This is a genomic window from Vibrio sp. DNB22_10_4, assembly GCF_052879755.1.
This window is the reverse complement of sequence record NZ_JBNNXW010000006.1, coordinates 173,015-218,473: the sequence shown is the minus strand read 5'-3', so window position 1 is coordinate 218,473 and position 45,459 is coordinate 173,015. Positions and strand designations below refer to the sequence as shown.

At 46.6% G+C, this 45,459-nt stretch carries 48 protein-coding genes and 1 tRNA gene (1 of these 49 running past the window's edge); 24 read left to right on the top strand and 25 right to left on the bottom strand.

Features of this window, described 5'->3' with window-relative positions; all coding sequences use genetic code 11:
• Positions 1 to 299 precede the first annotated feature (299 nt).
• On the top strand, positions 300 to 1,313 hold the full coding sequence (locus tag ACVA6Q_RS16085; protein ID WP_446648166.1) for a lactonase family protein: 1,014 nt from the start codon (positions 300 to 302) through the stop codon (positions 1,311 to 1,313).
• A gap of 11 nt (positions 1,314 to 1,324) precedes the next feature.
• Here ACVA6Q_RS16085 and ACVA6Q_RS16080 read toward each other — a convergent pair whose 3' ends face one another.
• Positions 1,325 to 2,479 carry a 2-octaprenyl-3-methyl-6-methoxy-1,4-benzoquinol hydroxylase gene (locus ACVA6Q_RS16080; RefSeq protein WP_353498078.1) on the bottom strand — a complete coding sequence of 385 codons (1,155 nt, stop codon included), beginning with the start codon at positions 2,477 to 2,479 and terminating at the stop codon, positions 1,325 to 1,327.
• Positions 2,480 to 2,744: 265 nt separating this feature from the next.
• On the opposite strand from ACVA6Q_RS16080, the gene miaB reads away from it, so the two are divergent.
• The 9 genes from miaB (at position 2,745) to crr (ending at position 12,494) form a co-directional block, all read left to right on the top strand.
• A complete protein-coding gene (miaB, locus tag ACVA6Q_RS16075) occupies positions 2,745 to 4,169 on the top strand; it encodes a tRNA (N6-isopentenyl adenosine(37)-C2)-methylthiotransferase MiaB (protein WP_418641670.1) in 1,425 nt (474 codons plus the stop codon).
• A 116-nt stretch (positions 4,170 to 4,285) separates the two neighbouring features.
• Positions 4,286 to 5,380: a PhoH family protein gene (locus ACVA6Q_RS16070; RefSeq protein WP_429761565.1), complete on the top strand. Its 1,095-nt coding sequence runs from the start codon at positions 4,286 to 4,288 to the stop codon at positions 5,378 to 5,380.
• Positions 5,380 to 5,844, top strand: a complete 465-nt coding sequence (gene ybeY, locus ACVA6Q_RS16065) for an rRNA maturation RNase YbeY (protein WP_446648165.1) — start codon at positions 5,380 to 5,382, stop codon at positions 5,842 to 5,844. Before ACVA6Q_RS16070 ends, ybeY begins: the two co-directional genes overlap by 1 nt.
• Positions 5,845 to 5,909: 65 nt before the next feature.
• Positions 5,910 to 6,806, top strand: coding sequence for a CNNM family magnesium/cobalt transport protein CorC (corC, locus tag ACVA6Q_RS16060; protein WP_429761563.1), 897 nt, complete (start codon positions 5,910 to 5,912; stop codon positions 6,804 to 6,806).
• A 47-nt stretch (positions 6,807 to 6,853) separates the two neighbouring features.
• Entirely contained in the window at positions 6,854 to 8,359 is a 1,506-nt protein-coding gene (lnt, locus tag ACVA6Q_RS16055; RefSeq protein WP_446648164.1) for an apolipoprotein N-acyltransferase, read from the top strand.
• A gap of 194 nt (positions 8,360 to 8,553) precedes the next feature.
• Positions 8,554 to 9,522, top strand: a complete 969-nt coding sequence (gene cysK / locus ACVA6Q_RS16050) for a cysteine synthase A (protein ID WP_353498072.1) — start codon at positions 8,554 to 8,556, stop codon at positions 9,520 to 9,522.
• A 298-nt stretch (positions 9,523 to 9,820) separates the two neighbouring features.
• On the top strand, positions 9,821 to 10,078 hold the full coding sequence (locus ACVA6Q_RS16045; protein ID WP_042476528.1) for an HPr family phosphocarrier protein: 258 nt from the start codon (positions 9,821 to 9,823) through the stop codon (positions 10,076 to 10,078).
• Between the two features lie 137 nt (positions 10,079 to 10,215).
• The gene (ptsI, locus tag ACVA6Q_RS16040) at positions 10,216 to 11,943 is read left to right on the top strand and encodes a phosphoenolpyruvate-protein phosphotransferase PtsI (protein ID WP_429761560.1); all 1,728 of its coding nucleotides are present in this window, start codon (positions 10,216 to 10,218) and stop codon (positions 11,941 to 11,943) included.
• 41 nt (positions 11,944 to 11,984) lie between these two features.
• A complete protein-coding gene (crr, locus tag ACVA6Q_RS16035) occupies positions 11,985 to 12,494 on the top strand; it encodes a PTS glucose transporter subunit IIA (protein WP_042476521.1) in 510 nt (169 codons plus the stop codon).
• A gap of 89 nt (positions 12,495 to 12,583) precedes the next feature.
• Here the strand turns inward: crr and yfcE are convergent, their stop codons facing one another.
• From yfcE to ACVA6Q_RS16010, 5 genes are all read right to left on the bottom strand, one after another.
• Positions 12,584 to 13,129 carry a phosphodiesterase gene (gene yfcE, locus ACVA6Q_RS16030; RefSeq protein WP_353498070.1) on the bottom strand — a complete coding sequence of 182 codons (546 nt, stop codon included), beginning with the start codon at positions 13,127 to 13,129 and terminating at the stop codon, positions 12,584 to 12,586.
• A 61-nt stretch (positions 13,130 to 13,190) separates the two neighbouring features.
• Positions 13,191 to 13,595 carry a CBS domain-containing protein gene (locus tag ACVA6Q_RS16025; protein ID WP_353498069.1) on the bottom strand — a complete coding sequence of 135 codons (405 nt, stop codon included), beginning with the start codon at positions 13,593 to 13,595 and terminating at the stop codon, positions 13,191 to 13,193.
• Positions 13,592 to 13,942 carry a P-II family nitrogen regulator gene (locus ACVA6Q_RS16020; RefSeq protein WP_353498068.1) on the bottom strand — a complete coding sequence of 117 codons (351 nt, stop codon included), beginning with the start codon at positions 13,940 to 13,942 and terminating at the stop codon, positions 13,592 to 13,594. Before ACVA6Q_RS16020 ends, ACVA6Q_RS16025 begins: the two co-directional genes overlap by 4 nt.
• The gene (locus ACVA6Q_RS16015) at positions 13,932 to 14,774 is read right to left on the bottom strand and encodes a DUF1538 domain-containing protein (protein ID WP_418641674.1); all 843 of its coding nucleotides are present in this window, start codon (positions 14,772 to 14,774) and stop codon (positions 13,932 to 13,934) included. Before ACVA6Q_RS16015 ends, ACVA6Q_RS16020 begins: the two co-directional genes overlap by 11 nt.
• Entirely contained in the window at positions 14,771 to 15,505 is a 735-nt protein-coding gene (locus ACVA6Q_RS16010) for a DUF1538 family protein (RefSeq protein ID WP_418641675.1), read from the bottom strand. Before ACVA6Q_RS16010 ends, ACVA6Q_RS16015 begins: the two co-directional genes overlap by 4 nt.
• A gap of 250 nt (positions 15,506 to 15,755) precedes the next feature.
• Here ACVA6Q_RS16010 and ACVA6Q_RS16005 point away from each other — a divergent pair, with 250 nt between their 5' ends.
• The 5 genes from ACVA6Q_RS16005 (at position 15,756) to ACVA6Q_RS15985 (ending at position 20,390) form a co-directional block, all read left to right on the top strand.
• A complete protein-coding gene (locus tag ACVA6Q_RS16005; protein ID WP_446648163.1) occupies positions 15,756 to 16,670 on the top strand; it encodes a TIGR01777 family oxidoreductase in 915 nt (304 codons plus the stop codon).
• A gap of 65 nt (positions 16,671 to 16,735) precedes the next feature.
• Positions 16,736 to 17,563 (top strand): SDR family oxidoreductase, encoded by an 828-nt coding sequence (locus ACVA6Q_RS16000; protein ID WP_446648162.1) that lies wholly within the window; start codon positions 16,736 to 16,738, stop codon positions 17,561 to 17,563.
• Between the two features lie 383 nt (positions 17,564 to 17,946).
• Positions 17,947 to 18,801, top strand: coding sequence for a co-chaperone YbbN (locus ACVA6Q_RS15995; protein WP_446648161.1), 855 nt, complete (start codon positions 17,947 to 17,949; stop codon positions 18,799 to 18,801).
• Positions 18,802 to 19,005: 204 nt separating this feature from the next.
• On the top strand, positions 19,006 to 19,941 hold the full coding sequence (locus ACVA6Q_RS15990) for an SPFH domain-containing protein (protein ID WP_353498062.1): 936 nt from the start codon (positions 19,006 to 19,008) through the stop codon (positions 19,939 to 19,941).
• The gene (locus ACVA6Q_RS15985; protein ID WP_418641677.1) at positions 19,938 to 20,390 is read left to right on the top strand and encodes an NfeD family protein; all 453 of its coding nucleotides are present in this window, start codon (positions 19,938 to 19,940) and stop codon (positions 20,388 to 20,390) included. The genes ACVA6Q_RS15990 and ACVA6Q_RS15985 overlap by 4 nt, the downstream gene beginning before the upstream one ends.
• Positions 20,391 to 20,440: 50 nt before the next feature.
• Here the strand turns inward: ACVA6Q_RS15985 and ACVA6Q_RS15980 are convergent, their stop codons facing one another.
• The 10 genes from ACVA6Q_RS15980 to ACVA6Q_RS15935 form a co-directional block, all read right to left on the bottom strand.
• A complete protein-coding gene (locus tag ACVA6Q_RS15980; RefSeq protein WP_418641678.1) occupies positions 20,441 to 21,634 on the bottom strand; it encodes a DEAD/DEAH box helicase in 1,194 nt (397 codons plus the stop codon).
• Positions 21,635 to 21,709: 75 nt separating this feature from the next.
• Positions 21,710 to 22,714, bottom strand: coding sequence for a substrate-binding domain-containing protein (locus tag ACVA6Q_RS15975; RefSeq protein ID WP_353498059.1), 1,005 nt, complete (start codon positions 22,712 to 22,714; stop codon positions 21,710 to 21,712).
• 117 nt (positions 22,715 to 22,831) lie between these two features.
• Positions 22,832 to 23,473 (bottom strand): bifunctional 4-hydroxy-2-oxoglutarate aldolase/2-dehydro-3-deoxy-phosphogluconate aldolase, encoded by a 642-nt coding sequence (locus tag ACVA6Q_RS15970; RefSeq protein WP_446648160.1) that lies wholly within the window; start codon positions 23,471 to 23,473, stop codon positions 22,832 to 22,834.
• A gap of 42 nt (positions 23,474 to 23,515) precedes the next feature.
• Complete coding sequence (gene edd, locus ACVA6Q_RS15965) at positions 23,516 to 25,315, bottom strand: phosphogluconate dehydratase (RefSeq protein WP_446648159.1); 1,800 nt, start codon at positions 25,313 to 25,315, stop codon at positions 23,516 to 23,518.
• 70 nt (positions 25,316 to 25,385) lie between these two features.
• Positions 25,386 to 25,874 (bottom strand): gluconokinase, encoded by a 489-nt coding sequence (locus ACVA6Q_RS15960; RefSeq protein ID WP_446648158.1) that lies wholly within the window; start codon positions 25,872 to 25,874, stop codon positions 25,386 to 25,388.
• Between the two features lie 19 nt (positions 25,875 to 25,893).
• Positions 25,894 to 27,216, bottom strand: coding sequence for a TRAP transporter large permease (locus tag ACVA6Q_RS15955; protein WP_446648157.1), 1,323 nt, complete (start codon positions 27,214 to 27,216; stop codon positions 25,894 to 25,896).
• The gene (locus ACVA6Q_RS15950) at positions 27,209 to 27,766 is read right to left on the bottom strand and encodes a TRAP transporter small permease subunit (RefSeq protein ID WP_112461259.1); all 558 of its coding nucleotides are present in this window, start codon (positions 27,764 to 27,766) and stop codon (positions 27,209 to 27,211) included. Before ACVA6Q_RS15950 ends, ACVA6Q_RS15955 begins: the two co-directional genes overlap by 8 nt.
• A 58-nt stretch (positions 27,767 to 27,824) precedes the next feature.
• Positions 27,825 to 28,832: a TRAP transporter substrate-binding protein DctP gene (dctP, locus tag ACVA6Q_RS15945; protein ID WP_446648156.1), complete on the bottom strand. Its 1,008-nt coding sequence runs from the start codon at positions 28,830 to 28,832 to the stop codon at positions 27,825 to 27,827.
• Between the two features lie 299 nt (positions 28,833 to 29,131).
• Positions 29,132 to 30,061, bottom strand: coding sequence for a hypothetical protein (locus ACVA6Q_RS15940; RefSeq protein WP_446648155.1), 930 nt, complete (start codon positions 30,059 to 30,061; stop codon positions 29,132 to 29,134).
• The gene (locus ACVA6Q_RS15935; protein ID WP_446648154.1) at positions 30,051 to 30,677 is read right to left on the bottom strand and encodes a DUF1007 family protein; all 627 of its coding nucleotides are present in this window, start codon (positions 30,675 to 30,677) and stop codon (positions 30,051 to 30,053) included. The genes ACVA6Q_RS15940 and ACVA6Q_RS15935 overlap by 11 nt, the downstream gene beginning before the upstream one ends.
• A 358-nt stretch (positions 30,678 to 31,035) precedes the next feature.
• On the opposite strand from ACVA6Q_RS15935, the gene ACVA6Q_RS15930 reads away from it, so the two are divergent.
• The 4 genes from ACVA6Q_RS15930 to ACVA6Q_RS15915 all read left to right on the top strand — a co-directional run bounded on the left by ACVA6Q_RS15930 (position 31,036) and on the right by ACVA6Q_RS15915 (position 34,960).
• The gene (locus ACVA6Q_RS15930; RefSeq protein WP_446648153.1) at positions 31,036 to 32,214 is read left to right on the top strand and encodes a helix-turn-helix transcriptional regulator; all 1,179 of its coding nucleotides are present in this window, start codon (positions 31,036 to 31,038) and stop codon (positions 32,212 to 32,214) included.
• Between the two features lie 95 nt (positions 32,215 to 32,309).
• Positions 32,310 to 33,356: a hypothetical protein gene (locus ACVA6Q_RS15925; protein ID WP_446648152.1), complete on the top strand. Its 1,047-nt coding sequence runs from the start codon at positions 32,310 to 32,312 to the stop codon at positions 33,354 to 33,356.
• Positions 33,357 to 33,646: 290 nt separating this feature from the next.
• Positions 33,647 to 34,210: an outer membrane protein gene (locus ACVA6Q_RS15920; protein WP_446648151.1), complete on the top strand. Its 564-nt coding sequence runs from the start codon at positions 33,647 to 33,649 to the stop codon at positions 34,208 to 34,210.
• 33 nt (positions 34,211 to 34,243) lie between these two features.
• Positions 34,244 to 34,960 (top strand): hypothetical protein, encoded by a 717-nt coding sequence (locus ACVA6Q_RS15915; RefSeq protein ID WP_446648150.1) that lies wholly within the window; start codon positions 34,244 to 34,246, stop codon positions 34,958 to 34,960.
• Positions 34,961 to 35,288: 328 nt separating this feature from the next.
• Here the strand turns inward: ACVA6Q_RS15915 and ACVA6Q_RS15910 are convergent.
• Positions 35,289 to 35,365: transfer RNA gene (locus ACVA6Q_RS15910), tRNA-Arg, on the bottom strand.
• A gap of 205 nt (positions 35,366 to 35,570) precedes the next feature.
• Between ACVA6Q_RS15910 and folD the strand changes: the two genes are divergently transcribed.
• Both folD and ACVA6Q_RS15900 read left to right on the top strand, forming a co-directional pair.
• Complete coding sequence (gene folD, locus ACVA6Q_RS15905) at positions 35,571 to 36,434, top strand: bifunctional methylenetetrahydrofolate dehydrogenase/methenyltetrahydrofolate cyclohydrolase FolD (protein ID WP_042501001.1); 864 nt, start codon at positions 35,571 to 35,573, stop codon at positions 36,432 to 36,434.
• 216 nt (positions 36,435 to 36,650) lie between these two features.
• Positions 36,651 to 36,902, top strand: a complete 252-nt coding sequence (locus ACVA6Q_RS15900; protein WP_112461249.1) for an HPr family phosphocarrier protein — start codon at positions 36,651 to 36,653, stop codon at positions 36,900 to 36,902.
• A 100-nt stretch (positions 36,903 to 37,002) separates the two neighbouring features.
• On the opposite strand, the gene ACVA6Q_RS15895 is transcribed toward ACVA6Q_RS15900, so the two are convergent.
• Together ACVA6Q_RS15895 and ACVA6Q_RS15890 are read right to left on the bottom strand one after the other, a co-directional pair.
• Positions 37,003 to 37,980: a lytic murein transglycosylase gene (locus tag ACVA6Q_RS15895; protein ID WP_446648149.1), complete on the bottom strand. Its 978-nt coding sequence runs from the start codon at positions 37,978 to 37,980 to the stop codon at positions 37,003 to 37,005.
• A 24-nt stretch (positions 37,981 to 38,004) separates the two neighbouring features.
• A complete protein-coding gene (locus ACVA6Q_RS15890; protein ID WP_353498049.1) occupies positions 38,005 to 38,280 on the bottom strand; it encodes a YcgL domain-containing protein in 276 nt (91 codons plus the stop codon).
• Positions 38,281 to 38,495: 215 nt separating this feature from the next.
• On the opposite strand from ACVA6Q_RS15890, the gene minC reads away from it, so the two are divergent.
• From minC to minE, 3 genes are read left to right on the top strand one after another with little or no spacing between them, the layout of a single operon-like run.
• On the top strand, positions 38,496 to 39,158 hold the full coding sequence (minC, locus tag ACVA6Q_RS15885; protein ID WP_446648148.1) for a septum site-determining protein MinC: 663 nt from the start codon (positions 38,496 to 38,498) through the stop codon (positions 39,156 to 39,158).
• A gap of 20 nt (positions 39,159 to 39,178) precedes the next feature.
• Positions 39,179 to 39,991: a septum site-determining protein MinD gene (gene minD / locus ACVA6Q_RS15880; RefSeq protein ID WP_042500940.1), complete on the top strand. Its 813-nt coding sequence runs from the start codon at positions 39,179 to 39,181 to the stop codon at positions 39,989 to 39,991.
• 3 nt (positions 39,992 to 39,994) lie between these two features.
• On the top strand, positions 39,995 to 40,258 hold the full coding sequence (gene minE / locus ACVA6Q_RS15875; RefSeq protein WP_042476441.1) for a cell division topological specificity factor MinE: 264 nt from the start codon (positions 39,995 to 39,997) through the stop codon (positions 40,256 to 40,258).
• A gap of 69 nt (positions 40,259 to 40,327) precedes the next feature.
• On the opposite strand, the gene rnd is transcribed toward minE, so the two are convergent.
• The 6 genes from rnd to tsaB all read right to left on the bottom strand — a co-directional run.
• Complete coding sequence (gene rnd / locus ACVA6Q_RS15870) at positions 40,328 to 41,449, bottom strand: ribonuclease D (RefSeq protein WP_446648147.1); 1,122 nt, start codon at positions 41,447 to 41,449, stop codon at positions 40,328 to 40,330.
• Positions 41,450 to 41,521: 72 nt separating this feature from the next.
• Positions 41,522 to 43,222 carry a long-chain-fatty-acid--CoA ligase FadD gene (fadD, locus tag ACVA6Q_RS15865; protein ID WP_446648146.1) on the bottom strand — a complete coding sequence of 567 codons (1,701 nt, stop codon included), beginning with the start codon at positions 43,220 to 43,222 and terminating at the stop codon, positions 41,522 to 41,524.
• A gap of 160 nt (positions 43,223 to 43,382) precedes the next feature.
• Positions 43,383 to 44,249, bottom strand: a complete 867-nt coding sequence (locus ACVA6Q_RS15860) for an alpha/beta fold hydrolase (protein WP_446648145.1) — start codon at positions 44,247 to 44,249, stop codon at positions 43,383 to 43,385.
• 2 nt (positions 44,250 to 44,251) lie between these two features.
• Positions 44,252 to 44,806, bottom strand: coding sequence for a Slp family lipoprotein (locus ACVA6Q_RS15855; protein ID WP_418641686.1), 555 nt, complete (start codon positions 44,804 to 44,806; stop codon positions 44,252 to 44,254).
• 103 nt (positions 44,807 to 44,909) lie between these two features.
• Positions 44,910 to 45,227 carry a chromosome partitioning protein ParA gene (locus ACVA6Q_RS15850; RefSeq protein WP_353498042.1) on the bottom strand — a complete coding sequence of 106 codons (318 nt, stop codon included), beginning with the start codon at positions 45,225 to 45,227 and terminating at the stop codon, positions 44,910 to 44,912.
• A 43-nt stretch (positions 45,228 to 45,270) separates the two neighbouring features.
• Positions 45,271 to 45,459, bottom strand: partial view of a tRNA (adenosine(37)-N6)-threonylcarbamoyltransferase complex dimerization subunit type 1 TsaB gene (tsaB, locus tag ACVA6Q_RS15845; protein WP_446648144.1) — the end only. It continues 513 nt past the right edge of the window; 189 of the gene's 702 nt are visible here — the last part of the coding sequence; its start codon lies off the right edge, out of view; its stop codon occupies positions 45,271 to 45,273.

The window sequence follows — 45,459 nt, the reverse complement described above, 5'->3', positions numbered from 1 at the left end:
GCGGAATTGGTAGACGCACCAGATTTAGGTTCTGGCGCCGCAAGGTGTGAGAGTTCAAGTCTCTCCTTCCGCACCATCATTAAGAAGGCTCGTCATTTGACGAGCCTTTTTTCTTTCTTTTCTTTGGTCACTGACTATTTGATACAGTGAGTGAACACTCAATACCTCGCCAAAAAATAACTAACTCGTATTATCTTTCGCAACACTCATCACAGATTTTCCCATTGCCCCTATCCAAATTGCATCGTCACGCAGATCCTTGTTCCATATGGTTATTTATTGAAGTGGTTCACAGCGATATGCAGTCTAACGTATATATTGGTCAATATTCACAACAAGGCCATCTTGGCTTTTCTCAAGTCAAATTCGGAACAAACGGTGTAGCTAGTTCACCCTCCGTCAAAACTGATATCGTTAATCCCTCTTACCTTGCCCATTCTCAACATGGCCTTTATGTGGTGTCTGAGGTTTTTCAAGCGGAAGGGGCTGCTTTGCACTTTCTTGCAGGCGATGAGCAATATTCTCAAAAAGTAATGCTAGACGGGGATGCGCCCTGTCATATTGCGATTTCCGGGGCACGTGACAGAATCGCCGTTGCCCATTACGGCACTGGAGATTTTGAACTGTTTGCTTTGGAGTCAGAAGGAAAGATAGGACAACGGATAGCCAAGCTCTCCAACTATGGCCAAGGCCCTCATGCTACACGCCAATTATCACCTCACGGCCATCAAGTGATGTTTATTCCTAACACGACCCAATTGGTCACGGTCGATCTTGGTATCGATTTGCTTACCTTCTACCACTGTGAAGGCACACAAGTTGAACAGTCCCAACGTTTGGAATTACCACCAAGAAGCGGGCCAAGACATGTCAGCTTTACCCAAGATGGTCTATTCGGTTTTGTATTGTGTGAACTCGCCGAGTCTCTGACAGTGATTGCCCGAACAAAACAACAGTGGCAAATAGTCACTACTATCACTGCATTTCCAGAGCATTCATGCCACGAAGCGGCAGCGGCCATTAAACTCTCGGTCGATGAACGTTATGTGTACTTAACGAGTCGTGGGGAGTCTGTGATAAGTTGGTTTGATGTGAGTGAGCCCGAGCATCCTGCATATCAAGGCTATGTAGAAACGCACGGGACATTTCCAAGAGATATCAGTATCACGCCGGATGGCAAATGGTTGCTCGCGGCCAATCAGCATTCAAATAACGTTTCAATATTCGAACTCGACTCTCAAACAGGTAAGCCCAATTGGCATTCAAGCCTACCTGATGTTATTGCCCCGACGTGCTTAGTAATTGGGAATTAGTGCTTAGTTGATTACTTTAAGCCAATGGCGTATTTCAACACTTGTTGTTTAATTGGCCCAGAGTGCTCCGCCAACTTAAGTATGGCGTTACGTGCAAACATCAAAGGCGGCAGCGTATTACTAAAGCCTTTGTAGAATACATCCATGCCTGTTTGCATAAGTAGGTTGTCTGGGCGACGTAAACGCTCATATTGAACCAGCGCCTGTTGTGTCACCCCTTTAGACTCAAAACATTCGAGCAGTGTTTCTACATCTTTAAAGCCTAAGTTGACCCCTTGTCCCGCTAGAGGATTAATCGTGTGTGCAGCGTCACCAACGATAACACAACCCTGCTTATGGTAACTTTGAGCATGACGACGGGTCAGTGGAAATGAACCATGTTGTAGCACTTTCACTTTCCCGAGTTCCGCCGGAAAATAAGTAGCGATCTCCAACTCTAGCTGAGCGGGATTCATATTCTTCAACTGTCGAATACGCTTAGGAGCATCATACCAAACCAGCGAGCCTTGATTACCACACAGAGGCAAAAACGAACGAGGACCGCTTGGTGTAAACCACTGCCATGTAATATCTTGTTGTGGTAGCTCAGTTTCAACATTGATTAGCATACATTCCTGGCGATAGTCCCAGGCGGTAATACCAATGCCCGCAGATTGTCTCACTCTCGAGTTAGCACCATCGGCGCCCACTACCAAACGCGCCTTAAGCACCCTACCCGATTCAAGCGTGATGCTGGAGTCATTTGGAGCAAGCTCTAAGCTCTCAACACCATCACCTTCAATGACTTTGAGGTTCTCAAAACGTGCGAACTGAGCCCAAAGGCCTAGTTGAATCATGCGATTCTCAACGATATAACCCAACTGCGGGAGTGCGAGTTCGTCGGCATTAAATCGAATTCGACAATTGTCTGCCTCCCATGTTTCAAGCCTTGCGTACGGACAGACTCGGGTGTCTTGAATCGCGTCCCAAGCATTTAAAGATTGCAGAAGATCAACAGAACGATGTGAAATAGCAGACACACGCAAATCCATCGCCTGGGCTTGTTCAAATGGCTTCGGTGTGAACTTCTCAATAACGGCAACTGAACGCCCCTGCTTTGCAAGACCGAGAGCAAGAGCTGCTCCTACCATTCCACCGCCTACGACGACTATTTCATACTGTTCCATAGTGCTAATACTGTCTTAAAATCAATGTGTTCTCATTGTACGTAGCGACTTGCTAAAGCGCGAGTTTTTTCCCGTCAAAATCCTTGCTTTTGTGAGGGCTAATTTCGACGTGTACCAATTGAAATATAAGCTCTCAAAGAGATTTTACCCTACCCCTAGTCAGGCGGTTTTTAAAGCAGTACAATACGCCGCTTACCGCCGAGATGGTGGCTATAAATTGAACAATAGTTCAGCATAAGATTTACATAACTGACGAGCGATAGTGATGAGTAAGAAACTGCTAATTAAAACCTGGGGTTGCCAGATGAACGAATACGATTCATCAAAAATGGCCGATCTGCTTAATGCTGCAAATGGCTACGAGCTAACTGAAGTGCCAGAGGAAGCAGACGTACTACTGTTGAACACTTGTTCGATCCGTGAAAAAGCGCAAGAAAAAGTTTTCCACCAACTTGGTCGTTGGAAAACACTGAAAGATAAGAAAGAAGGCGTTGTGATCGGTGTTGGTGGCTGCGTAGCGACACAAGAAGGTGACCACATCCGCGAACGAGCGCCATACGTAGACGTAATTTTTGGCCCGCAAACTCTGCATCGCCTACCTGAAATGATCAAACAATCGCAAAACGACGAAGTACCTGTTATGGATATCTCGTTCCCAGAGATCGAGAAATTCGACCGTCTACCTGAGCCTCGCGCTGAAGGTGCAACTGCGTTCGTTTCTATTATGGAAGGCTGCTCAAAATACTGTACTTACTGTGTAGTACCATACACACGTGGCGAAGAAGTTAGCCGTCCAATGGATGACGTTTTATACGAAATCGCACAGCTTGCAGAGCAAGGCGTTCGTGAAGTGAACCTTCTAGGTCAAAACGTTAACGCTTACCGCGGCCCAATGCACGATGGCGACATCTGTTCATTCGCGGAACTGCTGCGCCTAGTCGCGTCAATCGATGGCATTGACCGTATTCGATTCACGACTAGCCACCCACTAGAGTTTACCGATGACATCATCGCAGTATACGAAGACACGCCTGAGCTTGTGAGCTTCCTGCACCTTCCGGTGCAAAGCGGTTCAGATCGCATCCTTACGATGATGAAACGTCCTCATACGGCGATTGAGTACAAATCTATCATTCGTAAGCTACGTAAAGCGCGTCCTGATATTCAAATCAGTTCTGACTTTATCGTTGGCTTCCCTGGTGAGACAGACAAAGACTTCCAAGACACCATGAAGCTTATCAAAGACGTTGATTTCGACATGAGCTTTAGCTTCATCTTCTCACCACGTCCTGGTACGCCGGCAGCTGACTACCCATGTGATTTGCCTGAGCAAACTAAGAAAGACCGTTTGTACGAGTTACAGCAAACCGTTAACACACAAGCGATGCGCTACTCTCGTCTAATGCTAGACACTGAGCAACGCGTTCTTGTTGAAGGTCCATCAAAGAAAAACCTAATGGAACTACGAGCACGTACTGAAAACAACCGTGTTGTAAACTTCGAAGGTGGCGCTGAGCTAATCGGCCAATTTGTTGATGTGAAAATTACCGATGTGTTTGCGAACTCTCTTCGTGGTGAGCTCGTAAGAACTGAGAAAGATATGGATCTTCGCTCTGTGATTTCACCAATGCAAATGATGGCGAAAACCAAACGCGAAGATGAGCTAGGTGTGGCTACCTTTACGCCTTAATGCCTATACCCAAAGCGCTCCATTGTGCTATTTTGGAGTGATATGGGAAAAAATGTGGAGTCCGGTCAAAATCGGGCTCCGTTCATCGCCCTTAAGGGGCAACATGCGAGGCAACATTGAGTAATCAAATCGTAACTCTAGAAATCAATCTAGAACCTTCAGACAACCGCCGTCTGTCCAGCTTGTGCGGTCCTTTCGATGACAACATCAAACACTTAGAACGCCGTTTAGGTGTCGAAATAAACCACAGAAGCAACTACTTCACTATCGTTGGTAAGCCACATACTAGTGCTGCTGCACTCGACATCATTAAATCACTGTACGTAGACACTGCACCTGTTCGTGGTCAGATCCCAGATATTGAACCTGAACAGATTCACTTAGCAGTCAAAGAGTCCGGCGTACTTGAGCAAAATACCGAATCGGAAATTGCTCACGGTAAAGAAGTCTTTGTTAAGACCAAAAAAGGCATCATCAAGCCACGCACACCAAACCAAGCACAGTACTTGGTAAATATGGTCACTCATGACATCAGCTTTGGCATTGGCCCTGCCGGTACAGGTAAAACATACCTTGCTGTTGCCGCCGCTGTTGATGCGCTGGAGCGCCAAGAGATCCGCCGTATTCTATTGACTCGACCTGCGGTTGAAGCCGGTGAGAAACTGGGATTCCTACCTGGAGACCTTAGCCAAAAAGTCGACCCATATTTGCGCCCACTTTATGACGCACTGTTCGAGATGCTTGGCTTTGAGCGTGTTGAAAAACTGATAGAGCGAAACGTAATTGAAGTTGCACCGCTTGCTTACATGCGCGGTCGTACTCTAAACGATGCGTTTATTATTCTCGACGAGAGCCAGAACACGACGGTTGAACAAATGAAGATGTTCTTGACCCGTATTGGCTTTAACTCGCGCGCAGTCATCACCGGTGACGTGACTCAGATTGACTTGCCACGCGGCGCGAAGTCTGGTCTTCGTCATGCTATCGAAGTGCTTAACGAAGTCGATGAAATCAGCTTTAATTTCTTCCAATCAGACGACGTAGTGCGCCACCCTGTTGTCGCTCGTATCGTGAACGCTTACGAAAAGTGGGAAGCGGAAGATTCAAAAGCTCGCAAAGAGATAGAGCGCAAACGTCGTGAAGAGCGAGAAGCAGCCCAAGCGCTGCTCGACAAAGCCGCGGCGACAAGCACACCTTCGGAAAGTAAATAATGAGCATTGAACTGGATTTACAACTTGCTGTCGAATCAGAACAAGGCCTGCCAAGCGCTGATGAGTTTCAGCGCTGGTTAGATAAAACCATTATTCCGTTTCAAAAAGAAGCGGAACTCACCATCCGAATCGTTGACGAGCAAGAAAGCCACCAACTCAACCACGAGTATCGTGGTAAAGACAAGCCGACTAACGTGCTTTCATTCCCATTCGAAGCGCCTCCAGGCGTAGAGATAAACCTCCTTGGCGATATGATTATCTGCCGCCAAGTGGTGGAAAAAGAGGCCATTGAGCAGTCAAAGCCCTTGAACGCACACTGGGCACATATGGTTGTACATGGCAGTCTTCATCTGCTAGGTTATGATCATATTGAAGATGAAGAAGCCGAAGAAATGGAAGCTTTGGAAACTGAAATTATGCTTGAAATGGGCTTTGAAGACCCATATCTTGCAGAAAAGGAGTAGAGGCTAATCTCGCCCCTGCACATGTGCGCTATCACACATCTGATAGCATTCTGAATTGAGAAGTCATGAACGAAGAGTCTTCTCCCTCTCAACCAGAGGGAAAAAGTAAAAAATCTGAAGGTCCGAGTAGGAAGTCCTTCTTAGAGCGCCTAGGTCAAATTTTTCAAGGTGAGCCAAAAGATCGCCAAGAGCTAGTGGATGTTATCCGCGACTCTGAAGAAAACGACCTCATTGACCACGACACCCGCGACATGCTTGAGGGTGTTATGGAAATTTCTGAAATGCGAGTACGCGACATTATGTTGCCACGTTCGCAAATGGTCACTATCGAACGTTCCGATAACCTCGATAAACTGATCGCACTAATGACCGATGCACAGCACTCACGCTACCCAGTCATCAGTGAAGATAAAGACCATGTAGAAGGCATCCTCTTAGCTAAGGACCTCCTCCGTTACTTGGGCTCTGACAGCGCCCCATTTGATATTGAAGAAGTGATCCGCCCTGCTGTAGTGGTTCCTGAAAGTAAGCGTGTAGACCGCCTACTGAAAGAGTTCCGTGAAGAGCGTTATCACATGGCCATTGTTGTTGACGAATTCGGCGGAGTATCGGGTCTGGTGACCATCGAAGATATTCTCGAAGAAATCGTTGGTGAAATCGAAGATGAGTTCGATGACGACGATGAGCTAGATATCAGAAAACTGAGTAAGCACACGTTCGCTGTGAAAGCGCTCACCACCATTGAAGAGTTTAACGACACGTTTGGCTCTAGCTTTAGTGATGAAGAAGTGGATACCGTCGGTGGCTTAGTCATGACTGCATTTGGTCACTTACCGATTCGCGGTGAAGTGGTTGAAATAGAAAATTACAACTTTAAGGTGACAGCGGCGGATAACCGTCGTGTGGTTCAAGTCCAAGTGACTATCCCGGACCAAGAAACTGCTTCAAGCGTTGAAGAGTAAACACCTACCTCAACCTTAAGCTCACCGAATAAGTGAGAAAACCATAAATGAAGAAAAGTCTTCGACTACTGCGGCCCATTGGGGCCGCTTTTGTTGGCGCAAGCACAACGCTCGCCTTTGCGCCGTATCAGCTTTGGCCTCTTGCCATTGTCAGCCCTTTCCTTCTTATGCTACTTATCCGTGGCCGAAGCAGAAAAAGCGCGCTTTGGACTGGTTACGCATGGGGGCTTGGTCAGTTTGCGACTGGGATCAGTTGGGTTCACGTCAGCATCGATACCTTCGGTGGTATGCCAAAGATAGCGAGCCTATTTCTAATGGCGTTGCTTGTCGGCTACCTTTCCATCTATTCTGCGCTCTTTGCATGGTCGCTCAATCGCTTTTTCCCATCAGAAAACAAAACCCGCTATTTTATTGCGGCGCCAGCATTATGGCTTGTATTTGACTGGGCACGCGGCTGGGTGATGACAGGGTTTCCGTGGCTGTGGCTGGGATACAGTCAAATTGATTCTCCCCTTGGCAGCTTTGCGCCTATCGGTGGTGTCGAACTTATAACACTGCTTTCGATCATCATGGCGGGCAGTCTTGCTTATCTAGCGACTTCAAAGCAGTGGCAACTACTACTCATACCTATGGTGGTATTAGCAACGGGATTTGGCCTTCGAAACTATGAATGGGTCACGCCTGCTCATCAAAGAACCAAGTCCGTGGCGCTGATTCAAGGTAATGTCGACCAAGCACAAAAGTGGCTTCCGAATCATCGCTGGCCAACCATCATGAAATACACGGATCTCACTCGTGAAAACTGGGATGCGGATATTATCATCTGGCCAGAAGCGGCAATCCCTGCAATGGAATTCGAGCTGCCTTCATTTTTGAGCAACTTAGATTCCGCCGCTAAGATGAACAACTCTGCGGTGATCACAGGGGTTATCAACAGAACGGATTCTGGTGAATACTACAACAGCATTTTAGTGGTCGGCCAAACGCCTTACGGTGATTACGAAATGGATCTGGATGAGCGTTACCACAAACATCACTTACTACCGTTTGGGGAGTTTGTTCCTTTTGGTGACATTCTAAGACCCATTGCACCGTTCTTTAATTTGCCAATGTCGTCATTCAGTCGTGGCGCTTACGTACAACCCAATATTGTGGCTAATGGCATGCATCTCGCACCCGCTCTATGCTATGAAATCATCTTTGGGGAGCAAGTTAGACAAAACGTGACTGACGACACTGACTATCTGCTCACTCTATCCAACGATGCTTGGTTTGGCCGCTCTATCGGCCCACTGCAACATATGGAAATTGCCCGTATGCGAGCATTAGAACTCGGTTTGCCATTAATCCGCTCAACCAACAATGGCGTAACGGCAGTCACCGATCATAAAGGTGACATTATTGCCGAGGTTCCTCAGTTTGAAACCGCGGTTCTCCGTACAGAAGTCACCCCAACTGATGGGACAACCTGGTACCGAGAAGTTGGCAGCTGGCCACTTTATATTTGGGTCGCACTGTGTCTTGGTTTCGGCGTTTTACGTCGTAAGTCTTAACCCCAGTCCTTAGTGGCTTGCCGCGCTAGCGCTTAGCCACTTAGGGACTTTCCACCATTCCTACAGCACTTCAAACACCTGCGGATAAACTTTCTTCCATAATATATAACTATTTGGTTCTTTTACGTTGCCAAACAAAGTCATATTCTTATCAGGTAATCAATAACCACCACGGTTGAATGAAGGAACATAGAATGAGCAAGATTTACGAAGATAACTCCCTGACGATTGGTAACACCCCTCTAGTTCGCCTAAACAAAGTAAGCAACGGCAACGTTCTTGCAAAAGTAGAAGCGCGTAACCCTAGCTTCAGCGTTAAGTGCCGTATCGGTGCTAACATGATCTGGGAAGCAGAAAAAGACGGTCGTCTAAAAGCGGGCGTAGAGCTTGTTGAGCCAACCAGTGGTAACACAGGTGTCGCACTTGCCTTCGTTGCAGCAGCTCGTGGCTACAAACTAACACTAACGATGCCAGAGTCTATGAGTCTTGAGCGTCGTAAACTTCTAAAAGCACTAGGCGCAAACCTTGAGCTAACGGAAGCGGCAAAAGGCATGAAAGGTGCCATTGCGAAAGCAGAAGAAATTGTTGCTTCTAACCCAGAGAAGTACCTACTGCTTCAACAATTCAACAACCCTGCAAACCCTGCAATCCACGAGAAAACAACGGGTCCTGAAATCTGGGATGCAACCGACGGTGAAGTGGACGTATTCGTAGCAGGTGTTGGTACTGGTGGTACTATCACAGGTACTAGCCGTTACATTAAAGGTGAGAAAGGTAAAGCTATCGTTTCTGTTGCTGTAGAGCCAGCAGAGTCACCAGTTATCACTCAAGCACTAGCAGGTGAAGAAATCCAACCAGCACCGCACAAAATCCAAGGCATCGGCGCAGGCTTTATCCCGGAAAACTTGGATCTAGAGCTTCTAGACCGTGTTGAGCTGGTAACCTCAGAAGAAGCTATCGAAATGGCACGTCGCCTAATGGAAGAAGAAGGTATCCTTGCTGGAATTTCTTCTGGCGCAGCGGTTGTGGCGGCCAACAAACTAGCAGAACTACCTGAATTTAAAGGAAAAACAATCGTAACTGTACTACCAAGTTCAGGTGAGCGTTACCTAAGTTCAGCATTGTTCGCAGGTATATTTACTGATAAAGAGATTCAGCAGTAATATGTAGCTAAATCAATTTTTACACGAAAAAAGCCCCTTTAAGGGGCTTTTTTGTTGAATCTCTGTCAGCCTTTGGTAATATCAGGACAGTTTTATTTTAAGCTTAAAAATAAATAGGCTGAATACCGAATTTCGTAGGACATGCATACGGCGAAGACTGCAATCATGTCCTACAATTCTAGTCCGACACAATTCTTAACAGTTACGACCTTTGCACTATAGCTGGGCATAACATTTAACGATAAGCTTTGTTTGGTCTAGAAACTAAACATAAAATAAATCAATTGGGGTATAAAAAATGTACGAGAAGCAAGTAGAAATCACAGCAGAAAACGGCCTTCACACTCGTCCGGCTGCTCAGTTCGTTAAAGAAGCAAAAGCATTTGACGCTGACATCACTGTGACTACTAACGGCAAAAGCGCTAGCGCGAAAAGCCTATTCAAACTACAAACTCTTGGTCTAGTTAAAGGCACTACTATTACTATCGCTGCTGAAGGCCCACAAGCTCAACAAGCAGTTGACCACCTAGTAGCTCTAATCCCTGAGCTTCACTAAGAACCCAGTTCTCCTTAAAGCCATTTTGTGAAAACAGAATGGCTTTATTGGAAATGGCTCGGGCTATCAGCTACATATTATAAGTGGCTAAAAAACCATCCAATCTTTGATACACTAGACCATATAAAGGTAAAGCTATGATTTCAGGCATCCTAGCATCTCCTGGTATTGCTATCGGTAAAGCACTACTACTTCAAGAAGACGAAATTGTTCTAAACACGTCTACTATTTCAGATGACCAAGTTGAAGCAGAAGTTGCGCGTTTCTTTGACGCTCGCAACAAGTCAGCTCAACAGCTAGAAGTTGTTAAGCAAAAAGCGCTTGAAACTTTTGGTGAAGAGAAAGAGGCTATCTTCGAAGGCCATATCATGCTTCTTGAAGATGAAGAGCTAGAAGAAGAAATCCTAGCACTCATCAAGAAAGACAAACTATCTGCAGACAATGCGATTCACACGGTAATCGAAGAGCAAGCGACTGCACTAGAATCTCTAGATGACGAATACCTTAAAGAACGTGCAACTGATATCCGTGATATCGGTACTCGTTTCGTTAAGAATGCACTAGGTATCAACATCGTTTCGCTCGGCGACATCGATGAAGAAGTTATCCTAGTGGCTTACGACCTAACGCCATCTGAAACAGCGCAAATCAACCTAGACTACGTTCTTGGTTTTGCATGTGACATTGGCGGTCGTACTTCGCACACTTCTATCATGGCACGTTCACTAGAACTTCCTGCGATTGTTGGTACTAACGACATTACTAAGAAAGTGAACAACGGCGACATGTTGGTTCTTGATGCAATGAACAACAAGATCATTGTTAACCCAACTCAAGCTGAGATTGACGAAGCTAAAGCGGTACGTGAAGGGTTCCTTGCAGAAAAAGAGGAACTAGCAAAACTTAAAGACCTACCAGCAGAAACTCTAGACGGTCACCGTGTAGAAGTTTGCGGTAACATCGGTACAGTGAAAGACTGTGATGGCATCAACCGTAACGGCGGTGAAGGTGTTGGTCTGTATCGTACAGAATTCCTATTCATGGACCGCACTGCTCTTCCTACTGAAGAAGAACAGTACCAAGCTTACAAAGAAGTTGCGGAAGCAATGCACGGTCACGCGGTAATCATCCGTACTATGGATATCGGTGGTGATAAAGATCTACCATACCTAGACCTACCTCAAGAAATGAACCCGTTCCTTGGCTGGCGTGCAGTGCGTATCAGCTTGGATCGTCGTGAAATCCTTCGTGACCAGCTACGTGGTATCCTACGTGCATCTGCACACGGTAAGCTACGCATCATGTTCCCGATGATCATTTCTGTTGAAGAAATCCGTGAGCTGAAAGCAGCAATCGAAGAGTACAAAGCAGAACTTCGCGCTGAAGGTCTAGCATTCGACGAAAACATCGAAATCGGTGTAATGGTTGAAACTCCTGCTGCTGCAGCAATCGCTCACCACCTTGCGAAAGAAGTTTCATTCTTTAGTATTGGTACAAACGACCTAACTCAGTATACTCTAGCTGTAGACCGTGGTAATGAGCTGATTTCTCACCTATATAACCCACTATCACCTGCTGTACTAACAGTAATCAAGCAAGTGATCGACGCTTCTCACAAAGAAGGTAAGTGGACTGGTATGTGTGGTGAGCTTGCTGGCGACGAGCGTGCGACTCTACTTCTACTAGGCATGGGCCTAGACGAGTTTAGTATGAGCGGTATTTCAATTCCTCAGGTTAAGAAAGTAATCCGCAACGCTAACTTCTCTGAAGTTAAAGCAATGGCTGATGAAGCGCTACAAATGGCGACTGCAGCAGAAATTGAAGCGCACGTCGAAAAATTTATCGCAGAAAAGACAAACTGCTAATATAATTGACTAGATTAAAATCAAACCTTTAGGAGCACGACATGGGTCTGTTTGACAAACTGAAGAAGCTAGTATCTGACGACAGCGCTGACACTGGTGCAATCGAAATTATCGCACCTCTATCTGGTGAAATCGTAAACATCGAAGATGTGCCAGACGTAGTATTCGCTGAGAAAATCGTTGGTGACGGTATTGCAATCAAGCCAGCTGGTGACAAGATGGTAGCTCCTGTAAACGGTACTATCGGTAAGATCTTCGAAACGAACCACGCGTTCTCAATCGAATCTGACGACGGCATCGAGCTATTTGTTCACTTCGGCATCGACACAGTTGAACTGAAAGGCGAAGGCTTCAAGCGTATCGCTGAAGAAGGCCAAACTGTTAAAGCTGGCGACACTATCATTGAATTCGATCTAGCTCTTCTAGAAGAGAAAGCGAAATCAACGCTAACGCCTGTAGTTATCTCTAACATGGACGAAATCAAAGAGCTTAACAAGCTTGCTGGTGCCGTGACTGTTGGCGAAACACCTGTACTACGTGTAACTAAGTAATTAGTTATCTCGAAGTAGAAAAAACGCAGCTTAATCGCTGCGTTTTTTTATGCCTACTGTTTGGCGTTTCATCTTGATAATGAGTCGGCTTACAACTCGATAGAGGCCAGTACGTCACCATCAAAGGTTTGAACACTGAGTCTATTATCTTCCAGCAGACCAAAGCTCGCCGCAAACTCATTGCGCGGGAACGTAATCGACCCCGGATTAAAGATGATCTGCTCGCCTTGCCATTCGGCAACTGGAATATGAGTATGACCATGGGCAAGGACATCGCCTTGCTTGAGCGGCGGACGCTTATCACTGTTGTACAAGTGACCATGGGTTAGAAATAAACGCTGCCCGGTCGGCAACATCACCCAGGCGTAATCGCTCATCATTGGAAACTCAAGCAGCATCTGATCCACTTCACTGTCACAATTGCCGCGAACCGCAATAATCTCTTGCTTATACGCATTGAGAAGCTCAGCAACCTTAGGTGGGTTGTAACTGCCTGGCACAGGGTTTCTTGGGCCATGATTAAGGACATCCCCCAATATAACCAGATGTTCAGCCCCTGAACGGCGGTAATGCTCCAGCACTTTCTCAGTGGCATCTTGGCTGCCGTGTAAGTCCGACGCAAAGAACAGTTTCATTGATTTTTCTCCAGCACTTTCTTTGTCGCTATTGTATCGAACTTACCGACACGGTGCAGAGCTAATCGAGCCCGAGCATCCCGTTCACAACAATGTTATTGTAACTAACCATACCGATTACACGCCCGTCTTCAATCACTGGCGCTCTACTGATCCCAAATCGCTCAAACAATCGCGCGCAGTACTTCACATTCATATTCGGATCGACACACAAGGCAGGCTTAGTCATAATTTCATAGATATTGGTACGCTGCGGAGAGCGGTTACGTGCCAATACCTTTTTGGCAATATCATTCATTAGCACAATACCAAATTCATCGTCATCGCTGCGCTTTTCGACCACCAGCGCTTTCACTCGGTGCTCTTTCGCCAGCACAATCCCATCGTGCACCGTTTTTAGCCCATCGACCACCACATAAGTGTTAGCCATCACATCGCGTACGCTTACTCTTTTCTGTTGACTCATAGTTCGTCCTCCACGACTTTGGTCAATGTCTCCACTTGATGAGCGACACCCACCGCATCTTCTATATCTATTTGCACTGCAATCCCTTGTCCCGACGTTTGGTCAAACTCCCCTACTTGGCTAATCGTCTCTAGTATATGGCGAGACAAATGCTCTTCGACCACAAACAGCACTACATCTTTTTGCACCTCTAACGTCAGACCAAAAAAGGTTTGCTTCTTGTTGAGGCCTTCTCCTCTGGCATGGTTGATTACTGTCGCACCGGTCGCACCCGCATCACGAGCTGCGTCCAGTACCTGCTCTGTCTTGCTATCTTCTACAAAGGCAAGGATCAGTTTAAAGCGCATTGTTCTTCTCCTTAGAAGTAAGATGATGTTCGGCGTCCTGCTCCTCTGTAGAACTATGATTGACAGAAGAACGAGCCGTTAAATATTGAGTAAGTTGGGCATACGCCATCACAGAGATAATCGGAAATAGACTGGCAAAAGCGATAAGACCAAAGCCATCTATCATTGGGTTTCTGCCAGGTACTGTCGATGCAAGGCCAAGACCCAACGCCGTCACCAGTGGTACTGTGACCGTTGACGTCGTCACCCCACCAGAGTCATAAGCAAGTGGGACAATAAATTTCGGCGCATAATAGGTTTGGATCACCACCAGTATGTAGCCGGCAATGATGTAATAGTGAATAGGATCGCCGACAACAATACGATAGCTACCTAGAGCAATACCAACCGCCACTCCAAGTGCAACCGCAATTCTAAGGCCATTCACCGATATCGCCCCTGCAGACACTTGGTTCGCTTTTATCGCAACAGCGAGCAGCGAAGGCTCTGCAATGGTGGTACTAAAGCCGATACAAAACGCGAACAAGAAAACCCAGTAGTAATCTATCCACTCGAGAGCCCCGTCTAAGGTAATACGCACTTGATTAAGAAAATCTGGCGCAGTGAGCTGCATTGCCATGGTTTCACCCAGTGGGAACAACGCAAGCTCTAGGCCCACTAAAAATAGGCTCAGACCAACAATCACATAGCCAAAACCAATCATGACTCTAACCGGGTTAGCGATAGGCTTTTTGAGAATGGCAAATTGAAAGCCAAAGATAATGACCATGATCGGCGTAACATCACGAATGGTCATGAGTAGCGTGTGTAGAAACTCCCAAACAAAACTCATACCATCACCATCCCATAAACCATCACAAACATCATGGGCAACAAAGAGGCAAAGGCAATAAGTCCAAAGCCATCCAGCATAGGATTGCGGCCTTTAATTGTGCTAGCCAAGCCAACCCCAAGCGCGGTAACTAAAGGAACGGTTATGGTTGATGTCGTCACCCCGCCCGAGTCATAGGCAACACCGATAATGTATTCAGGAGCAAACCAAGTTAACACCACCACCCCAACATAACCGCCAATGATCAACACATGAATAGGCCAACCTTTAAGTATCCTCAGCACGCCAAGTACTATGGCTAGCCCAACAGAAATCGCCACTGAAAGACGCAGCCCATCCGCATAGCTTTGCATTGAGTCTTCGGTCATAGGAATAATGCCACCTTCTGCAGCAACCTCTGCGGCTTCCGCTGAGACTGCAGTTAGCGCGGGCTCCGCTATCGTCGTGCCAAATCCAAGGCAAAAAGAAAACACCATGAGCCAAAATACACTCCCTTTGCGGGCGAAAGATTGCGCCATGGTCTCCCCAATGGGGAACAGCCCCATTTCAAGGCCAAAAACAAAAAAAGTCAGACCAAGCACAACCAGCAGTAAGCCGAATAGAATCGAGAGGACATTAGGGAGAGGCTCTTGAAGAACCACAAGCTGAAAGAACAATACGACAAGGACGATGGGCATAAGATCCTTAAAGCTATTTATCATAGCGCCAAGGAGTGATTTCAAACCTTGCATGGGCACCTCCCTTATTCAGCCTTTACTAAACTAATGATGGCAAAGAAAAGTGTAAGAAAGTGTGACACACGAGGCACTGTCAGTGCTGCTACAAAAAGAGTGCCGTTTTTGTGAACCAAAGCGGCTGTGCTACATATAAACATCCGCTGCAGTTGGGTTAGTTAATTCCCTGATTCATTGCTATATTTAAAGCCAAATGCCCGCGACGAGGCGTGTCTGGTAGCAGAGAGCTACTTTTAGAGGAGAGAGAATGAAGCTGTTATTAACCGGCGGGACCGGCTTTATAGGACGTGAGCTACTCAAGCACCTCACGACTCACAGTGTGACGCTGCTTACCCGCGACGTTGCCACAGCTAAACGTATCCTCAATCACACCGACCTTGGCAACATTGACTACATTGACTCCCTTGATACTTATAACGACCTTAACGAATTTGACGCCATCATTAACTTGGCTGGAGAACCTATCGCAGACAAACGCTGGAGTGCGGCTCAAAAACAGCGCATCTGCGATAGTCGCTGGAAGGTAACAGAAAAGATCGTTGAGTTAATCCATGCCAGTACCAAACCACCCTCGACCTTCATCAGCGGATCGGCGGTGGGCTACTATGGCGATCAACAAGATCACCCTTTTGATGAAAGCTTAAAAGTACACCAAGACAATTTCGCTCATGCTGTGTGTGATCGTTGGGAGGAAATCGCTATGCGTGCCCAATCGGATCATACTCGCGTGTGCATACTAAGAACGGGGGTGGTACTCGGTGATGGTGGCGGCGCCTTGGCGAAAATGATGCTGCCATACAAACTGGGGGTTGGTGGTCCTATCGGTGATGGTTCTCAATACATGCCGTGGATTCACCTCCTAGATATGGTGCGTGGGATTGTTTTCTTGCTTGAGACCGATCATGCCGTCGGTCCTTACAACCTGTGTGCGCCTCACGCCGTCTCTAACGCAACGTTCAGTAAAACACTGGCAAGCACATTGGGAAGGCCACATTTCTTGATGACGCCAAAATGGGCTTTGAAACTCGCAATGGGTGAGTCTTCCTGTCTGCTGTTTGACAGCGTTCGAGCCAAGCCCAAGAAGCTCACCGAGATGGGGTTTAACTTCTCTTTCCCACATATCGATACTGCTTTAAAAAACATCATCACTAATGCACGGTAATACTTGCTACTCCCTATGAAGTATCGGTAAGGTAGTTGAAAACAAATCATAGGGTTAGTTAAGTAATGGCCAAGTCAGTACTCATCACTGGATGTTCTAGCGGCATCGGTTATGTCGCCGCACATGCACTTCAAAAACAAGGATACCAAGTCATCGCATCATGCCGCCAAGAAGCGGATGTGATACGACTTCAGCAAGAAGGATTGACCTGCATACAGCTTGATCTTGCGGATCCCAAGAGCATTAAACTGGCCGTTCAAAAAACCTTGGCCCTGACTGAAGGTCGACTCTATGGCCTGTTTAACAATGGCGCTTACGGCCAACCAGGTGCACTGGAAGATCTACCAACCGATGCACTACGAGCGCAGTTTGAAGCCAACGTTTTTGGCTGGCATGAACTCACCAAGCAAATTCTCCCAATCATGCGTGCGCAAGGTGAAGGCCGCATCATACAAAACAGCTCAGTGCTGGGGTTTGCCGCCATGAAATATCGCGGCGCGTACAACGCCTCCAAGTTTGCCCTAGAAGGCTGGACAGATACACTGCGCCTAGAGCTACACCAAACCGGTATACACATTTCACTGATTGAGCCTGGCCCTATCGAAACCCAATTTAGAGCCAATGCTAAGCGTGCGTTTTTACAATGGATTAACGTTGAATCAAGCCCGCATCGAGCGCAATACGAACAGCAGCTTACCCGCCTATCTGCAGACGCCTCTGGTAACCAATTCGTGCTACCACCAGAGTCTTGCGTACCGCCCTTGCTGCATGCGCTTGAATCTCAGTCACCAAAACTGCGCTATCGGATTACTACGCCAACCAAAGTGTTCGCTTTACTAAAACGGATCCTTCCTAGCAAGTGGTTAGATCCTATTCTGCGAAAGGCTGCATAAAAAACGATCACTTGTAATTTTAGTGTCACAATAAGTCGTTATATTAACCACCGTGGTGAAACCACACTGCGCATCACTTCTTCAGGTATCATTACCTAAAGACAAAATGCCAGAGCAATATCTAACTCACAGCATTCACGTGGATTACAACGAAAATGACGCTAAATCAGCTTAACTGGTTAGCTGTGGGGGTTACACTAGCTTACTTCGTAATGTTCTAGACACCTTTGCTTGCTGCCGTTCTGGAATCCATTAACGCCGCGTTTACGACGCGGCGTTTTGGCATCTAATCTTCCCATTTCTCTGCGCATAACCTTGAATTTTCGGTCATTGATACCAATCTTGAACTAAGAACGATAGACATCACCTACAAGGAACACTCAATGCAACCTGCGACCATTGTGGAGTTAAACGAACAAAACTTTCGCCAAGTATTAGAAGGCTCAATGACCGCGCCTGTGCTAATCCATTTTTGGGCACCAATGAGTGAAGAAAGCGCGCAAATCATCCCATCACTGCGAGCGCTGACTGAGCAATACGCCGGAGCCTTCTCCCTAGCACTGCTCAACTGTGAAGAGCAGCAAGCTATCGCTGGTCAGTTTGGTGTTCAAGCACTGCCAACCATTGCTCTGTTTGTTAATGGCCAGCCTGTTGACGGCCTAGGCGGCCCTCAGCCTATCGAAGCGGTGAAAGCTATGCTGGCTAAGCACCTACCAAGTGAAGATGAGCTGAATGCACGCAAAGCACTAGAGCTTTCTCAGCAGGGTGAGTACGAATCCGCTATTGAATTATTCAACAGCCTATCAGACGAGTACAAACAGAAAGGCGAAATCAAACTCGCTCTTGCGCAATGTCTACTGGAAACCAATCAGTTTGATGTAGCAGAAGCGGTCCTTAATACCATCCCAATGGAGTACAAAGACAACTTCTACAAGAGCTTGATTGCGAAACTTGAGCTGCACAAACAAGCGGCGGATAGCCCAGAGATTCAATCACTTGAAGCAGCGCTACAAGCAAACCCAGAAGACCTCAAGCTCGTCGCTGAACTGGCACTGCAATATCACCAAGTAAACCGTGATGAAGAGGCACTTGAGCTTATGTGGACGCCACTAAGCCGCAACCTAAATGCCCTTGATGGCGAATTGAAAAAGTCATTTATGGATATCTTGTCGGCACTCGGTCAAGGCAACCCACTTGCCGCTAAATACCGTCGTCAGCTGTATTCTTTGCTGTACTAGTCGCAAGACAATCCGTGATTCATAAAAGGGACCTTTGCGTCCCTTTTTTCGTATTGGTATGAGCAACACTTGTTAACCTGCCGTATAAACTACTGATACAACTAATAATTACCCATCGCAAAAATACACTTCATTACACATAAATGTCTCAACTAAACTGTATACTATTGAGAATATGTACATTTTTAATACAGGGAAATTGTCATGGCTATTGATGCAATGATCACTATTGGCGGGTTTATTCTCGTTGCTGTTGTCTTTATCGTCGCAGGGGTAAAAACCGTTCCACAAGGCAACAACTGGACAGTGGAGCGATTTGGACGCTACACCCACTCACTCAAACCGGGTCTTAACCTCATCATTCCTTTTATCGATAGTGTCGGTAACAAAGTAAACATGATGGAGCGCGTTCTAGATATCCCACCACAAGAAGTGATTTCACGCGACAACGCCAACGTCGTTATTGATGCCGTTTGTTTTGTGCAAGTGGTCGATGCAGCGAAAGCCGCCTATGAAGTTAACGACCTTGAACACGCGATTCGCAACCTAACACTGACTAACATGCGTACCGTACTTGGCTCTATGGAACTGGATGAAATGCTCAGCCAACGTGACTCCATCAATACCAAACTGCTTTCTATCGTTGATGAGGCCACCAACCCTTGGGGCGTGAAAGTCACTCGTATTGAAATCCGAGACGTGCAACCACCCGCAGACCTAACCGCAGCGATGAACGCGCAGATGAAGGCCGAGCGTAATAAACGTGCGGAGATTCTAGAGGCAGAAGGTGTCCGTCAAGCAGAGATCCTGCGAGCAGAGGGTCATAAACAATCCGACATTCTTAAAGCAGAGGGTGAAAAGCAAGCTGCTATACTTCAAGCAGAAGCACGTGAGCGTGCCGCCGAAGCAGAGGCGAAAGCAACCGAAATGGTATCAACCGCGATTGCCCAAGGTGATATGCAGGCCGTGAACTACTTTATCGCTCAAGGATATACCGATGCTCTGAAATCTATCGGTCAGGCTGAAAACGGTAAGATCATCATGCTACCGCTTGAAGCGACCGGCCTAATGGGCTCTGTTGCCGGTATTGCGGAAATGTTCAACCAATCGAAAGCAAGTAGCAATGAGGACAAAGCGTGATTGAATTACTCAGCCAAGTTAACTACTGGCACTGGTTAGCTCTAGGTTTACTGCTACTTTGTGGCGAGCTGCTTGGCACGGCTGGGTATATGTTGTGGCTTGGCATCTCAGCGATGCTGGTTGGCATTGTATTGGCGTTTGTGCCTATCAGCTGGCAGCTTCAATGGGTGAGCTTTGGCGTGTTCTCCCTCGCCCTTACCTGGCTTTGGTGGCGCAAACAACATAAGGTCGATAAACACTCCGATCAGCAACGTGACCTTAACCAAAAAGACAAGCAATTGCTGGGGCAAACGACCGTACTCGAAGAAGACATCAATCGAGGTAAATGTCGTATCAAATTAGGTGACACCTCTTGGTCTGCCTACAGTGACAAAGCCTTGCCTTCGGGCACGTTAGTCAAAGTCATCGATGTGGATGGCATTACGCTATTGATTGAAAGAGTTGATTGAAAGAGCCGAATAAAAAATGCCCCTGACTCAAATCAGGGGCATTTTTCTCATCAATCTTTTGCTTCGCGTTTGTGCTTTGGCACATAGTTCAGAATCGAGACGGGCACCGGTTTTTTTGGTGCAAAACCTTCAATTTCTACTCGGTCAAGCAAATGGCCTAAACGGCTCTCAATCATACAAAGGTTCTTGAAATTGTCTTTAGAGACCAGCGATATCGCCTCACCCACGGCTTCAGCGCGACCTGTACGGCCAATACGATGCACATACTCATCAGCAGGGTATGGTAAGTCATAGTTGATCACCACAGGTAGGTTTTCAATATCAATACCACGCGCGGCAACACCCGTTGCGACTAGGTACTGGATTTCACCAGCCTTGAACGACTCAATTAATTGCTGACGCACCTTCTGGTTACGACCACTGTGGAATGCTTCGGCGACAATGCCACGCTTTTCAAGCTGGCTCACTAGCTTAGCGGCGCCGTGTTTAGTCTCAATGAAAATCAGCGCTTGTTTCCAGTCATTCGTTTGCAGCATATGACTAAGCAGCGAAGATTTCATATCTTTATCGACCGTGACAATCCACTGCTTGATGTTGCTCTTTGACGCGCTATGCTTGGTAATCGAGATCTCTTCCGGATCGCGGATCGCCGATTTTGCTAACTCTCGAACTGGGTTAGACAGCGTTGCCGAAAACAGTAAGTTTTGCGCATCTTCTGGTACGCGTGCGATGATTTTATTGATCGCCTCAATAAAGCCCATATCGAGCATCTTGTCGGCTTCATCTAACACCAACACTTCGAGCTCATCAAAATGAATCGCGCGCTGACCGTACAAATCAATCAAACGACCAGGGGTGGCAACAACAATATCAACGCCATCAATCAGCGCTTGTTTTTGCGGTGCGTAATCCACACCACCAAACATCGCCATCGACTTTAAAGGTAGGTGCTGCGCGTAGGCTTCAATACTTTGGTTTACCTGCAGCGCCAGTTCACGAGTCGGCGTTAAGATGATCGCGCGAACACGCTTCTTTCGCTGGGTTTCGCTTTGGCTTAGCTTCTCTAGAATAGGCAACACAAAACTCGCCGTTTTACCGGTACCCGTTTGTGCTGCTGCAATCAGGTTTTCACCTTTTAGGACAATCGGAATTGCTTTAGTTTGAATCGTGGTTGGCTTTTGATAGCCAAGCGACGCTACCGCATCAAGTATAGGTTGGCTTAAGCCAAGGTTAGAAAAAGACATCACGAGTTCTCTTTATCAAGATGAAGACCCGCGCATTCTATAGAGCTTAAGATTGATGCACAATGTTATTGAAGGTTAAATGCTCTCACCCGCTTCAATATCAAAGTCTAATTCTATGACTCTCTGGAACTCCACTTGAGGGTTATCGATTCGATCTAACAGCGCAGCCGCCGCGATTCGTCCCATCTCTTCACGAGGAGTCACCACTGAGGCTAAACGCGGCGATACCGCTTGAGAGACATTTAGCCCATGGAAGCCGGCGACAGCAATCTGCTCGGGTACCTTAATACCCATTCGCTGACATTCAAACATCGCTCCGACTGCCAAGTCGTCATTGGTACAAATTACCGCGTCGATATTTGGATACGTCTCTAGCGCACGATGCAAGAACTCTGCACCACCAGTAAACGAAGAGTTAACCGCATCCGCCACCGGTAAAAATGGCAAACCGGCTTTTTCAACGGCTTGACGATAGCCATCAATACGTAGACGAGTACGTGTATCACCACCAGCGCCTAGATAAACGATATTCTTACGCCCATTAGAGATGAGTCGCTCAGTCATCACTCGGCTGGCTTTCTGGTTATCAAACCCAACCGCTTGGTGAATAGGCGGTGTCACAGAATCCATCACTTCGATAGTAGGAATGTTGTTTGCCAGCAGGATCTTTTTAGCTCGTTCAGTATGATAGCTTTCCGATAAAATAATCCCGTCCACATTGTAAGATAACAAGGTTTCTATACGCGCTTGCTCTTGCTCAGGACTATAGCCGTAGTGAGCCAACATCGACTGATAGCCTCGAGGCTCAGTCACACTCTCAATTCCGCGGATCATCTCATCAAATACTTGGTTCGTCAGAGATGGCACCAAAATACCAATAGCTCGACTTTTGGCACGAGACAGTAAATCGGGCGCACGGTTTTGAACATAGCCCAGCTCATCCACTGCAATGGCTATCTTCTTTCCTATCTCTTGGGAAACCTGTTTAGAATCTCGCAAGTAACGGCTAACCGTCATTTTAGTCACACCGACCTGATCGGCAATATCTTGAAGTGTAGGGCGTTTTTTTGTGTTGGACATGTCTACCTCGGCTAATTAACCAAGTTTACCAAATCAACAAAGGGTCGCAATCGCAACCCTTTTTCTAGATGAATGTTTAATCATCAATGTGATAATAATGTTCTACTGATCACACTCTTAACGAGTTGCCGCGGCTACCGCAGCTCGGGTTAGGTCTGTAATTGTGCTCCAGTCTCCAGCGGCAATTGCGGCCTCAGGAATCATCCAGGTACCTCCTACTGTCGCGACGCAAGAAACCTCTTGATACTGCTTTAAGTTAGATAAGCTCACGCCACCTGTTGGACAGAACTTAACTTGAGGTAAAGGAGCAGCAATGGATTTCAACACAGCGGCACCACCACTAGCTTCTGCTGGGAAAAACTTAAGATGGTCGTACCCTAGCTCAAGTGCTTGCATCACTTCTGACGGTGTGATTGCACCAGGAATCAGAGGAGCGCTGCCTTTTGCAGCATGTTTCAATAAAGAAGGTGTTGCTCCCGGTGAAATCACAAACTTGGCGCCTGAGGCCACGGCTGCATCGTATTGCTGAGCATTGATGACCGTTCCCGCTCCAACCAAAGAGTCAGGCATTGCTTCACTGATCGCTTTAATTGCATCAAGCGCACATTCGGTTCGCAGGGTGATTTCAAACACATCAATGCCTCCTGCTTTCAGCGCCCTTGCTAAAGGAACCGCATCTTCTAGGCGCTTGATGACCATCACTGGCACGATAGGAGAGCGACTAAACACGTCGCTTGCAGAAATAGTCCAAGTATTCATTGGCTGTCCTTTCATTACGTTGTTTTCATTGCGTTTTTTTCATTACAAATACAGAATTGACGCACCTTGTTCGGCGCTCGAGACATGTTGTCTAAACAAATGAAACAGCTCACGCCCACTGCCTAATTGGGCATGGTTTGTACTGCTAAGCGTCGCCTCACGATGCTCAAACGATTGTTGGCAGTTAAGCAATCCCGCTTGTGCGTTTACCTCAATGACATCACCGTCTTCAATTTGCGCCAATGGGCCGCCTCGCGTCGCTTCTGGAGTAACATGAATAACCGCTGGTACTTTGCCGGAAGCACCCGACAACCTTCCATCCGTGACCAAGGCGACTTTATGACCAGCTTTCATCACATTGCCCAAAATTGGCATTAGCTTGTGCAGCTCAGGCATACCGTTTGACGCTGGGCCGTTATGCCTTAGCACCACAATCACATCATGGGTAAACTCCCCATTGAGATAAGCACTTTCTACATCGTGTTGAGAATCGAATACTCTGGCAGGAGCAGTGATGGTCTGGTCATTCGGCGCAACGGCACTGACCTTCATGACGCCGCGACCCAAATTGCCATCGAGTAACTTAATACCCCCATGAGGGTTGAATACCTTTCCTGGACGAGCAATGACTTCAGCATCCAAACTATCTGGAGCAGCTTTGTAGACCAATGCCCCTCCGCTCTCTAGCGTTGGATAGCACATATAGTCATTCATAGTGCCAAATACGGGTGTCGCATCGAGATAAAACAGCCCTCTTTCGGCAAGCGTTTTTATCAGCGTCGGCACGCCACCTGCGTTTTGAAAATCGTTAATGTCTGCTGGTCCATTTGGATACATCTGTGCCAGCAAAGGAACAACGCTAGACAGTGCATCAATGTCATCCCAAGTAATTACCCAGCCCGCAGCTCTCGCGATAGCAACCAGATGAATCGTGTGATTGGTGCTGCCACCAGAAGCAAGTAAAGCGACTAGCCCATTCACCACTGACTTCTCATCGACGATTTCGGCAAGCGGGCGATAGCGTTTAGAGCTCGCAGTCTGCGCGCTAATTTCACGGGTGATTTGCTGTGTTAACGCCTCACGAAGCGCAGAGTTAGGCGCCACAAAAGAACAGCCCGGCAACATCAGTCCCATAGCTTCAAACACCAATTGATTGGTGTTCGCCGTACCATAGAAGGTGCAGGTGCCCGGAGAATGATATGAGCGACACTCAACATCAAGCAGTTCTTTATCCCCTGCTTCACCGGCTGCGTATTTCTGTCTGACTTCTACTTTCTTCTTATTGCTGATACCAGTGCCCATTGGCCCTGATGGCACAAAAGCAGTAGGCAGATGCCCAAAGGCTAAAGCGCCCATTAGCTGCCCTGGTGCAATTTTGTCACACACACCGAGCAGAAGCGTGGCATCGAAGGTATTGTGACTTAGAGACATGGCGGTCGCTTGCGCGATAAGGTCACGAGAAAACAGCGATAAGTCCATCCCATCTTGACCTTGAGTCACACCATCACACATCGCAGGAACACCACCTGCCACCTGCGCACTGTGCCCTAAATCGCTGGCGGCCTTTTGAATTATCTCAGGATAATTTCGGTATGGTTGATGGGCACTCAACATATCGTTGTACGCCGTCACAATCCCTATGTTGGCTTTAGTGAAATCCAAAATGGTCGATTTTTGACTGCTCGGGCAGGCGGCTACAGTATGCGCCAAATTACCACACGACAGAGAGGCGCGAACCGTACCTCTGTCTGCTTGCGCCTGGATAGTTGCTAGATATTCGCGGCGCGTTTTCACGCTTCGCTTTTTAATGTTATCGGTAACATTTAAGATCGCATCTTTCATGTTCCGTATCCTTACTTAGATGAAGTGACTTAAGTGAATGTGATTGGTCAATCTAGGGTCACTTGGCGCATTACGCGCCAAGTTGAGTGCAGACATCTCGCACGATTTGTGTTGGTGAGTTAGCTATGTCCATGTAGATGGCTTCGTTGCGAGAAGGTTCGACAAGAGCATCAAATTGACTTTGCAACATTTCTGGCCCTTTGAAGTAGTGCCCTTCTCGCCTGGACATTCGATCCCAAATGGTCTTAAAGTCAGCATGCAGATAGACAAACTTTAAGTCAGCAGCATTGTGCCTGAGCATCTCTCGGTATGCTGGCTTTAACGCCGAGCAAGCGATGACCAAGCTATCTTTCTGCTGGATAAGCTCATTTAAAGTTAGCAACCAAGACTGACGATCATCGTCGGTTAAAGGTATACCTTGAGCCATCTTATCGACGTTCGCCTTAGGGTGAAAATCATCACCATCGAAAAACTCAATATCTAAACTTTGAGCCAGTAGCTCTCCGATTGTGGACTTACCACAACCAGAGACACCCATTACGATTATTTTCTTATGCATATCAATCACTCCCAACGACTTATTTCCACCACAGAGCAAGCTCTGGGAACACAATAACAAGAGCAAGTACGATAATTTGCAAACCGATGAACGGCAGCAACGATGTGAAGATTTCGCCAAGGCTGATATCTTTTGGTGCTACGGATTTAAGATAGAAAGCCGCAGGACCAAATGGTGGTGACAAGAATGACACCTGCATGTTTAGACAGAACACCACACCAAACCAGACGGGATCCATACCAAGGCCAGTGATAATCGGTACGAAGATTGGCATTGTTAGCAGTGCAACACCGGTCCAATCCAAGAACATACCGAGAACCAGCAAAATCACCATCATGATGAGTAGCGTAATCATTGGGCGACCACCACTTAGAGACAGAATCATGTCTTCAACAAAGTCGATACCACCCATAAGGTTGTATACGCCGACCAATGCTGACGCACCGATACCGATCCACATGATCATGCCGCAGGTGCGCATAGTCGCTTTCGCCGAGTCTTTGAGCATGGCAAAGTTGAGTTCGCCACGAATCGCAGTACTTATAATGATACCGACAACGCCCAGCGCTGATGCTTCAGTTACCGATGCCACACCGGTGTAAATACTGCCAAGCACGACAGCAACAGATAACAATGGGAAGAACAGCGCCTTGAAGTAACTTGGGTTGTTCTCACTGTCTGCTTTAAGCTCCTCTTCAGACGGCAATGGCGCCAGCGAAGGATTTAAATAGCAGCGAATCAATACGTATGTGACATAACATGCCGCAAGAATAAATGCAGGAAGGAAAGCCGCTTTAAACAAATCGCCAACCGACACTGAAGCCGTAAGACCATAGATGATCAAAACAATACTAGGTGGAAGCATGGTACCTAGCGCGCCGCCGGCACACGTGGTACCAATAGCTAGCTTACGGTCATAGCCCAAGCGCAACATTTGAGGCAGTGCCAAAATACCAAGCAGAACCGTTTCGCCACCAATAACGCCTGACATAGAAGCAAGGATGACGGCTACAACCAAGGTTTGCACCGCAACACCGCCACGTAGGCGCTTTGCAAATGCCTTCATCGCATCAAATAAATCGCGAGCAATACCAGAGCGATCTAAAAGCGCGGCCATTAACACAAACATAGGCACGGCTAAGAACACGTAACCATTAACGAAACTAAAGATACGACTTGTCACAAGCGGCAAGGCATCAACACCGAACCAGCCAAGGGTAAATAACAGCGCAACCAAACCCGTCACAAACGCTAGCTGCATGCCTGTTACAAGAAGACCAATCATCATCAGCAGCATCAACAAGCTGCCCCAACCGATGCCAATGGCGGATAAATCAAACATCCTTCAGCTCCTTAATTGCTTTTAGTTCTTGAGCTAGGTGCAACACAAACTGGATGAACATCACGATGACCGTGACAAAAATAATGCCTTTTAGCAGTGCTGGATAAGCAGGGTTCCATGCGGTACCCGACGTTTCTAGCTGCAGTTCGCCCCAAGGGTTAAACCAAGAGTTCATGACCATGGAGTAACCGGCATAGATAAGTAGCCCACTAAAAAGCAAACCACATAAGTGATGGAAAACATTGAGGTAGTGACGAGTTCGCTGAGAAACCATGTCATAAAGAATTACGACTCGTACATGCTTATCAATAGCCAGCGCATAGGCGCCACCAATCACAAACAAAGACCCACCGAGGAACGAAGCTGTTTCATGAACCCATACCGTTGGAGCGTTAAACACGTAACGCATTAGGACTTCATAAAAGGAAATTGCGACTGTAAAAATGAAAAGTAGGCTCAGTGCATTACCGGTAACATACAACCCTTTATCAAAAATATTTTTCGGTTGATCTTCAGCGGCCTGCGGAGCGGGAGAATTAGTATTACTCATAACGACATTCCAAGGAAATACGAGACAAGGGAGGCAATGCCTCCCTTATAGGTTTGGCTTAAAGTAGCCCCGACTCTTCTAAGTGATTAGTAATTGAGTCATACACTTTCTTGGCAGTTGGTGAACGCTCAGCAAAGATCTTCCATTGACCACGAGCAATCTCACGGAATTTCTTACGCTCTTCTTGAGACCAGTTGTGAATCGTAATATCTGGATTATCGTGCGCTGCTTTCACCGCTTTTTGGTCAGCGATAGCAAGCTGAGTCGTGATGTCTTGCGCGAAATCACGTACCGAAACCTTGATGATTTTTTGAATATCCGCTGGCAGCTTGTCCCACTTTTTCTTGCTCATTGAGATATCAATCAGCGGTAATGAGTGGAAACCTGGTTGAACTGGGTGAGGCGCGATATCGTTCATGCCCGCTTGCTGGTTGGTTGAGAACACGGTGTAGTCTGCAGCATCGATAACGCCTTTACTCAAACCGGTAAAGACTTCAGAGCCTGGTAGGTTAACTGGAGACGCGCCAGCTGCTGCAAATACTTGCTGCACTAGACCTTCTGGAGCTCGAAGCTTAAGACCTTTTAGGTCATCGACGCCGTTTACTGGCACCTTAGATACAAATGACTCAACACCTGTCGATGAAGCACCGATAAACTGGACGTTATAAGGGGCGTACAGCGCTTCCATCAGTTCGTTACCACCACCGTAGTTCATGTACGTCAATAGTTGGTCTGTGCTCGACCATGCGCCAACGGTGTTACCAATCAGACCAAACGCTGGATCTTTACCAGAGAAAAAGCCTGTTGCCGTTACATGGCCATCCAACACACCCATACGCATCGCATCTAGCGTTTCGGTGTGCTTAACCACAGAGCCATTTGGTAGCAGGTGGATTTCTACGCGGCCATCTGTCATTTGCTCAACACGCTCAGCCCACTGCTCTTGGATCTTGTAGTTCAGATCGCCCGATGGGTCAGAAGATTGAAACTTAAACGTGAAGTCCGCGGCCAATGCAGATGTCGATACGAGTGTTGCGATTGCAGCGGTAAGAAGTGTTTTTTTCATAGGTACTATCTCTCTATTGGAGTTTATTCGGCGTTTCATGTTACCGGGAACATTGAGAATGTTACGGGTAACCTAATGGGAATTCTGAGAGATAGATCACTAATGATATTAAGCTCGGTAATTTTGTGCTCGGCATCTCGTTTTATCATTTGCGGATGGCCGTTTCCGTGACCCAGCGCACCCGACTTTTATGTAACAAACACCTTTGAGTTGTTACAAACCTAAACAAGATAAATAGAACAAAAGCCATTGATTAAGTGTGCCAATAGAGGAAGCCTAAAGACGCTTTCCCAGCTTAATTAAAGAATCGGAGATACTTGAATGTGTCCAGTTGACCAAAGTAGCCAACCCACCAATAGATAAAATGCTGCCAAGACCGTTTGCTTACCCACTCGTAGCCCTAGACGGCTTCTTGTCGTCATTGACTCCCCTACCTTCATGTGCTGATAGGAGTAATCCAGCACTCGGCGACTGACAAACACAACCCCTGTCAGTGCCAAGAAGCTGCCAATAAAACTGCATACAACCAAGGCAGCAGCTAAGCGCCAATCAAACCACAACAGAGTAAACAGAGCGATAAGTGACGTGCTAGTACAAGGCCTAAGGCCATACATAAATAGCCCTATTCGTGATGGAGACGACTCACTTTCTGGAGCCCCGTCACCTTTGCTGGTCGTGAACTGGTGCTTCATTAAAGTCATCAATAGCAGCAATAGTACGTAACTACCAAACAGTATCATCAACAAACCGACCCACTGATTAATTGACGACACGTAGCCTAGCGACTGGCGATAGCCCAGAGAAAAAATATGATTTGCCACCATCACTACACCAACGGTCATCGCGCCTTGCATCACATTTAGCAGCAAGCAATTAGCGACAATTTTTGCTTTGCTATATGACTTTGCCGATACCAGAAAAACCACGGCACTTTTGCCATGTCCTGGCCCTAAAGAATGCACAAACCCATAAACTAGAGTAAACAAGCAAGTGAGTGCTACAGCCTGTTTATCACCGGTATCAATAAGATCAAAATAGTCAGATAAACCGGCAAGCAAGCTTCTTTGTACTGTCACGAAATAATGACGGATGACATTGATATCTTTGATAACGCTGATTATTGCTAATGCCGTCAGAGCAAACAACGCTAGAACTGCCCAACGTTTAATTGCCCCCTGCATAGTTACCCAACGCATAGTTACCCAGCGAAACGCTTTACTAGCTGCCACAGGAGAGACTCACTTTTTGGCTAAAGTGACTACCGAGATCATCATCACCGACATCGTCCACACCCAATGACATCGCATAATCCACAATATCTTGTGACGGTGTTGGGGTTATTAGGTCAAAGCGACATTCCGAACTCAACGCCGCGTCTAGAGTAATGGTTGAGTGATTTTTCCAGGAAATGTCAATATAGTAAGTATTATCAAAAACTTGGATATCCAAGCCTTCTTTATTCAGATCCACAAGCCGTGATAGAGGCAAAGTAAAGTTGAGCACCATTCGTCTTCCTTTTCGGCTGAGCGAATAGACTTCAGGTAGGCGAAATTTGAGCGGTGTCCCACCTGCATACAAATACGTAAAGTAATGGGTATTCAATAGATTTCTCATCAGCCTTAGCGCTTCCTGTTGCGCGCTTTTCTGATTGTCAAACACCGAAAAATCGCCATCTAAGGCGTAGGCACTTGAAAATGGATCGAACGTCCAAGTCATGGTAATGCTGTCTACCTGACTCCCCTCCCCATTCACTTTCAATTCGTTACCTATCCATGAATGAGGATGGGCATAAGAATGCACGGGATAGACAACCACGATAAGAAACAACAAGAGACGGTGAGGCATACAAATTTCTCTATCGATATAACTTACAACATCAACTTTGGGCAAGTCACTAGAGGGAACCAAGTGTTACTTTATAACATCTTGTCACCAACGCAAAAACAGAGATTTTGTCAAAAAATGCGAATCGCTAATCCAAAGCGAGAGTGCGCAAGATCACATTTTTTCCAATTATGAAACCATCATCACAACTATAACTGTGAAACCAGTCAGTAAACTAGCACGATACCGAATTTCATACTTAATATAGTAGAACGTAAACACCCCATTAATTGAGATGGTTACCTGCAAGATTCGTGGTTGGGACGTTGAAATAGACGCCTATTTTTTCGGGTGAACCCTAGTAAAAAGACCAATAGCGATGACAGAAACCATTGAAAAGAAATCACTATTTCGTTTTAGTGATTTAATTGACCTACTCTATCAAGCCCCTACCCACCAGCAAGGATTCCAGCCTTTTTTAGAATTGTTAGTGACAGAATTCAACCTAGCCGATGCCGTACTGCACATCCAGAATACCAATAACCTAGCAGTGGAAAGTGCCTGGATTGCTGGACCAAAAACCGATGTCATCATTGAGTACATAGAGAAGAACTTGGGGCAAGGCAACTATATTCACGACTATATTGATGCTGCGCCTCCTAGTCGTTTTTATACTTTACTTGGTGATATTGGCCGCCCAGCAACAGAAAATCTGACGCCCAGCCAAAAACTGGTGGAGCAATGGTTTGATGGTAATCAACTACTGGACGTATCGTCGGCTGTCATTGGCCGCATCCAAAACCAAATTGCGATGATCAGCATTCATAGAGATCTACAAGCAGCAGCCTTTTCACAAGATGACGTGTTAATTCTCAATGAGTTAATTCCACACATTCAAAGAGCGTTCGTCCTCTATCAACAGTTTGCCGGCATTCGAAAAGATTCAGCAAATTTGCAGCAACTCATCGCGCACCTTCCCCATGGTGCACTGCTTTATGACAGTAAAGGCGAGCTTATCTGTGTCAACCAAAAAGCCATTGAGCTTGGTGAGCTACACAGCGATTTAGACGTATCAGATATTCGCTTTTCCATTAAAGACATCTCAGTAAAACAAGACTATATCGCCAACCTGTTTCACGTGTTAAAGCGCGGCGATGACTCAAAACAAGCATGCCGCGTGACTCACTTCACCAACAAACAGTCACCCATCACCATTTTGCTGGTGCCATTTGGTATAGAGCACACTAATCCCTACCAAGAGCAGCCGTTATTCAATGAGTTTGAGGTCGGCGCTATGGTGTATTTGTACGACCGACAACACCCTATACACGTAAACTCCAACTTTCTACAAGCAATATTCGGCCTGACCGAGACCGAAACTGCCGTGTGCGAGCTTATCGCCAAGGGCTACAACAGAAACGAAATTGCCACCATCTTGGAGCGATCTGCACACACAATTAAAGACCACATTAAATCGATATTTGTCAAAACGGGCAGCCATACCCAATCAGACTTAATAGCAACACTCTTGACCAGTCCCGTCTACCCCCCCGTGTAGGGGATAGGTATTTAATCGAGAGTTCTATAACTTAACCGACAACCTTTTGGTTACAAATAAATATCACACTAACAACATTTACAAAGGGATTTGTCATGTCTATTCGTTCGAAAAAAAGCCTTTTGGCTTCGTCGTTAATGACTTTATTTCTAGTTGGCTGTAACTCTAGCTCTGACGACACGTCAGGTGGCGACCCACTTAGCTCTGGTAATAGCGTACAACTCGAACTCACCACACTCACCAGATGCTCAGTGGATGAAGCAGTCGCTCCAACTGAGGCCGACTACAGAGCAGCCGTCGCTGCATGTTCACCGAGTGCAACCCAAAGCACATTTAGCGACGACAGCACCTACTTCCGAGTTAATAGCAAATCGCAAGTTCGCTCTTTTGAAGCTCAAAGTGATGGGACATTTGTGTACCATTATATTGGCGCGGGTGGTGACTCAGGCACGACCACTACTGTCGACGGAGCAACGCGTTTTGACTGGGGTGATAGTGATGATTACTTCCTAATTACAGTACTCGAAGAAGATGCAAAAACCGTATCAGCGCTCATTTACGATTACTACTACAACGACGATACTGGACAATACGAAACCGAGTATTACAGCTCTTTGTTTGGCAAGGACTTTACACCTACGCAATGTACACAACGAGATAACCCTGAGTTTGAAACTAATCTAACGCAAGAGTATGCCGTCACCAAAACGGAACTAGAAACGCTGTTAGACACTGAGTGCCGTGTGACGCTAGGCGGACGATACGCGAAATTCGATGAAGCTCGTCTCATCAAAGCAAATGATGTATATAGCGGTGACGGCGATGGCGACTACGAGCGCTTTGTATTCACAGACACGGATAGCGCCAGCAGACTGGGTTGGTTCGATTTTGAAATTCGCGATAAAGACGACGTTGTAGATATTGCTGGTGAGTGGATGGTCGATGATGAAGGTGTGTTATTGCTTGCTCTTGAGGAAGAAGGGACTGAATACATCCACCAACTCCACATCACAGCAACCGATGGCTTTACAACAATGGTTAAGGTCTTTTCACAATCAGACGCCTACATCAACCAAGGCTTTGCAGCAGACGTGGGCTCACTTAGTTCATTAGTCTTCTACTCACAAGAGCCAGACTTTTAGACTTAAACGGTATTGAATAAGAGTGGTGAGCTTACAGCTTGCCGCTCTTTTTTTGTTTGAGCACTCTACTAAATCATTTGATGGCTATCTAAGTGCAAACGGGTGTACCAAGCCCACAAGAACATGGAGTGCTACGTTTAAAGGCAACAATAAAGTTTATAAATTCATAGTCTTACGTCTCACCCATGTTGATCGAGATCTCATCAGGCACATGAATACACGTATGCCATTTGATGTTATTAACCCCATTGTATAGCATGCTGATTACTTGTTGTTTATAAGGAATAAAAATGAAAAAAATACATGCAGTGGTTGCTCCAATATTACTTGGAGTATGTGGTTTTGCGTCAGCCAGTGGCGTATACATTGGTGCTGATATTGCACTTGGAAACAAGACCGCCCTTGAGACCCAGGGAGACTCCTTAGATGAAACAAACGAAGTGGGCTTAGGTGCGCTCGCTGGTTACAACTTCACTATCACCCCCATGTTCGACCTAGGTGTGGAGGCCGAATATCGTACCATCGGTGAAGCTGATTTTAATGTTGATATTAACAATAAGTTCCAATCAAGCGGCTCGTTCTATGGCGTTAACCTTCGCCCTAAATACACATTAAACACAGGTGCTTTTGCTGCTGCCGTTATAGGTATCGGGCAAATGGAAATGAAGCTCTCGAATAATTCCACCAGTGAAACAAACTCAGGAATGGCCTACCAACTCGGTGTTGAGGGCGGTTATGCCTTTGACTCTGGAATCGACTTGGTGATTGGCTATCGATTTACCGAAGCCTCTGACATTGAAGGAATAGAGTTTGGTGTGAGCGGTATTTATGGCGGTGCTCGTTACAACTTCTAATTCTCCCATTGGTAATTAAGGACGAAGAGTACGATGAAGAAAGAGCTTATTGTTTCGACATTTTGTACAAGCCTCTTACTAGGCTGTGGGCATGAAAGCAGCGAGGTCGAAGATTATTTTCCACCTGACGCGCCAGATCCCGAGCTATTCGTTGGGAACGGCGTCTACCTCAATGAACAAGACTTTGTGGTTATGGTTGTTGACTCTGAGCGAGACGCTCATCCAATAGTGGTTGGCGACTTTGCTTCAAATGGTGTCTTGCTCACCCACACTGGCGAATTTGACAACAAAATAACAAAGACCAAAGGTATCACGCTGGCGAGCGGCGCCGGAGACTACTTAGTCGATAACACTATCGAGTTTACTGGCGAAGTATCCGACAACGGCATGTACATCTACGGCGATGTATACGACCAGATGATTGCCTATTCATTTACGAAAACATCGAACTCGATGAATCTAGCTAGCCTAGTTGGAACACATACTAATCCAACCGATGGAACCACCTGGCGAATTGCTATTGACGGCAGTTTTGAGATTAATGGTACCTGTATTGTTAATGGTACGCTTAAGTACAATCGCTATTACTTTGACGTTTTACAAGCAGAAGCATCCAACTGTGCGGATGATAACTTTAATGGGTCTTACGAAGGAATGATGGCGACCGTCAGCTATCAAAGCAACGTATACCTTAGTGGCATCATCTTCAATGACACAGGAGTGATGTGGTCAACCGCGGTGAAGCAATAACCTTGTCACTACGCCATTAAACACACTCATCTTTGCCGCTATCTTAGTTGCATAGCATTCAGAGTCGCTACGACATCCCCTTGAAAAAGGGGATCTTTTTTTGGCGCGTTGAAAACAAATTCACGTGCCTTAGTCGAAGTCTCTCAATCATTAAAACACTGTAAGAAAGCCTTAATTGCCAGCGAATAACAGCTATTTTGATAATCGAAAGGGGCAAGCACTATCGCTCGTAATGGAATGTCTACTGGGATTGTTCGTGAAGAAATTCACATTTTTCATGGCACAGTCCTCGCTAGATTTGAATCTAGGACTGTGTCGAGGGAAAGAATGGCACGCCCTGTAGGATTCGAACCTACGACCACATCCTTAGAAGGGACGTGCTCTATCCAGCTGAGCTAAGGGCGCGCTATAGGGAAAGGATTATACGAGTTAGGAGAGGTAAATCAATGGCTTTATTACTTTGAACGGTTTAAACGCCCAAAAAAAAGTCAACATATCAGCAAAAGACGAAAAACACACCGATGCAAACGTTTGCGCTGTAGCTTTTGAAATAGTTTTCTGGGACAATGCACACAAAAATAACAGTCAATTAACTTTCTCAAGGAAAATTATGTCTGCTCAAAACATTGATGGGAAACTCATTTCTCAAACTGTACGCTCAGAAGTGGCCGCTCGTGTTAAAGCGAGAACGGACGCAGGACTTCGAGCGCCGGGGTTAGCAGTTGTTTTAGTGGGTGAAGACCCAGCCTCGCAGGTTTATGTGGGTAGCAAACGCCGCGCGTGTGAAGAAGTAGGCTTTGTTTCTAAGTCTTACGACTTACCAGCTAGCGCAACCGAAGAAGAGCTATTGAGCCTAGTTGACGAGCTAAACAATGACCCAGAAGTTGATGGTATCTTGGTACAACTGCCGCTTCCTGCGGGTATCGATACGACTCACGTTCTTGAGCGCATCATCCCAGAAAAAGATGTCGATGGCTTCCACCCGTACAACGTAGGCCGTCTAGCACAGCGCATTCCTAAGCTACGCTCGTGCACGCCAAAAGGCATTATCACTCTCCTTGACCGATACAACATTCAACTTCGTGGTAAGCACGCGGTGATTGTGGGTGCATCTAATATTGTTGGTCGCCCAATGACGCTAGAACTGCTGCTAGCTGGTTGTACAACAACAACCTGTCACCGATTCACTAAAGACTTAGAGAGTCATGTGCGTCAAGCGGACGTAGTGGTAGTCGCGGTTGGTAAACCAAATTTTGTTCCTGGCCACTGGATCAAAAAAGGCGCTGTGGTGGTCGATGTGGGTATCAACCGTCTAGAAAATGGCACCTTGGTTGGTGATGTCGAATACGACGTAGCTAAAGACAACGCCAGTTTCATCACTCCGGTTCCTGGTGGTGTTGGCCCTATGACAGTAGCAAGCCTGATTGAGAACACCATGATTGCCTGTGAGCAGTTCCACACGGCTAAAAAGTAATCCATCAAGTAAGGGAGCTTGCTCCCTTACTATTGCCCCCAGCTTGTTGCACGATATTTACCTCTAAAAATCAATCATATAACGTTAACTCCCTCTCATTTTTCCCTACACTTTGCTCTTGTATTAGCAAGTTTGCCTCTTTGTCACAGTATTCGTACCTCACGTTAGGTACAAACAGAGTCAGAGATATTCGTCGACTAACGAGGGGACAACGCTATGTATAAGAAAAATGCCGTAATTACAGCGGAAAGTGGCCTACACACCAGACCTGCAGCACAGTTTGTTAAACAAGCGAAGCAGTACGCTGAAGATGTCGAAATAGTATCAAAAGGGAAAACCGCCACTGCCAAAAACTTATTTAAACTGCAAACACTGCAGTTAGTTAAAGGCACTGAAGTCACGGTTCAATCTGCCAATAAGCAGGCAGTGGATGAGTTGGCGAGTTTCTTGGAAAAAGTGACTGGCTAAGATAATTAAAGGGCTCAACGTACGCGGCCTGAGTACGTTGAGCCCTTTTCTGTTGATTATTGTGTCGGCGCTAACACTTAAAGAACGCCTTCAACCACAACTACTTCATCGCAATACGATCAGCCAAGTGACTCACCGCTAAAGCAAAATAATACGAACGATTCCACTTCATGAGTACGTTGTAGTTGTTGTATACCAAGTAAACACGACCATTTTCATCATCGGGCATAATGAGCCACGCTTTGATGTCTTCATCCAATTGTGGCAACGGACGACCATCGTATTTGGTAACACCTAACTTGCTCCACTCTTGCAATAGCTTGCCTTTTTCAGACTCACGACCTTGCAGCTCTGGAGAAAAACCTTTTGGCACTTTGACTTGACGACCCCAAGTGTATTTATCATCCCAGCCAGATTGCGCAAGATAGTTCGCAGTCGAAGCAAATACGTCTGCTTCCGAGTCCCAAATGTCCTTCTTACCATCGCCGTTGCCATCGGCAGCAAAGTTTAAGAAAGAACTTGGCATAAACTGACTTTGACCCATCGCCCCAGCCCAAGACCCTTTCATGTCCGCTGGTGCAATATGGCCTTGCTCTAGAATAGTCAGAGCGGCAAGAGCTTCACTGCGAAAGAACGCTTCGCGCCGTCCCTCGTAAGCCATGGTAGACAGTGCATCGATGACACGGTAATTCCCCGTGAAGCGGCCAAAGTTACTTTCCACACCCCAAAGCGCCACAATAAAGCGCGGCTGGACACCATACTCATCGCCAATACGTTTTAGCTCAGCGTAGTGCTTATCATGCAGCTCTTTCGCTTGTTTGACTTTCCAGTCTGGCACCGCTCTTGGAATGTATTCATCCAAGGTGAGCTTTTTTTCGGGCTGGTTGCGGTCGGCTTTTACCGCTCTGGGTTTGTATTCAACCCCAGCAAAGGCTTCTGTTAAAATTTGCTCGGAAATCCCTTTGGCACGTGCTTCTTGCTTGAGGCCTGCGACATACTCCTCGAAGGATTCCTTTTGTTGCGCGGCTGCGCTTGTGGCTAGGCTTGCTCCTAGTATCACTGACAATATCGTTTTCACCGTGCCCTCCCCTGAGCATTCGGATTATTTTTGCTGAGCTTTCTGCTCTTTATATTTATCTAGCAAGTTTTCTGGCGGTGGTGGCAATTGTAAGAAAAAGCCCTCCTCGTTGATTGAGGCTTTCACTTTCTCCACGTCCACCACGGCCAACGTGCGACCCGCTAGGTTCACGACCATCACAAACTGTGGTCGACCAAACATCTCCATGAGCGCATCTGGTACTGGAGTAAAGTCGTCTTTCTTAGCAATGTACAGGTATGCCCCGTCTTTTTTAGTGCTTTTATAGATTGAACAAAGCATGGTTGTATCTCTTGTGGTTGCCTATCTTCTCAAGTCGAAGAAATAATTGAGTTAGTTTATGGAAAATTGAGAGTTAATTATCCATTTAGGAGCAAGATAGCTTGCTGTATCTAGTGTTGAAATATAACATGAATATTCCCAAGTGACCTCTAGATACGGTTACATTGGCAAACCTAATCAAAAGCAATGTCAATGGCACAAGGATTTGATCATCAATGTCTCAATCCCCAGATCTGAAAGGCAGTAGTTTCACCTTATCGGTGTTGCATCTTTCTGACAACGATGTTTCCAACGCAGTTCAATTTTTACAACAAAAAGTCTCTCAAGCCCCCTCTTTTTTCGCCTCAGCACCTGTAGTGATCAATGTGAGCAAAGTCGAGGCTGACCTTAATTTTGTCGACCTCAAACTGGGCATCGAAGAGATAGGTATGATTGCTGTGGGCATCACTGGCTGTCAGGACAAACGCATTCAAAACCTCGCTTCACAGGCGGGCTTTGCGGTGATGACAGCAAGTAAAGCGCCCTCTCAAGCGCCAGCTAAAATGGAACCGACCAAAATCGTTCGTACCCCAGTGCGCTCCGGTCAACAGATCTATGCCAAAAACAGTGACCTTGTCATATTAAGCCATGTGAGTGCGGGCGCCGAAGTCATTGCTGACGGCACCATTCACATCCATGGCACACTTAGAGGCAGAGCAATCGCTGGGGCGAGTGGCTCACGCGATGCAAAAATTCTCTGCAACGACCTACAAGCTGAGCTCGTCTCCATAGCAGGGAACTACTGGCTCAGCGATCAGATTGAACGTGAATATTGGGGTAAAAAGGTGCTGTTCGGTATGACCGACGACCAACTCGATTTCGAGATCCTAACGATTTAGAATTTTAAGGAAAACAATAAATGGCACGCATTATTGTGGTAACGTCGGGTAAAGGCGGCGTAGGTAAGACAACTTCGAGCGCGGCTATCGCATCGGGTCTTGCGCTCAAAGGTAAAAAAACCGCTGTGATCGACTTCGACATCGGCTTACGTAACCTCGACCTAATCATGGGTTGTGAGCGTCGTGTGGTGTATGACTTTGTTAATGTCATCAATGGCGAAGCAACGCTAAACCAAGCACTGATTAAAGATAAGCGCACTGACAACCTCTTCATTCTGCCTGCCTCACAAACTCGTGACAAAGACGCTCTGACCAAAGAAGGCGTGCGCCGCGTGCTAGACGACCTAGATGAAATGGGTTTCGACTTCGTGATTTGTGATTCACCTGCAGGTATTGAACAAGGCGCTCTAATGGCGCTGTACTTCGCTGATGAAGCGATTGTAACAACTAACCCAGAAGTCTCTTCGGTTCGCGATTCAGACCGCATTCTTGGTATTCTTGATTCTAAGTCGCGCCGCGCAGAAGAAGGCAAAGAGCCGGTTAAGCAACATCTGCTACTGACTCGCTACAACCCAGCTCGGGTAACACAAGGCGAAATGCTGTCGGTTGAAGATGTGGAAGAGATCCTTCATATTTCACTGCTTGGCGTGATTCCAGAAAGCCAAGCGGTACTGAATGCCTCAAACAAAGGCGTGCCAGTCATATTTGATGATGAGTCTGATGCCGGTATGGCGTACTCAGACACCGTTGACCGTCTACTAGGTGAGCAAGTCGACTTCCGCTTCTTAACAGAGCAGAAGAAAGGTATCTTCAAACGTCTATTCGGGGGGTAAGCTATGTCTTTACTTGAGTTTTTCCGCCCACAGAAGAAGACCTCAGCAAACCTAGCGAAAGAACGTTTGCAAATCATCGTTGCAGAAAGACGCAGTGAAGGCTCACCTTCTCCGTCTTATTTACCGCAATTAAAGGAAGACATCCTTAAAGTGATCGCTAAGTATGTCGACGTTGATCCGTCTATGGTGGATCTGTCGTTCGAACACAAAGACGATGACATTTCGGTTCTAGAGCTCAACGTGCAGCTTCCAGAAGACGAAAAATAAACATTAAAAAGGCTCGCAGTTGCGAGCCTTTTTGTTATCACTAGTGCTTTAAACTTGTGTCCGTGGTGATTAAACGTCCATCACCTGGTCAAGCTGACGACCAAACAACTCCAATCGCCAACCTTGCATCACATCCGGCAGCTTGGCAGGATCACGCTGATGCTTCCACACCCAAGATAAATACTGATTTAGCTGCTTTTTAGACGCTAAAAACTCAGTCGCTAAACCGCTGTGCTGGGCGGCCTTTTTCACTTCATCTTTCAGTGTTTTAAAGACTTGTTTGTAGCCAGGGAAGTCCATGAGACGTTCGATTTTCTCTGGGAAATCTTCTTCAGGTGTTTGCTGTGCATGTCTAACGATGGCTGCGATACGCTCACCGTGACGGCGGATCGCTCTTGGGTCGATACCCTCTTGTTCCATCTGCTTTGGCTTTTTTAAGCCATGACGGGCAACCGTCCACAGCTCTTGCTCTTTGATGATAAAGTTCAAGGCCAAGTCACGCTTTATCGCTTCATTCAAGCGCCAAGTCGCCAGCGGCTTTAGTACAGCAAGCTGCTTACGCTTAAGCTGCCATGCCCCTTTAATATCTAGGTAGGCATTCTCAGGGTTAGGCGTTCTGCCGCGCTTTTGCATCAACAGATCAGATTCTTGCTGCGCCGCTTCCCACCATTGCTTAGCTTCCACTTTTGCAAACAACTTAAAGTAGAGTGGCCATAGATAGTAAACATCGGCCGCCGCATAGTCGAGCTGCTTATCGGTGAGTGGACGCGCAACCCAGTCAGCACGAGACTCACTCTTATCAAGCTCTACATCAAGGTACTCTTGTACTAAGGCAGCGAAGCCTGTCGACAGACCATACCCCAAGAATGCGGCCATGATCTGCGTATCCACCATAGGGTAAGGCATGCAGTTGAAACTGTTAGCAAACACTTCAAGGTCTTCACCACACGCGTGCAGCACCTTCAATACTGAAGTGTCTTTAAGAAGCTCAATGAACGGAGTGAAGTCACTGATTGTGAGTGGGTCGATAAGAGACAGCTGGTCACCATCATAAAGCTGAATCAAACCCAGCTTTGGGTAATAAGTACGAATGCGCACGAACTCGGTGTCCAACATCACGACATCGGATTCACGAGCCTTGCTGCATACCGACTCTAGCTCGGCAAACTCTGTTACTATTTGGTATTCCACTCAATCTCTCTTCATAAAAAATGCCAGCTTTGCGGGCTGGCATTTTAACACTGATTGTAATCAAACGTTAACTTAAACTGTCTTCTCTGAGGTCTTGAGCAGTTTTGCGTCGTTTTCTTCGCGTAATACGCGGCGTAGAATCTTACCGACGTTAGTCTTCGGTAGATCCTCTCTAAATTCAACACGTTTCGGGATCTTATAACCCGTTAGATGCTGACGACAGTGCTCAATGATCTCTTCTTTGGTTAACGAGTTATCCTTCTTAACCACGAAGATCTTAACGAGCTCACCAGAGGCCTCGTTAGCTTCACCGATAGCCGCCACTTCAAGTACCTTGTCGTTAAGCGCCACGACATCTTCGATTTCATTTGGATAGACGTTAAAGCCTGAAACCAAAATCATGTCTTTCTTACGGTCAACAATGTGCAAGAAGCCATCGTTATCAAACTCAACGATATCGCCTGTCGACAACCAACCTTCTTGATTGATCACTTCTTTCGTCGCTTCAGCACGCTGCCAGTAGCCTTGCATGACTTGCGGGCCACGAACTTGCAGCTCACCTTTACCGTCACCCTCCACTGGGTTGCCGTCTTCATCGACAATGCGCACTTCTGTTGATGGTACCGGTAGGCCAATAGAGCCATTGTATTCCGTTAAATCGTGCGGGTATGCTGCAACCAGTGGTGAACACTCGGTGAGACCATAACCTTCCAGTAGGAAGCAGCCTGTGGTCTTTTTCCACTGCTCTGCAACCGCTCGCTGGACTGCCATACCACCACCCACTGATAAACGAAGACCACGGAAATCCAGCTCATGGAAATCTTCATTATTAATCAACGCATTAAACAGGGTGTTTACACCCGTAATCGCAGTAAATGGGTATTTTTGCAGCTCCTTGATGAAGCCTGGAATATCACGCGGGTTGGTGATAAGCAGGTTTTGTCCACCCATCTCGACAAACAGCAAGCAGTTCACCGTCAGTGCGAACACGTGGTATAGCGGCAGTGCTGTGACTACTAGCTCACGTCCCTCATTCAACACTGGCGCGTACATGCCTTTCGCCTGCATCACGTTAGCAATCATGTTACGGTGTGTCAGAATCGCCCCTTTTGCAACACCTGTGGTACCACCTGTGTATTGCAAGAAGGCAATATCGTCACCCGTCATAAACGGCTTCACGTATTGCAAACGACGACCTTTACTAAGCGCTTTCTTAAATGAAATCGCTCCTGGCAAATCATACTTAGGCACCATGCCTTTTACGTACTTAACCACGAAGTCAACAATCGTACCCTTCGCGGTCGGCAGCATCTGACCAAGGCTTGTCAGTACTACGTGCTTGATCGGCGTTTTATCAACGACTTGCTCAAGCGTATTGGCAAAGTTTGAAACAATAACGATGGCTTTCGCATCGGCATCATTCAATTGGTGCTCAAGCTCTCGCGGCGTGTAAAGAGGGTTCACATTCACGGCGATAAGGCCGGCACGTAACACACCAAATAGCGCGATTGGGTATTGCAGCAGGTTTGGCATCATGATCGCAACGCGATCGCCTTTTTGCAGTTTTAGCTCATTTTGCAGATACGCTGCAAACGCTCGGCTACGCTCTTCCAGTTTGCGGAATGTCATTACCGAACCCATATTCACGAACGCAGGTTGGTCTGCATATTTGTGAATCGATTGTTCGAACATTTCGACTAGAGAGGGGTACTGATCAGGATTGATTTGCTCAGGCACATCGCTTGGGTATCGAGAAAGCCAAGGTTTATCCACAATTCTACTCCTTGCGTGTAAGGTCACTCTTTCGTTTCATAGGCAGATCTTAGTGTTATTTTAAAATATTGTTAACACTTTATGGGACTATGAATGTTTTATTATTCCTGCTATTACAACACAGCAGACCAGTTAGCGCACGAAAGACTCAAACACTTGTTTAATTTTTGTTAACTCGTCCAAGTATTAGTTCAAATACCTGCTCAGGTGATTCCAAATGGCAATGGTGATCACCCTCTACCATCTCAATCTGCGCGTTACTAAGCGGCTGCAAACACTCAGGGCGCTGCAAATAAGCGTAACCTCGCTGGCCAAGTATTATCAGGTGCGGCACGGTGACTGCTTCCATAATCGCCAAGGCTTGCGGCTCGCTCATCCGATAGACCGACTCGCATTTGAGCTTACTGTCATGTCGCCAGACCCACTTATCTCCCGACTGACGAAGATCTCGTTCGACAATCGGCAGTACCGCTTCGGTTGGGAGTTTGGTCGCGCGTTTACGCATCGCAATCGCATCTTGTTTTGAAGGGATGGATTTGGCTGTTTTATTTCGCCAGCGCTCTCGGCTTTCTATGCCTTTTCTCAAACGCTCAGGACTCAGCTGCGGCGATTCCGAAAGTGGGATATGCGCTTCGATTTGAACTAAACAGGACACTTTTTCTGGAAAGGCTGCACTATAGCAACTCGCAATCAATGCACCAAGTGAATGACCAACTAGGCAGACATCAACCGCGTGAAGTTTAACCAAAATGCGGTGAAGATCGTCAATATAATCGTGAAAGTTGTAAAAGTGATGCGCGCTTTTATGGCTCGAGTGGCCATGACCGGGTAAATCAATCGCGATGACTCGCCAATCAGGGGCATACTGCTCAATAAGCGGAAAGAGTGCGTGAAAACTAGCGGCATTATCCATCCAACCATGAATAAAAACGACCGTCTTGGCGGCCGTTTTTATTGTTGGGCGTTCAAGGTAGGCAACCGTTCTGTCATCTATCTTGAGCGACTGTTCTTTGAAACTAGAGTCCAATCCTACTTCACCTCTTTGATGACTCTGCCGGTACTTGGTCCGCCATGATAATAGAAGCCGTCACAATAGTAGCCCCAACAAGAGTTATAGCCGCCAAAATCTCGGTTGATGATTAGGCGCTCTTCAACACGCCACAAGTAATTACCATACGCTTTGATAACAGGGAAATCACCTTCGTACTCGCCAATTTTACCGCGCTCAAGCCCCTCTTTATGACCACCGACTGTGATTAGACGTCCTTGAGCATAAGTAATCGGATCGACGAAGCCGTCGACATAGGCAATAAAGCGGCCATTAGGCTCTTCACTGATGTCAGGTTTTCCGTACTTATCGATTGGAAGGTTGACCACCTCGATGCGCGTTCTATCAGCGAGGTTTTTTACCGTATCAATAACACCGCCTAAGCGGACTTCGGTGTTGTCTTTGGTATCCATGACACCTTGATAAGTCGCGACGACGCTCTCATTGTTGGTCGCTAACGTGTCAGGAAGACTGCCACACGCACTCAAAACGGCACTTAGTGCCATAATACTGCTGAGTTTCAGAAGTGTTTTCATAACTGGGTGTACCCTAATTGAAGCAAGTTGGCTCTAAAGCAATTTCGTCTTAAAGCAATTTCGTCTTAAAGCAATTTCGCCTTAAAGCAAATAACTCTTATTATCATATATAGATATCGACACCAAGCAACTGTTGGAGTTCCTCGCGCTTGGCTCGATTCATGACATTCATATACTCTTCCAGTGCCTTCTTCGATCGGCCTTCCGGAAGATCATACTGAACCTGAGCCTTGTCCATGTCAGCGTCGGATAAGTGTTTGACCGAGTGCGCCACCGCTTGAGCGACTTTGGTGACCTGGGTAGATTGGTTTGTTGATTGCGAAGATTGAGACGTGGAGGCTTTCGACACTGCCTTTTTTGCATTGGCTTTTTGTGTCTTACGCGAGTTGGGTATGGAAGGTAAGCCGTTTATCGAAACCATAGTCTAGTCGGGCTAGCGATCTACTAGCTAGCCCTCTCCTTGATTACTCTCTGCCCGGCAGCTTTTTCCAAGCTACGGTATCGCGCAGATACACTGGGCTGGCTTCTTCTGCTGGAACAGTATTGCCCTTTGCCAGTTCAAACTGAGCAAGATAAGCAATATCTTGCGCTTCTGGGAACTGAACCTGTGATGCTTGAGTGTCGATAGCTAAGGTTGATAGCGTTTCTGCGTA

Coding starts and splice junctions, on each gene's coding strand:
- ACVA6Q_RS15990 (WP_353498062.1), top strand. CDS start 19,006: ATGGCTATTGATGCAATGATCACTATTGGCGGGTTTATTCTCGTTGCT.
- ACVA6Q_RS16020 (WP_353498068.1), bottom strand. CDS start 13,942: ATGCGCTTTAAACTGATCCTTGCCTTTGTAGAAGATAGCAAGACAGAG.
- edd (WP_446648159.1), bottom strand. CDS start 25,315: ATGAAAGATGCGATCTTAAATGTTACCGATAACATTAAAAAGCGAAGC.
- ACVA6Q_RS15950 (WP_112461259.1), bottom strand. CDS start 27,766: ATGAGTAATACTAATTCTCCCGCTCCGCAGGCCGCTGAAGATCAACCG.
- ACVA6Q_RS15890 (WP_353498049.1), bottom strand. CDS start 38,280: ATGCTTTGTTCAATCTATAAAAGCACTAAAAAAGACGGGGCATACCTG.
- ACVA6Q_RS15850 (WP_353498042.1), bottom strand. CDS start 45,227: ATGGTTTCGATAAACGGCTTACCTTCCATACCCAACTCGCGTAAGACA.
- cysK (WP_353498072.1), top strand. CDS start 8,554: ATGAGCAAGATTTACGAAGATAACTCCCTGACGATTGGTAACACCCCT.
- yfcE (WP_353498070.1), bottom strand. CDS start 13,129: ATGAAACTGTTCTTTGCGTCGGACTTACACGGCAGCCAAGATGCCACT.
- ACVA6Q_RS15975 (WP_353498059.1), bottom strand. CDS start 22,714: ATGTCCAACACAAAAAAACGCCCTACACTTCAAGATATTGCCGATCAG.
- miaB (WP_418641670.1), top strand. CDS start 2,745: ATGAGTAAGAAACTGCTAATTAAAACCTGGGGTTGCCAGATGAACGAA.
- ACVA6Q_RS15980 (WP_418641678.1), bottom strand. CDS start 21,634: ATGTCTTTTTCTAACCTTGGCTTAAGCCAACCTATACTTGATGCGGTA.
- ACVA6Q_RS15930 (WP_446648153.1), top strand. CDS start 31,036: ATGACAGAAACCATTGAAAAGAAATCACTATTTCGTTTTAGTGATTTA.
- ACVA6Q_RS15970 (WP_446648160.1), bottom strand. CDS start 23,473: ATGAATACTTGGACTATTTCTGCAAGCGACGTGTTTAGTCGCTCTCCT.
- ACVA6Q_RS15960 (WP_446648158.1), bottom strand. CDS start 25,874: ATGCATAAGAAAATAATCGTAATGGGTGTCTCTGGTTGTGGTAAGTCC.
- ACVA6Q_RS16085 (WP_446648166.1), top strand. CDS start 300: ATGCAGTCTAACGTATATATTGGTCAATATTCACAACAAGGCCATCTT.
- crr (WP_042476521.1), top strand. CDS start 11,985: ATGGGTCTGTTTGACAAACTGAAGAAGCTAGTATCTGACGACAGCGCT.
- ACVA6Q_RS15855 (WP_418641686.1), bottom strand. CDS start 44,806: ATGAAAACACTTCTGAAACTCAGCAGTATTATGGCACTAAGTGCCGTT.
- ACVA6Q_RS16045 (WP_042476528.1), top strand. CDS start 9,821: ATGTACGAGAAGCAAGTAGAAATCACAGCAGAAAACGGCCTTCACACT.
- minD (WP_042500940.1), top strand. CDS start 39,179: ATGGCACGCATTATTGTGGTAACGTCGGGTAAAGGCGGCGTAGGTAAG.
- minE (WP_042476441.1), top strand. CDS start 39,995: ATGTCTTTACTTGAGTTTTTCCGCCCACAGAAGAAGACCTCAGCAAAC.
- corC (WP_429761563.1), top strand. CDS start 5,910: ATGAACGAAGAGTCTTCTCCCTCTCAACCAGAGGGAAAAAGTAAAAAA.
- dctP (WP_446648156.1), bottom strand. CDS start 28,832: ATGAAAAAAACACTTCTTACCGCTGCAATCGCAACACTCGTATCGACA.
- lnt (WP_446648164.1), top strand. CDS start 6,854: ATGAAGAAAAGTCTTCGACTACTGCGGCCCATTGGGGCCGCTTTTGTT.
- ACVA6Q_RS15955 (WP_446648157.1), bottom strand. CDS start 27,216: ATGTTTGATTTATCCGCCATTGGCATCGGTTGGGGCAGCTTGTTGATG.
- ACVA6Q_RS15925 (WP_446648152.1), top strand. CDS start 32,310: ATGTCTATTCGTTCGAAAAAAAGCCTTTTGGCTTCGTCGTTAATGACT.
- ptsI (WP_429761560.1), top strand. CDS start 10,216: ATGATTTCAGGCATCCTAGCATCTCCTGGTATTGCTATCGGTAAAGCA.
- ybeY (WP_446648165.1), top strand. CDS start 5,380: ATGAGCATTGAACTGGATTTACAACTTGCTGTCGAATCAGAACAAGGC.
- ACVA6Q_RS15920 (WP_446648151.1), top strand. CDS start 33,647: ATGAAAAAAATACATGCAGTGGTTGCTCCAATATTACTTGGAGTATGT.
- ACVA6Q_RS16015 (WP_418641674.1), bottom strand. CDS start 14,774: ATGAGTTTTGTTTGGGAGTTTCTACACACGCTACTCATGACCATTCGT.
- folD (WP_042501001.1), top strand. CDS start 35,571: ATGTCTGCTCAAAACATTGATGGGAAACTCATTTCTCAAACTGTACGC.
- ACVA6Q_RS16005 (WP_446648163.1), top strand. CDS start 15,756: ATGAAGCTGTTATTAACCGGCGGGACCGGCTTTATAGGACGTGAGCTA.
- ACVA6Q_RS16025 (WP_353498069.1), bottom strand. CDS start 13,595: ATGAGTCAACAGAAAAGAGTAAGCGTACGCGATGTGATGGCTAACACT.
- ACVA6Q_RS15995 (WP_446648161.1), top strand. CDS start 17,947: ATGCAACCTGCGACCATTGTGGAGTTAAACGAACAAAACTTTCGCCAA.
- ACVA6Q_RS15935 (WP_446648154.1), bottom strand. CDS start 30,677: ATGCCTCACCGTCTCTTGTTGTTTCTTATCGTGGTTGTCTATCCCGTG.
- minC (WP_446648148.1), top strand. CDS start 38,496: ATGTCTCAATCCCCAGATCTGAAAGGCAGTAGTTTCACCTTATCGGTG.
- ACVA6Q_RS16010 (WP_418641675.1), bottom strand. CDS start 15,505: ATGCAAGGTTTGAAATCACTCCTTGGCGCTATGATAAATAGCTTTAAG.
- ACVA6Q_RS15915 (WP_446648150.1), top strand. CDS start 34,244: ATGAAGAAAGAGCTTATTGTTTCGACATTTTGTACAAGCCTCTTACTA.
- ACVA6Q_RS15900 (WP_112461249.1), top strand. CDS start 36,651: ATGTATAAGAAAAATGCCGTAATTACAGCGGAAAGTGGCCTACACACC.
- ACVA6Q_RS16000 (WP_446648162.1), top strand. CDS start 16,736: ATGGCCAAGTCAGTACTCATCACTGGATGTTCTAGCGGCATCGGTTAT.
- ACVA6Q_RS16080 (WP_353498078.1), bottom strand. CDS start 2,479: ATGGAACAGTATGAAATAGTCGTCGTAGGCGGTGGAATGGTAGGAGCA.